Origin of the sequence: Streptomyces sp. NEAU-W12 (assembly GCF_026242095.1) — a bacterium.
GTDB lineage: Bacteria > Actinomycetota > Actinomycetes > Streptomycetales > Streptomycetaceae > Streptomyces.
Genome location: NZ_JAPJDM010000014.1, coordinates 57,672 through 115,342, shown reverse-complemented (window position 1 = coordinate 115,342; position 57,671 = coordinate 57,672). Strand labels below are relative to the sequence as shown.

General features: G+C 73.5%; 47 protein-coding genes and 2 pseudogenes (1 of these 49 only partly in view). 29 read left to right on the top strand and 20 right to left on the bottom strand.

The genetic code is table 11. From position 1 onward, the window contains the following. On the bottom strand, nt 1-384 hold the 5' portion of the coding sequence (locus tag ORI94_RS19295; protein WP_266077214.1) for a GDSL-type esterase/lipase family protein. It extends 294 nt beyond the left edge of the window; 384 of the gene's 678 nt are visible here — the first part of the coding sequence; its start codon is at nt 382-384; its stop codon lies beyond the left edge, outside the window. Between the two features lie 132 nt (nt 385-516). Between ORI94_RS19295 and ORI94_RS19290 the strand changes: the two genes are divergently transcribed. Next, nucleotides 517-1,524, top strand: a complete 1,008-nt coding sequence (locus tag ORI94_RS19290; RefSeq protein ID WP_266077207.1) for a WD40 repeat domain-containing protein — start codon at nt 517-519, stop codon at nt 1,522-1,524. On the opposite strand, the gene ORI94_RS19285 is transcribed toward ORI94_RS19290, so the two are convergent. After that, nucleotides 1,498-2,328: a TetR/AcrR family transcriptional regulator gene (locus ORI94_RS19285; protein WP_266077205.1), complete on the bottom strand. Its 831-nt coding sequence runs from the start codon at nt 2,326-2,328 to the stop codon at nt 1,498-1,500. The genes ORI94_RS19290 and ORI94_RS19285 overlap by 27 nt on opposite strands. 86 nt (nt 2,329-2,414) lie before the next feature. On the opposite strand from ORI94_RS19285, the gene ORI94_RS19280 reads away from it, so the two are divergent. The 3 genes from ORI94_RS19280 (at nt 2,415) to ORI94_RS19270 (ending at nt 5,968) form a co-directional block, all read left to right on the top strand. Then, complete coding sequence (locus tag ORI94_RS19280) at nt 2,415-3,389, top strand: ATP-binding cassette domain-containing protein (protein WP_266077203.1); 975 nt, start codon at nt 2,415-2,417, stop codon at nt 3,387-3,389. Beyond that, nucleotides 3,386-4,228, top strand: a complete 843-nt coding sequence (locus tag ORI94_RS19275) for an ABC transporter permease (RefSeq protein ID WP_266077201.1) — start codon at nt 3,386-3,388, stop codon at nt 4,226-4,228. Before ORI94_RS19280 ends, ORI94_RS19275 begins: the two co-directional genes overlap by 4 nt. Nucleotides 4,229-4,414: 186 nt before the next feature. Next, a complete protein-coding gene (locus ORI94_RS19270; RefSeq protein ID WP_266077199.1) occupies nt 4,415-5,968 on the top strand; it encodes a cellulase family glycosylhydrolase in 1,554 nt (517 codons plus the stop codon). Nucleotides 5,969-6,275: 307 nt separating this feature from the next. On the opposite strand, the gene ORI94_RS19265 is transcribed toward ORI94_RS19270, so the two are convergent. Further along, nucleotides 6,276-6,572, bottom strand: coding sequence for a helix-turn-helix domain-containing protein (locus ORI94_RS19265; RefSeq protein ID WP_266077197.1), 297 nt, complete (start codon nt 6,570-6,572; stop codon nt 6,276-6,278). Nucleotides 6,573-6,712: 140 nt separating this feature from the next. Between ORI94_RS19265 and ORI94_RS19260 the strand changes: the two genes are divergently transcribed. Further along, nucleotides 6,713-6,895, top strand: a complete 183-nt coding sequence (locus ORI94_RS19260) for a DUF397 domain-containing protein (RefSeq protein WP_266077195.1) — start codon at nt 6,713-6,715, stop codon at nt 6,893-6,895. A gap of 69 nt (nt 6,896-6,964) precedes the next feature. Here the strand turns inward: ORI94_RS19260 and serC are convergent, their stop codons facing one another. From serC to ORI94_RS19225, 7 genes are all read right to left on the bottom strand, one after another. After that, nucleotides 6,965-8,083, bottom strand: a complete 1,119-nt coding sequence (serC, locus tag ORI94_RS19255) for a phosphoserine transaminase (protein ID WP_266077193.1) — start codon at nt 8,081-8,083, stop codon at nt 6,965-6,967. A 129-nt stretch (nt 8,084-8,212) separates the two neighbouring features. Then, nucleotides 8,213-9,466: a cytochrome P450 family protein gene (locus tag ORI94_RS19250; protein ID WP_266077191.1), complete on the bottom strand. Its 1,254-nt coding sequence runs from the start codon at nt 9,464-9,466 to the stop codon at nt 8,213-8,215. Next, nucleotides 9,463-10,695, bottom strand: coding sequence for a cytochrome P450 (locus ORI94_RS19245; RefSeq protein WP_266077189.1), 1,233 nt, complete (start codon nt 10,693-10,695; stop codon nt 9,463-9,465). The genes ORI94_RS19250 and ORI94_RS19245 overlap by 4 nt, the downstream gene beginning before the upstream one ends. Then, the gene (locus ORI94_RS19240; RefSeq protein WP_266077187.1) at nt 10,692-11,345 is read right to left on the bottom strand and encodes a GTP-binding protein; all 654 of its coding nucleotides are present in this window, start codon (nt 11,343-11,345) and stop codon (nt 10,692-10,694) included. Before ORI94_RS19240 ends, ORI94_RS19245 begins: the two co-directional genes overlap by 4 nt. Next, nucleotides 11,326-11,673 carry a DUF742 domain-containing protein gene (locus ORI94_RS19235; protein ID WP_266077185.1) on the bottom strand — a complete coding sequence of 116 codons (348 nt, stop codon included), beginning with the start codon at nt 11,671-11,673 and terminating at the stop codon, nt 11,326-11,328. Before ORI94_RS19235 ends, ORI94_RS19240 begins: the two co-directional genes overlap by 20 nt. Continuing rightward, nucleotides 11,670-12,077: a roadblock/LC7 domain-containing protein gene (locus ORI94_RS19230; protein ID WP_266077183.1), complete on the bottom strand. Its 408-nt coding sequence runs from the start codon at nt 12,075-12,077 to the stop codon at nt 11,670-11,672. The genes ORI94_RS19235 and ORI94_RS19230 overlap by 4 nt, the downstream gene beginning before the upstream one ends. Further along, on the bottom strand, nt 12,074-14,521 hold the full coding sequence (locus ORI94_RS19225; RefSeq protein ID WP_266077181.1) for an ATP-binding protein: 2,448 nt from the start codon (nt 14,519-14,521) through the stop codon (nt 12,074-12,076). Before ORI94_RS19225 ends, ORI94_RS19230 begins: the two co-directional genes overlap by 4 nt. 408 nt (nt 14,522-14,929) lie before the next feature. Between ORI94_RS19225 and ORI94_RS19220 the strand changes: the two genes are divergently transcribed. Further along, the gene (locus ORI94_RS19220; protein ID WP_266077179.1) at nt 14,930-17,836 is read left to right on the top strand and encodes an FAD-binding and (Fe-S)-binding domain-containing protein; all 2,907 of its coding nucleotides are present in this window, start codon (nt 14,930-14,932) and stop codon (nt 17,834-17,836) included. 72 nt (nt 17,837-17,908) lie between these two features. Here ORI94_RS19220 and ORI94_RS19215 read toward each other — a convergent pair whose 3' ends face one another. After that, a complete protein-coding gene (locus tag ORI94_RS19215) occupies nt 17,909-18,361 on the bottom strand; it encodes an NUDIX hydrolase (protein ID WP_266077177.1) in 453 nt (150 codons plus the stop codon). A gap of 632 nt (nt 18,362-18,993) precedes the next feature. On the opposite strand from ORI94_RS19215, the gene ORI94_RS19210 reads away from it, so the two are divergent. Next, nucleotides 18,994-19,956 carry an EamA family transporter gene (locus tag ORI94_RS19210; protein ID WP_266077175.1) on the top strand — a complete coding sequence of 321 codons (963 nt, stop codon included), beginning with the start codon at nt 18,994-18,996 and terminating at the stop codon, nt 19,954-19,956. A gap of 128 nt (nt 19,957-20,084) precedes the next feature. On the opposite strand, the pseudogene ORI94_RS19205 reads toward ORI94_RS19210, so the two are convergent. Further along, nucleotides 20,085-20,411, bottom strand: a pseudogene (locus ORI94_RS19205) (alpha/beta hydrolase); the annotation flags it as partial. A gap of 1,020 nt (nt 20,412-21,431) precedes the next feature. Here ORI94_RS19205 and ORI94_RS19200 point away from each other — a divergent pair. From ORI94_RS19200 to ORI94_RS19150, 11 genes and pseudogenes are all read left to right on the top strand, one after another. Further along, nucleotides 21,432-22,499: an arabinan endo-1,5-alpha-L-arabinosidase gene (locus tag ORI94_RS19200; protein ID WP_266077173.1), complete on the top strand. Its 1,068-nt coding sequence runs from the start codon at nt 21,432-21,434 to the stop codon at nt 22,497-22,499. 159 nt (nt 22,500-22,658) lie between these two features. Beyond that, nucleotides 22,659-22,793, top strand: a pseudogene (locus ORI94_RS19195) (IS630 family transposase); the annotation flags it as partial. A 180-nt stretch (nt 22,794-22,973) separates the two neighbouring features. Then, nucleotides 22,974-23,693, top strand: a complete 720-nt coding sequence (locus tag ORI94_RS19190; protein ID WP_266077172.1) for a hypothetical protein — start codon at nt 22,974-22,976, stop codon at nt 23,691-23,693. 157 nt (nt 23,694-23,850) lie between these two features. Further along, on the top strand, nt 23,851-24,666 hold the full coding sequence (locus tag ORI94_RS19185; protein WP_266077171.1) for a TIGR03084 family metal-binding protein: 816 nt from the start codon (nt 23,851-23,853) through the stop codon (nt 24,664-24,666). Continuing rightward, the gene (locus tag ORI94_RS19180; RefSeq protein ID WP_266077169.1) at nt 24,663-26,351 is read left to right on the top strand and encodes an acyclic terpene utilization AtuA family protein; all 1,689 of its coding nucleotides are present in this window, start codon (nt 24,663-24,665) and stop codon (nt 26,349-26,351) included. The genes ORI94_RS19185 and ORI94_RS19180 overlap by 4 nt, the downstream gene beginning before the upstream one ends. Beyond that, complete coding sequence (locus ORI94_RS19175; RefSeq protein ID WP_266077167.1) at nt 26,348-27,946, top strand: acyl-CoA carboxylase subunit beta; 1,599 nt, start codon at nt 26,348-26,350, stop codon at nt 27,944-27,946. The genes ORI94_RS19180 and ORI94_RS19175 overlap by 4 nt, the downstream gene beginning before the upstream one ends. 10 nt (nt 27,947-27,956) lie before the next feature. Next, nucleotides 27,957-29,798: an acetyl/propionyl/methylcrotonyl-CoA carboxylase subunit alpha gene (locus tag ORI94_RS19170; protein WP_323056072.1), complete on the top strand. Its 1,842-nt coding sequence runs from the start codon at nt 27,957-27,959 to the stop codon at nt 29,796-29,798. A gap of 295 nt (nt 29,799-30,093) precedes the next feature. Further along, on the top strand, nt 30,094-31,272 hold the full coding sequence (locus tag ORI94_RS19165; RefSeq protein WP_266077163.1) for an acyl-CoA dehydrogenase family protein: 1,179 nt from the start codon (nt 30,094-30,096) through the stop codon (nt 31,270-31,272). A 17-nt stretch (nt 31,273-31,289) separates the two neighbouring features. Then, a complete protein-coding gene (locus ORI94_RS19160; protein ID WP_266077161.1) occupies nt 31,290-32,870 on the top strand; it encodes a 4-coumarate--CoA ligase family protein in 1,581 nt (526 codons plus the stop codon). Then, nucleotides 32,867-33,601, top strand: coding sequence for an enoyl-CoA hydratase family protein (locus ORI94_RS19155; protein WP_266077159.1), 735 nt, complete (start codon nt 32,867-32,869; stop codon nt 33,599-33,601). The genes ORI94_RS19160 and ORI94_RS19155 overlap by 4 nt, the downstream gene beginning before the upstream one ends. Then, the gene (locus ORI94_RS19150) at nt 33,589-34,212 is read left to right on the top strand and encodes a TetR/AcrR family transcriptional regulator (protein WP_266077157.1); all 624 of its coding nucleotides are present in this window, start codon (nt 33,589-33,591) and stop codon (nt 34,210-34,212) included. Before ORI94_RS19155 ends, ORI94_RS19150 begins: the two co-directional genes overlap by 13 nt. Nucleotides 34,213-34,288: 76 nt before the next feature. On the opposite strand, the gene pdxH is transcribed toward ORI94_RS19150, so the two are convergent. Next, the gene (gene pdxH / locus ORI94_RS19145) at nt 34,289-34,957 is read right to left on the bottom strand and encodes a pyridoxamine 5'-phosphate oxidase (RefSeq protein ID WP_416237848.1); all 669 of its coding nucleotides are present in this window, start codon (nt 34,955-34,957) and stop codon (nt 34,289-34,291) included. Between the two features lie 375 nt (nt 34,958-35,332). Here pdxH and ORI94_RS19140 point away from each other — a divergent pair, with 375 nt between their 5' ends. Together ORI94_RS19140 and ORI94_RS19135 are read left to right on the top strand one after the other, a co-directional pair. Continuing rightward, nucleotides 35,333-36,439: a citrate synthase 2 gene (locus ORI94_RS19140; protein ID WP_266077153.1), complete on the top strand. Its 1,107-nt coding sequence runs from the start codon at nt 35,333-35,335 to the stop codon at nt 36,437-36,439. A gap of 575 nt (nt 36,440-37,014) precedes the next feature. Beyond that, the gene (locus tag ORI94_RS19135) at nt 37,015-38,439 is read left to right on the top strand and encodes a PAS domain-containing protein (protein WP_266077151.1); all 1,425 of its coding nucleotides are present in this window, start codon (nt 37,015-37,017) and stop codon (nt 38,437-38,439) included. Nucleotides 38,440-38,500: 61 nt separating this feature from the next. Here the strand turns inward: ORI94_RS19135 and ORI94_RS19130 are convergent, their stop codons facing one another. Beyond that, nucleotides 38,501-39,256 carry an SIS domain-containing protein gene (locus tag ORI94_RS19130; protein WP_266077149.1) on the bottom strand — a complete coding sequence of 252 codons (756 nt, stop codon included), beginning with the start codon at nt 39,254-39,256 and terminating at the stop codon, nt 38,501-38,503. A gap of 261 nt (nt 39,257-39,517) precedes the next feature. On the opposite strand from ORI94_RS19130, the gene ORI94_RS19125 reads away from it, so the two are divergent. Beyond that, nucleotides 39,518-40,210 (top strand): metal-dependent transcriptional regulator, encoded by a 693-nt coding sequence (locus tag ORI94_RS19125; RefSeq protein ID WP_042169139.1) that lies wholly within the window; start codon nt 39,518-39,520, stop codon nt 40,208-40,210. A gap of 504 nt (nt 40,211-40,714) precedes the next feature. Beyond that, nucleotides 40,715-41,578 carry an alpha/beta fold hydrolase gene (locus tag ORI94_RS19120; RefSeq protein WP_266077146.1) on the top strand — a complete coding sequence of 288 codons (864 nt, stop codon included), beginning with the start codon at nt 40,715-40,717 and terminating at the stop codon, nt 41,576-41,578. A gap of 499 nt (nt 41,579-42,077) precedes the next feature. Here ORI94_RS19120 and ORI94_RS19115 read toward each other — a convergent pair whose 3' ends face one another. The 3 genes from ORI94_RS19115 to ORI94_RS19105 all read right to left on the bottom strand — a co-directional run bounded on the left by ORI94_RS19115 (nt 42,078) and on the right by ORI94_RS19105 (nt 45,400). Continuing rightward, nucleotides 42,078-43,676, bottom strand: coding sequence for a transporter (locus tag ORI94_RS19115; RefSeq protein ID WP_266077144.1), 1,599 nt, complete (start codon nt 43,674-43,676; stop codon nt 42,078-42,080). Nucleotides 43,677-43,744: 68 nt separating this feature from the next. Next, nucleotides 43,745-44,545, bottom strand: a complete 801-nt coding sequence (locus tag ORI94_RS19110; protein WP_266077142.1) for an ABC transporter ATP-binding protein — start codon at nt 44,543-44,545, stop codon at nt 43,745-43,747. Between the two features lie 138 nt (nt 44,546-44,683). Further along, complete coding sequence (locus ORI94_RS19105) at nt 44,684-45,400, bottom strand: bifunctional DNA primase/polymerase (protein WP_266077381.1); 717 nt, start codon at nt 45,398-45,400, stop codon at nt 44,684-44,686. A gap of 339 nt (nt 45,401-45,739) precedes the next feature. Here ORI94_RS19105 and ORI94_RS19100 point away from each other — a divergent pair, with 339 nt between their 5' ends. Together ORI94_RS19100 and ORI94_RS19095 are read left to right on the top strand one after the other, a co-directional pair. Next, nucleotides 45,740-47,125, top strand: coding sequence for a transcriptional regulator (locus ORI94_RS19100; protein ID WP_266077140.1), 1,386 nt, complete (start codon nt 45,740-45,742; stop codon nt 47,123-47,125). Nucleotides 47,126-47,432: 307 nt separating this feature from the next. Continuing rightward, nucleotides 47,433-49,208, top strand: coding sequence for a hypothetical protein (locus tag ORI94_RS19095; protein ID WP_266077138.1), 1,776 nt, complete (start codon nt 47,433-47,435; stop codon nt 49,206-49,208). 82 nt (nt 49,209-49,290) lie between these two features. Here the strand turns inward: ORI94_RS19095 and ORI94_RS19090 are convergent, their stop codons facing one another. After that, on the bottom strand, nt 49,291-50,607 hold the full coding sequence (locus ORI94_RS19090; protein ID WP_266077136.1) for an ABC transporter substrate-binding protein: 1,317 nt from the start codon (nt 50,605-50,607) through the stop codon (nt 49,291-49,293). Nucleotides 50,608-50,779: 172 nt separating this feature from the next. On the opposite strand from ORI94_RS19090, the gene ORI94_RS19085 reads away from it, so the two are divergent. Together ORI94_RS19085 and purU are read left to right on the top strand one after the other, a co-directional pair. Continuing rightward, complete coding sequence (locus ORI94_RS19085) at nt 50,780-51,226, top strand: SCO4402 family protein (RefSeq protein WP_266077134.1); 447 nt, start codon at nt 50,780-50,782, stop codon at nt 51,224-51,226. Between the two features lie 46 nt (nt 51,227-51,272). Then, on the top strand, nt 51,273-52,154 hold the full coding sequence (gene purU, locus ORI94_RS19080) for a formyltetrahydrofolate deformylase (RefSeq protein ID WP_266077132.1): 882 nt from the start codon (nt 51,273-51,275) through the stop codon (nt 52,152-52,154). A gap of 166 nt (nt 52,155-52,320) precedes the next feature. On the opposite strand, the gene ORI94_RS19075 is transcribed toward purU, so the two are convergent. Together ORI94_RS19075 and ORI94_RS19070 are read right to left on the bottom strand one after the other, a co-directional pair. Further along, complete coding sequence (locus ORI94_RS19075; RefSeq protein WP_266077130.1) at nt 52,321-53,733, bottom strand: maleylpyruvate isomerase N-terminal domain-containing protein; 1,413 nt, start codon at nt 53,731-53,733, stop codon at nt 52,321-52,323. Further along, the gene (locus tag ORI94_RS19070; protein WP_266077128.1) at nt 53,730-54,311 is read right to left on the bottom strand and encodes a sigma factor; all 582 of its coding nucleotides are present in this window, start codon (nt 54,309-54,311) and stop codon (nt 53,730-53,732) included. Before ORI94_RS19070 ends, ORI94_RS19075 begins: the two co-directional genes overlap by 4 nt. A gap of 361 nt (nt 54,312-54,672) precedes the next feature. Here ORI94_RS19070 and ORI94_RS19065 point away from each other — a divergent pair, with 361 nt between their 5' ends. The 3 genes from ORI94_RS19065 to ORI94_RS19055 all read left to right on the top strand — a co-directional run bounded on the left by ORI94_RS19065 (nt 54,673) and on the right by ORI94_RS19055 (nt 56,873). Then, nucleotides 54,673-55,053 carry an STAS domain-containing protein gene (locus ORI94_RS19065; protein WP_266077379.1) on the top strand — a complete coding sequence of 127 codons (381 nt, stop codon included), beginning with the start codon at nt 54,673-54,675 and terminating at the stop codon, nt 55,051-55,053. Between the two features lie 124 nt (nt 55,054-55,177). Continuing rightward, entirely contained in the window at nt 55,178-55,693 is a 516-nt protein-coding gene (locus ORI94_RS19060) for an EF-hand domain-containing protein (RefSeq protein WP_266077126.1), read from the top strand. Nucleotides 55,694-56,429: 736 nt separating this feature from the next. Then, the gene (locus ORI94_RS19055) at nt 56,430-56,873 is read left to right on the top strand and encodes an ATP-binding protein (RefSeq protein WP_266077377.1); all 444 of its coding nucleotides are present in this window, start codon (nt 56,430-56,432) and stop codon (nt 56,871-56,873) included. The last annotated feature ends 798 nt before the right edge of the window (nt 56,874-57,671 follow it).

The following is a 57,671-nucleotide window of genomic DNA, read 5'->3' as shown; positions in this document are numbered from 1 at the left end:
GTTGGCCGCCCGTGCCCCGGCGACGAAGGAGACGACGTTGTCCGCGGTCTGTTCGGCGTTCGTGTAGAAGCCGAGGTCGATCAGGCCCAGGGAGACCAGGAGGACGTCGGCGCGCAGGGTCCGGACGGCCTCGCCGATCAGCGGTGTCATGTGGTGCCAGCCCTCGCCCCAGCCGGCCAGGTGCCCGCGCGGGAAGCCCGGGTCGGCGTAGGCGTACGACGTGGGGGCGTCCGTCTGCTGGTCGTGCAACGTCTCGCGCGGGCCGACGAGGGTGAACGGGCCGCCGTACTCCGCGCACAGGTGCTGCCACAGGCGGTAGCGCCAGGTGTGTTCACCCGCGCTCCCGATGGTCATCGAGTCGCCGACGGGCATGAACCTGAGCATCGGATCATCATGGACGATCCGCCCCGCCACCGCGATGTGAGTCCGGCCACCCGCCGTGAACCGCTCGGCCCCCCGCCGTGAACCGCTCGGTCCCCTGCCGTGAACTGCGCGGCGTGGTGGCAGTCTTGGGTCATGCGCCGACCCTTCGCACTGCTCGCCGCGACCCTCCTCCTCGGGGCGGGTGCCGCACCCGCCTCTGCCGCCGACGGCGACGACGCGGGTGCCGGGAACGAGTCCTTCACGATCCGGGACCCGCGGATCACCGAGTCCAGCGGGCTCGCCGCCTCCCGGCTCCACCCGGGCGTCTACTGGACCCACAACGACAGCGACGACGGCGCCCACCTCTACGCCGTCGACAGCGCGACCGGCGAGACCGTCGCCCGGATCACCTTCACCGGCGTCGGCAGTCCCCGGGACGTCGAGGGCGTCTCCATCGGGCCGGACAACCGGATCTTCGTCGGGGACATCGGCGACAACCTCGGCGGCACCTGGCCCCACGTGTGGATCTACGAGCTGCCCGAGCCGAAGGAGCTGCGGGACCAGACCGTGCGGGCCACGCAGTACGTCGTCACGTACTCCGACGGGGCCCGCGACGCCGAGTCCCTCGTCGTGCACCCGAAGACCGGGCGCGTCTACATCGTCGACAAGAAGGAGGAGGGCGGGCACCTGTACGAAGGGCCCGCCGAACTCTCCGCCTCGGGCGGCAACGTCTTCCGGCCGGTCGCCCCCGTCGACCTGTGGGCCACCGACGCCGCCTTCTCGCCCGACGGCCGGGAACTCGCCGTCCGGTCGTACTTCGGCGGCATCCAGTACGCCTGGGACGACGCCACGGACGGGAAGATCGAGCGCAAGGGGCGGCTCAGCGTGCCGCTCGCGGGGCAGGGCGAGTCCGTCAGCTACTCCGCCGACGGCTCCCGGCTGATGTACGGGAGCGAGGGCGAGCAGAGCCCGGTCGAGTCCCGGGAGGTGCCCGGGGGCGGCGGCGCCGGTGGTGGGGGCGGGGAGTCGTCCGGGGGCGGGGGCTCGGCGGCGGACGGGGAGGACGGGGCCGGTGGGGACGGGCTCGGGGCCGGGGTGGTCGGGGTGATCGTCGTGGGGGCCGTCCTGCTCGGGCTACGCCGGCTGTTCCGGCGGAGCTGACCGGTCCGGCCCGGCCGCGGGGGCGGACGGTGGGGCGCCCTTCGCGGTGCGGGCGGTCACGAAGACTTCCAGGCCGTCCAGGAGGCGTTGCAGTCCGAACTCGAAGTGGTCGAAGTCGGAGCCGAAGGTGTCCTCGGAGAGCGAGGCCAGGACGGGGTAGCGTCCGCTGAGCATGGCCTTCTCCAGGGCCGGCCGCTGTGCCTCCCAGAACTGCGCGTCCGTCAGTCCCGAGCGGCGCTCGGCCTCCGCCTCGTACAGCTGGGTGCGGGCGGCACCGACGACGTATCCGTCGATCATGACGATCGCCGACACCAGTTCGGGGTCGGACAGGTTCATCGGCTTGATCCGGGTGAGTACCCTCTCCATGCCGTCGAGCGCGCTCGGGCCGAGGATCGGGCGGGACTGGTTGACCTCCAGCAGCCACGGATGGCGGCGGTACAGCGCGAGGGTGGCGCGGCCCAGGGCTTCCAGGGCGGAGCGCCAGTCGCCGTCACCGAGGTCGGCGGGATCCTCCGACGGGCGCTGCACACGGTCCAGCATCAGGTCGAGCAGCTCGGCCTTGCCGGGGACGTAGCGGTACAGGGACATCGTGCCGGTGCCGAGCTCGGTGGCGATCCGGCGCATGGAGAGCGCGCCGAGCCCTTCCCGGTCCGCGACCTCGACGGCGGCCTCCACGACACGGTCCAGGGTCAGGCCCGGCTTCGGCCCCCGGCTGGGCCGTCGGCCCGTGTCCCACAGCAGGTGGAGGGTGCGGGTGATGTCACCGCTGCCACTGGATTCCGTACCGCCCGTACCGCTCTTCATGGGGGCAGTCTAGATCCGCGCGAAAAAACTGAGTACGGCGTACGCGCAATCGGGTACGGTGTACCCGGTTATCGGAAGGGGGACCCATGAACGACGGTTACGCGGTGCGGGCCGAAGGGCTGGACAAGCGGTACGGCGAGAAGCGCGCCCTCGACGGCTTCGATCTCGCCGTCCGCACGGGCACCGTGCACGGCCTGCTGGGGCCGAACGGCGCCGGCAAGACCACCGCGGTACGCATCCTGTCGACGCTGGTCCGGCTGGACGGGGGGCGGGCCACGGTGGCCGGTCTCGACGTCGGACGGCGGGCGCGCGAGGTGCGGGCGCGGATCGGGCTCACGGGGCAGTACGCCGCCGTGGACGAGGTGCTCACCGGACGGCAGAACCTCGAGATGTTCGGGCGGCTGTTCCACCTGGGCGGGAAGCGGGCCCGGTCGCGGGCCACCGAACTGCTGGAGCGGTTCGACCTGAGCGACGCCGCGGACAAGGGCGTCGGCGGCTACAGCGGAGGCATGCGGCGGCGCCTGGACCTCGCCGCCTCCATGATCCTCGCGCCGGCCGTGCTCTTCCTGGACGAGCCGACGACGGGGCTCGACCCCCGCAGCCGGAACGAGGTCTGGGACTCCGTACGGGCGTTGGTCGCGGACGGCACGACCGTGCTGCTCACCACGCAGTACCTGGAGGAGGCCGACAAGCTGGCCTCCCGCATCACCGTCATCGACCAGGGGCGGGCCATCGCGGACGACACCCCGGACGGGTTGAAGAACCTCGTCGGCGGCGACCGCATCGAGGTCGTCGTCGCCGAACCGGCCGACATCCCGCGGGCGGTGAAGGCGGTCGCCCGGGCCACCGACGGCGAACCCGAGTCGGACGAGAGCCAGTCGCGCGTGCACGCCCCGGTGACGGACCGGGTGGCCGCGCTGACCGAGGTGGCGCGCACCCTCCAGGACGAGGGAGTGCGGGTCGAGGACATCGGGCTGCGCAGGCCCAGCCTCGACGACGTCTTCCTGCGCCTCACCGGCCACCGCACAGAGGTTTCGCGGACGAAGGGGGCCGCCGCGTGAGCGCCGTCGACCTGACCGGCCCGACCGGCCCGACCACCGCACCCGCCGCGCGCAGCCGCGCGTACTGGGCGCTCTCCGACTGCTGGAACATCGTCCGCCGCGGCCTGACCCACTACCGGCGCCAGCCCGTCAACATCGCCTGGCAGCTGGGCTTCCCGATCCTGTCGGTGCTGCTCTACGGCTACGTCTTCGGCAGCGCGATGACGGTGCCCGGCGGCGGGGACTACAAGGACTTCCTGATGCCCGGGATGTTCGTGATGACGATGGCGTTCGGCTTCATCAACACCGCGACCATCGTGGTGTACGACGCCACCAAGGGCGTGATCGACCGGTTCCGCTCGATGCCGATGGCGCCGTCCGCGGTGGTGGCCGGGCGCGGGGTGACCGATCTGGTGGTCGCCTGCGCCGAGTTGGGGATCCTCGTGCTCACCGCGCTGGCCATGGGCTGGCGGCCGGACGGCGGCTGGGGCTTCCTCGCGGCGTTCGGGCTGCTGCTGTGGCTGCGGTTCGCGCTCATCTGGCTCGGGGTGTGGCTCGGGCTGCTCGTGCCCAACCCGGAGGCGGCGGGCGGTCTGTTCGCGGTCGCCTTCCCGCTGACGATGATCTCCAGCATCTTCGTGGCCCCGCAGCTCATGCCCGACTGGCTGGGCTGGATCGCCGCCTGGAACCCGATCTCGTCCACGGCCGCGGCCACGCGTGAGCTGTTCGGTACGCCGGTCGGCGGCGGCGACTCCTGGGTCGAACAGCACGCGCTGCTGATGGCGGGGGTGTGGCCGCTCGTCCTGACGGCGATCTTCCTGCCGCTCGCGGTACGGAGGTTCCAGCGGCTCAGCCGGTGAGCGGCTGACGGGGCATGAGGCGGCCATGAGGGGGGCACGGGGCGGGCATGGGGCGGGCGGTGTTCGGGAGGTGAATGCCGTCCGCCTCCTTGACGTGCTCATGGGACATGGCTTGCATGGAGGGCGCGGGGTAGTGGGAGCGCTCCCATTCGTTCCGGGCCCGCCCCTCCGAGAGGAAGCAGCGACATGTTCCGCAGCTTGCGAAGAGCGCTGTGCGTGGCCGTGGCGGCGTTCCTGTTACCGCTGGCGGGTGTGCAGTCGGCCGGCGCGGCGGAGCCGGGCGACGGCACGGCCCGTACGGCGGCGGCCGGTGAAGGGTACTGGCACACCGACGGCCGACGGATCCTGGACGCGTCCGGGCAGCCCGTACGCCTCGCCGGCATCAACTGGTTCGGCTTCGAGACCGACGTCCACGTGGCCCACGGCCTGTGGGCCCGCGACTACAAGGGCATGCTCGACCAGATCAAGTCCCTCGGCTACAACACCGTCCGCGTCCCCTACAGCGACGACATCCTCAAGCCGGGCACCCTGCCCGACAGCATCAGCCACGACGGCATCAACACCGACCTGCGCGGCCTGACCTCGCTCCAGGTGCTGGACCGGATCGTGGCGCACGCGGGGCAGGCGGGCCTGAAGATCGTGCTCGACCGGCACCGCCCCGACGCGGCCGCCCAGTCCGCGCTCTGGTACACCGACGCGGTCCCCGAGTCGACGTGGATCACCAACCTCAAGGCACTCGCAGCCCGTTACGCAGGCGATCCGACCGTCATCGGCATCGACCTGCACAACGAGCCCCGCGACCCGGCCTGCTGGGGCTGCGGCGACACGGCGCGCGACTGGCGGCTGGCCGCCGAGCGGGCCGGCAACGCGGTGCTGTCCGTCAACCCCGAGCTGCTGGTCTTCGTCGAGGGCGTGCAGTCGTACAACGGGGCCAACGGCTGGTGGGGCGGCAACCTGATGGGCGTCGCCGAGCACCCGGTCCGCCTGGACGTGCCGGACCGGCTCGTCTACTCCGCCCACGACTACGCCACCAGCGTGGGCCGGCAGCCCTGGTTCGAAGACGCCTCCTTCCCCGCCAACATGCCGGAGATCTGGGACAGGTACTGGGGTTACGTCTTCAAGCAGGACATCGCCCCGGTCTGGCTCGGCGAGTTCGGCACGACACTCCAGTCGGGCGTGGACCAGCGGTGGCTGTCCGCACTGGTGTCGTACCTGCGGTCCACCTCGGAGCACGGGGCCGACAGCTTCCACTGGACCTTCTGGTCCTGGAACCCCAACTCCGGTGACACCGGCGGGATCCTCAAGGACGACTGGACGACCGTGGACACGGTGAAGGACGGGTACCTCGCGGACATCAAGGCGCCGGGATTCGCGGCGGGCGATCCCGGTGATCCGGGTGACCCCGGTGATCCGGGCGACCCCGGTGACCCCGGTGACGGGGCCGAGTGCGCCGCCGCCTACACCGTCAGCAGCGACTGGGGCGGCGGCTTCAACGCCGAGGTGAAGGTCACCAACACCGGGACCGTGCCGCTGGGTTCCTGGAAGGTGACGTGGACCTGGAGCGGGGCCCAGAAGGTCACCAGCATGTGGAACGCGTCCCACACCCAGTCCGGGGCGACGGTCACCGCCGTCAACGCCGGCCACAACGGCACGCTCGCGACGGGCGCGTCGGCGAGCTTCGGCTTCGGGGGCACACCCGGCGGCGGGAGCGTACCGAGCGTGAGCTGCACGGCGACGTGAGCGACGTCTGAGGAGGGGGTCGGCGTGTCGCCGCGGCGCCGACCCCCTCCGGCGTCGGCGCCGCACGGCCCATGCCGACGGGGCGAACCCAGGCCGCCTCTGCGTTGCTGCCGTGTGCGACTTCCACGCGGGCCGTGCCCGGGCAGGGCATGCGGCGGAGGCGTTCGGTGAGGTTCAGGGGACGTCAGCGGCGTATGAGCCACCACACCCCAGCGGCCACCAGAACAATCACCATGGCAAGCAGGATTATCGCTGCGGGGTCAATGACACTGAACATGGGTCTCCTGAGCTGGTTTCGAGGTGGGGGTCAAGCCTTCTTGGCTGGCGTTTCTTGAGGTGCCGTCTGGCTCGACAAGGGTGCCTTGCCCCCGGCTCCCCCCGTCCGATGGCTAAGCAGGTCGCCGGGCTGGCACTGGAGCACTTCGCAGAGGCGAGTGAGGGTGGTGAATCGGATCGCTTTGGCGCGGCCGTTCTTGAGGATGGACAGGTTGACGTTGGTTACGCCGACTCGGGCGGCGAGCTCCGTGAGGGTCATGCCTTGTTCGTCGAGAAGGCGGTTGAGGTGCACTTCGATGGCGTGGTCTTCGTGATCGCTGGCGGGCATCGGACAACGCCTTGGAGGTCTTCGCGCATGGCGGTGCCGGCACGTGGGATGCGCGCGAAAGTGAAGAGTCCGAGCGCGGTGAGTAGCGCGAGGTACGGGGGCGCCCACGTGCCTAGCCAGGATCCGGCCGAGAAGTCCTTGTGACCGAGGCCATGGGCCCCTTTCGGAAGCCGTCGTACTCGGGACAGGAGAACGCCAGTGCAGAGGTCGCCGAAACGGCCCCCGGCGGCCGAGCCGTCCGTGACAGCAAGCAGTGTGAAGGCGGCCCCCTGCTCACGGTCTCCCGCGAGGGCTGGCAGGCCTTCCTGCGCCGGTTCGCGTAGGCATCGGGTACACGCAGGGCGCCCGGCGGATCACCGCCGGGCGCCCTGCGTTGTTGTACCGGGGGACGGCTACAGCTGGCCGATGACGTAGTCCACGCACTTCGTCAGGGCCTCGACGTCCGCCGGGTCGACCGCCGGGAACATCGCCACGCGGAGCTGGTTGCGGCCGAGCTTGCGGTACGGCTCGGTGTCGACGACGCCGTTGGCGCGCAGCACCTTGGCGACCGCGGCGGCGTCCACCTCGTCCGTGAAGTCGATGGTGCCGATGACCTGGGAGCGCTTCGCCGGGTCGGTGACGAACGGGGTCGCGAACTTCGACTCCTCGGCCCAGCCGTACAGGCGGGACGACGAGTCCTTGGTGCGGCCGGTGGCGAAGTCCAGGCCGCCCTGGCCGTTGAGCCACTTCAGCTGCTCGTTCAGCAGGAACAGGGTGGCCAGCGCCGGGGTGTTGTACGTCTGGTTCTTGCGGGAGTTGTCGATCGCTGTGGGCAGCGAGAAGAACTCCGGGACGTGGCGGCCGGACGCGTGGATCCGCTCGGCGCGCTCGATCGCGGCCGGGGAGAACACGCCGATCCACAGGCCGCCGTCGGAGGCGAAGGACTTCTGCGGGGCGAAGTAGTAGACGTCCGTCTCGGCGACGTCCACGGGCAGGCCGCCGGCGCCGCTGGTCGCGTCCACGAGGACCAGGGAGCCCTCGTCGGCGCCGGGCACCCGCTTGATCGGCATGGCGACGCCGGTGGAGGTCTCGTTGTGCGTGAACGCGTAGACGTCCACGCCCGCCTCGGCGGCAGGCTCGGGGTGGGTGCCCGGGTCGGCGGCGACGACGGTCGGCTCGGCGAGCCACGGGGCGAGCCTGGCCGCCTTGGCGAACTTGGAGCTGAACTCACCGAAGGTGAGGTGCTGCGACCTGTTCTCGATCAGGCCGTGGGTCGCGACGTCCCAGAACGCGGTGGAGCCGCCGTTGCCGAGGACGACCTCGTAGCCGTCGGGGAGCCCGAACAGCTCGCGGACGCCCTCGCGCACCTCGCCGACCAGGTTCTTCACCGGGGCCTGGCGGTGGGAGGTGCCCATCAGGGACGTGCCGGTCGCGGCCAGCGCGTCCAGCGCCTGTGTCCGCACCTTGGAGGGACCCGCACCGAAACGACCGTCGGCGGGCTTGATGTCAGCAGGAATCCGGATCTCAGCCACGACGGGAGCCTAGCGGCTCCGGGAAACCCCGGTGAAGCCTCGTCCGTCGGCTGAGACGCGGATCCGAGGGGCGGTCGAACCGCTGGACGGGCGGGAAACGCCCGTCCAGCGGTGTGACCCCGGGGCGGGTCAGCCCAGCGTGACCGGAAGCTCGTACAGGTCGTTCTGCGTGACCACCGGCTTGTTGCGGAGTGCGGACGCCCCGACCGCCAGGTCCAGCTTCGGGAAGCGCGCGTACAGGGCCGGCAGGGCCACGCCCGCCTCCAGGCGGGACAGGGCCGCGCCGGGGCACACGTGCGGGCCGTGCCCGAAGGAGATGTGCCGGTTGGCACTCTCACGGGTGATGTCGAAGACGCCGGCGCTCGGGCCGTGCGCCCGCTCGTCCCGGCCGATCGCGGCGTACGACACGATCAGCGCCTCCCCGGCCGGGAGGACGGCGTCGCCGACCGGTACGTCCTCGGTGGCGAAGCGGATCAGTACGTGGGAGGTGGGCGTGGAGTACCGCAGGGTCTCCTCGACCACCGCCGACCAGTCCACCTCGCCGGACAGCACCCGGGCCCGCTGCTCGGGGTGGAGGGAGAGGTTGACCACCGCGTTGACGATGAGCGAGATCGTCGTCTCGTGACCGGCCGCGATCATCAGCTGGAGCGTGGAGACGATCTCCTGGTCGGTGAGCCGGTCGCCGTTCTCGGACGCCTCGATGAGTGCGGACGTCAGGTCGTCGCCGGGGTTCTCCCGCTTGTGCGCGACCGTCTCCGTCATGATCTGCGCCAGTTCGGTCAGCGTCGCGACGACCTCCTCGGGCGGGGTCTGCGTCGAGAAGAACTTCTCGAACAGTTCCTTCAGCCGCGGCAGCCGCTCCTCGGCGAGTCCCATCAGGTCGGCGACCACGTACATCGGCAGCGGGTAGGCGAACAGGGCCTTCAGGTCGACCGTCGGGCCCGGCTCGCCCGCCACCCGGTCCAGCAGGCCCTCGGTCAGCTCCGTGATCCGCCCGCGCATCCGTTCCACCCGGCGCACGGTGAGCGCCTGGGCGACCAGGCTGCGCAGGCGGCGGTGGTCGGCGCCGTCCACGGTCAGCATGGAGCGGCCCGGGTTCGCCAGTCCGATCAGCGGCCAGTCGTTCGCGATCTCGCCGCGCTGCCAGGCGCCCCAGACGCCGATGTCCTTCACCACCCGGGGGTCGGTGAGCAGTTTCTTCGCCTCGGCGTGGTGCGTGACCGCCCACACCGGTACGTCGCCCGGCAGCACCACCCGGGCGAGGGGGCCCGCGGCCCGCAGCGCCGCGCTCTCCGCGTCGAGGTCGGTGACGAACGGGTCCAGGGGGATCGGGTTCCCCTCGGTGCCGGAGGCGGGTGTCTGTGTGTCCGTACCAGCCGTCATGGGTGCGAGCCTCCGTGGGCGGGAGTGGGTGTGAACGTGACCGGGAGTTCGGACAGCCCGCGCAGCCACGGCGACGGGCGGCGGGCCAGGGACGCGGCCGGCACCGTGAGGTCGATGTCCGGCAGCCGGTCCAGGACCACCTCGATGCCGGTCCGCGCGATCACCTCGGCGATCTCCTGCGCCGGGAACGGGCACCGGTGCTCCCCGTGGCCGAAGGAGAAGTGCGCGCTGTTCCCGCCGGTCAGGGCCGAACCGTCGGGCCGCACCTGGGGATCGGAGTTGGCGCCCTGGAGGCCGAGGAGCACCAGGTCGCCGGCGCGGATGCGGCGGCCGCCCAGCAGGGTGTCGCGGGAGGCCCAGCGGCCGGCCACGTTCTGCGAGGGAGTGTCCTCCCACAGCACCTCGTTCATCGCCTCGGCGACGCTGTTGCGGCCGCCGAACAGGGACGCGGCGAACCGCTTGTCCGTCAGCATCAGGTGCAGGGAGTTGCCGATCCAGTCGGCGGTCGGCTGGTGCCCGGCCGCCATCATCACCATCAGGTCCTGGACGATCTCCTCGTCGGTGAACCCGGCGGTGTCGGCGAGCATCCGCGACGCCACGTCCTCGGCGGGTTCCTTCCTCCGCGCGGCGACCAGTCCGGTCATCGACGTGAACAGGTGGGTCTGCCCCGCCAGCGCCCGCTCCCGCCCGTCGATCATGTCGTTGAGGGCGGTGACGAGCGCCGGCCCCTCCTCGTCGGAGAAGCCGTAGAGCCGGGCCAGGACGCGTACCGGCAGCAGCATCGCGAACTCGCCGATGATGTCGGCGAAGCCCTGGGGGCAGATGCCGTCGATCAGTTCGTCGGCGAACCTCTCCGTGGAGTGGCGCAGTGCGAACGGGTCCACCGCCTCCAGCGCGTGGGCCAGCATCCCGGCCCGCTCGCGGTGCCGCTCGCCGACGGTGTAGAGGATGGAGGGCTGCTTACGGCCGATCATCGGCAGCAGCGGCCAGTCGTCGGGGATGACGTCCCACTGGTTCCACAGCTCGGAGTCGCGGCTGAACAGCACCGGGTCGCCGGTGATCTGGTGCAGTTCCCGGTAGCCGAGCACCAGCCAGGCCGGTACGCCGCCGTCGAGCAGCACCGGGACCACGCTGCCGTGCTCGCGACGCATCTCCCGGTACACCCCGGCCGGGTCGTTCTGGAGCAGGGGGCCGCTGAAGTGGACGGGGTTGGCGGAAGCGGGGCTCACACCAGCTCCTGACGGGGGGCTCGGGCCTGGTCGGCGTAGAGGGCCTGGACGTGTTCCACCAGCGTGATCAGCACCAGCTTGCTGGACTCCCGGGACCGCGCGTCGCAGGTGACCAGCGGTACGTGCGGGTCGAGGTCGAGGGCCTCGCGGATCTGCTGCGGGGCGAAGGCGGGACCGCCGAAGTCGTTGCAGGCCACGATGAACGGCGTGCCGTGCTTCTCCAGCCGGTCGATGGCGTACCAGGAGTCGTCGATGCGCCGGGTGTCGACCAGGACGACCGCGCCCAGCGTGCCCGAGAACAGCCGGTCCCACAGGAACCAGAAGCGCTCCTGCCCCGGCGCCCCGAACAGGTACAGCACGTTGCGCCGGTCCAGGGTGATGCGGCCGAAGTCGAACGCCACGGTGGTCGCGGTCTTGCCGCTCACCGCGCTGATGTCGTCGACGGCCTCTCCGGCCCTGGTCATCGTCTCCTCGGTGCTGAGCGGACGTATCTCGCTCACCGAGCGGACCATCGTCGTCTTGCCGGCGCCGAAGCCGCCCACGACCACGATCTTGAGGCCGTTGTCGGCCGACGCGTCCAGCGGCGTACGCGTCTCGGACGGCGTACGTCTCTCGGACGGCGTACGCGTCTCAGAGGTTGCGGAGTCCAACGAGCACCTGCTCCAGGATGTCGGGGTCGGGTATGGCCGCCTTGCGGGGGTGACGGGCGCTGACGCGGCCCGACGCCTGGAGGTCGGCGAGCAGGATGCGGGTGATGCCCACCGGCAGCTTCAGCTCGGCCGCGATCTCCACGACCGCCGTGGGGCGTTCGGTCAGCCGCAGGATCGCGGCGTGCTCGGACTGCATGCCGGGCACCGGATCGCACTCGGCGACGACCAGGGTGACCAGGTCGAAGGGGTTGTCGGCCCCGGACCTGCTGCGCCCGCCGGTGACGGTGTACAGACGATCGGGTGCGTCGTCCCTGCCCGGCCTGCTCATGAGCTGCGCGGGGGAGCGGTCAGATGGTCCCCGAGCTGCTCCACGAGCTCGCTCATGTTGTGCCCGATGAGCCCGGCGTCGGCGTCCTCGCTGGTGACCAGGGCCAGATGCGCGCCCTGGCCGGCCTCCACGATGAACAGCACACCGCCGTAGAACTCGGTCATCGCCGAGCGGACGCCTCCGCTGCCGTCGCCGAACTCCACGGACGCGCCGTGCGACAGCGACTGGATGCCCGCGGCGATCGCGGCGAGCTGGTCGGCCTGGTCGGCGGAGAGTTCGGGGGTGCGGCACAGTTTCAGGCCGTCCCTGGACAGGACGAGCGCGTGCCGCGCGCCCGGCGTGCGCTCCAGCAGGCCCTCTATCAGCCAGGTGAGCTTCTCGTCGGCGGTCGTCGTGCCGGTCATGAGGTGGTGTCGCCTTCCGGGGTCGCGGGGGTGGGGGTGGTGGGGGTGGCTTGCGGGGCGGCCCCGGTCGGGGCGCCCTCGGTGGCTTCGACGGCTACGACGGTTTCGACGGCCTCGGTTCCCGGGTCCGTGGCCGTGGCATCCGTGGCCGTGTCGTGCGTGGTCGTGTCGTGGGCGGGGGTGGCGCGTACGGCCTGGCGGAAGCTGGTGAAGCGGGCCGTGCGGGCCTTCGTCTCCTCGGCGGTGGGCGGCGCCTGGCGCGGGGAGGCGGTACGGCTTTGGGAGCGGGCGCGCTCGGCCTCGGCGAGGGTCCGGCCGCGGCGGCGGCGGGGGAGGACGAGCGGGGACTCGGCCGTGTCCGCGCCGGCGCCGGTGGCCTTGCCGGCGCCCGGGGACTCGTGGACGGGCACCGGGTCGGGGTCGAGGTCGGCTCCGGCGCGGGAGGCCGCGTACGAGTGGCCGGGCGTGGAGGAGGGCCCGGGGGTGTCCCGCTCCGTCTCCGTCGGGGGCACGGCGTGCGCGGCCCGGGTGCCCCGGGTGTCCTTCCGGGCGTCGGGTTCGCGGTGCGGGGCGGCGTGGTCCGTTCTCGGGGGCGTGTCGTCGGCGGGGTGGACCGCCGGTGTGTCGTCCGGGCGGGCGCGACGGCGCTGCGGGAGGCCGTCCGCGGTGGAGGGTTCGGGACCGGTGGCCGCCGGAGCCGGCGACCGCCCCGCCGCGGAGGTCTTCGGCCCGGAGGCCGGCGGCTGCGCGGACCGGTTGTGCGCAGGGGTGCCGGCCGGGGCGGTCCGGGACGGCACGGCGGCGGACGGGATGCCGCCGACCGCGGCGGAGGGGCCGCCGGCCGTGCTCGTCGGAGTCCGCGGCTGCCCGGCTGCGGGGGCCTTTGGCGCGGTGCCGGGCGGGGTGCCGTGGCCGGCGGTGGCCGCCGGGGCGGTACGGGCCGCCGGGGCGGTCGTGCGGGGGAGCGAGGGCTTGGGCGCGTCCTGCTGCACGAGGAGGTCCTGCGGTATGAGCATCAGGACGCCCGTGCCGCCGCGGGCCGAGGGGCGGTACGAGACCCGGAGTCCGTACCGCCGGGCCAGCCGGCCCACCACGGCCAGGCCGAGCCGTGTGCCGGTGAGGCCGCCGATCCCGGCCGTCTCGCCGGCGACCGCGCGTTCGGCGCGCCGCAGCTGGGCCTCGCCCATGACGAGCCCGCTGTCCTCGACCGAGACGATGACCCCGGCCGGCACCTCCTCCACGTAGACGTGGACCTCGGCGGTCGGCGGCGAGAAGTTGGCCGCGTTGTCGAGGAGTTCGGCGAGCGCGTGCATCACGCCTTCGGCGGCGTGCCCGGCGACGGAGATGTCGGCGGCGGAGTGGACGCGGACCCGCCGGTAGCCGCTGATCCGGCCCATGGCGCCGCGCAGGATCGACTCCATGCTGATCGGCCGGGCCCAGCGGCGCCCGGAACGGGCACCGGTGAGGACGGCGACGGAGTCGGCCAGCCGGCCCGCCTGTGCGGTGCGGTGGTCGAGGTGGAGGAGGTCGGCGAGGACCTCCTCGTCGTGGTGCTTGTCCTCCATCGCGCGCAGGTCCGCGAGCATGCCGGTGGACAGGGCCTGCATCCGGCCGGCCGCGTTGGCGGTCGCGGACAGTGCGGCGGCGCGGGCGCTGTTGGCCTCGCGCAGCCGGACGGCGAGCCGGGCGTTCTCGTCGATGTGGCGGTCCCGGTCCCGGGACAGCCGTTCCCGCTCCTCGCCCAGCCGGTCGCGTTCCCCGCGGAGCCGGTCGCGCTCGGCGGAGTGCTCCTGGAGCAACGCGGCGGTGCGGGCGTCGTGTTCCTCCTCGCGCCGGCGCAGCTCCCCGGCGTGCTCGTCGGCGAGCCGGGCGAGCGAGGCCGCGTGGTCGCCGGTGAGCCGGGCGATCTCGGCGGTGTGCTGCTCGGTGAGCCGGGCCCGTTCGGCGGTGTGGTCGTCGGTGAGCCGGGCCCGCTCGGCCGCGTGCTCCTGCGCCAACCGGGCGACGGTGATGTCGTGGTGTTCGTTCAGGCGATCGCGTTCCGCGGCCAGGGACTGGGCGAGGTGGGCCCGCTCCTGGTCCAGTTCGGCCGACAGGCGGGCCCGTTCCCGGGTGAGTTCGCCGGTCAGCCGCTCGTGCTGGCGGCGGTACTCCTCGGCCTGCCGGGTGCGTTCCTGGATCAGCCGGTCGACGTCCGCGTCGGCCGTCTCCAGCCGCGTGCGGAGCGCTCGCGCGGACAGGACGGCGTGGGTGGCCCGGGTGACCGCCGCACACAGCAGCAGGGCCGCCACCGTCCCGGTCGTCCCGACGGCGCCGCGTGCGGGTTCCGGCCCCAGCATCACCGCGACGGCGACCGCGCCCGCGGCGAGCACCAGGGTGAGCAGGGGGGCGGGCAGCAGGCTGCGGGGGGTGGGCCGGTCGCCGGGGAGCAGGGGGGAGGTCATCAGTCAGGTCCTCGGTCAGGTCCTCGGTCGGTCCGCGGTCCGGTCGTGGTCGTGCGCCGTTCGGTCCGCGCGGTCCTCGGGCGGTCCGGCGGTTTTGGCAGCCCACGGGTGTCCGGCACCCGGATGCCCGGGTCGCCGGGTACCCGCTCGCCCGCGTGTCCGTCCAGGTGTCCGTCCGTCCACGTGCTCGACTGCCCGGCCCCGCTCGAACACCACTGTACGAACAGGAGTCGTCACGGGTGCGCAACCCGCGGTCACTATAGGGGAATTCGTGATCTATTTGGGAAGATTCCTCTTCCGCTTCCGGGATTTGACCCAACTCCGGGACAAGCGCGCCGTCGGCCGGCGGGCCGCGCGGTACGGTGCGCGGTCACCGCGGGGCCGCCCGTACGGGGGCATCCTGAGGGCATGACGGATCTCCGGGAACTGCGGGCCGGGCTGCGCGCACACGTGCGCGGCGAGGTGGATTTCGGTACCACCGCGAGGGCGCTCACCAGCATGGACGCCTCCAACTACCGCCGGGTGCCGGCGGGCGTCGTCTCCCCGCGGGACGCCGACGACGTGGCGGCGGCCCTGGCGGTGTGCAGGGCACACGGCATCCCCGTGGTGCCGCGTGGCGGCGGCACGTCGATCGCGGGGCAGGCGACCGGTTTCGGCGTGGTGCTCGACTTCACACGGCACATGAACCGTCTGCTGTCCCTCGACCCCCGGGCCCGCACGGCCGTCGTCCAGCCCGGTCTCGTCCTCGACCGGCTCCAGGAGGCCGCCGCCCCGCACGGCCTGCGCTTCGGACCCGACCCCTCCACCCACAGCCGCTGCACCCTCGGCGGCATGATCGGCAACAACTCCTGCGGCTCGCACTCCGTCGCCTGGGGCACGACGGCGGACAGCGTCCGCGAACTGTCGGTCGTCACCCCGCGGGGCGGGCGGCTGCGCCCCGGCCGGGGGTGGGCCGGGGCGCCGGAGGGACTGCGGGAGCTGGTCGACGGCGAATTGGCCCGCCTGCGCACCGGCTTCCCCGAGCTGCCCCGCCGTATCTCCGGATACGCCCTGGACGCCCTGCTGCCCGAGAACGGCGCCGACGTCGCCCGCTCCCTCTGCGGCTCGGAGGGCACGCTGGGCGTGCTGACGGAGGCGGTCGTGGACCTCGTACGGGCGCCGCGCGCGCGTGTGCTCGCCGTGCTGGGGTACGCCGACGAGAGCGGGGCCGCCGAGGCCGCGGCCGCACTGCTGGAGCACCGCCCGCTGACCGTGGAGGGCATGGCGGCCGACCTGGTGCCGTCCGCGGCGGGCCTTCCGCGCGGGGGAGCCTGGCTGTTCGTGGAGACCGGCGGCGAGACGGAAGGGGAGGCACGCGCGCGTGCGGAGGGGATCGTCCGTGCGGCGGACGTCCTGGACTTCCTCGTGGTCACCGACCCGGCCCGGCAGCGCACGCTGTGGCGGATCCGGGAGGACGCGAGCGGCACGGCGACCCGGATGCCGGACGGGACCGAGGCCTGGCCGGGCTGGGAGGACTGCGCGGTGCCCCCCGCCCGGCTCGGCGCCTACCTGCGGGACTTCCGCGGCCTGCTGGCGGCCCACGGGCTGCGCGGCGCCCCGTACGGGCACTTCGGGGACGGCTGCATCCACGTCCGCATCGACTTCGACCTGCTGACCGGTCCGGGCACAGCCCGCTTCCGGAGCTTCTCCGGGGAACTCGCCGACCTGGTCGTCGCCCACGGCGGATCGCTCTCCGGCGAACACGGCGACGGGCAGGCGCGCGCCGAACTGCTGCCGCGCATGTACGGCCCGGACATGGTGGCCCTCTTCGAGCGCGTGAAGGACCTCTGGGACCCGGACGGCCTGCTCAACCCGGGGATGCTGGTGCGCCCCGCGCCCCTGGACGCGAACCTGCGCTTCTCCGTCCTGCCGAGGGAGCCGGTCGACGTCGCCTTCGGGTACCCGGCCGACGGCGGCGACTTCCCGGCGGCCGTCCGCCGCTGCGTGGGCGTCGCCAAGTGCCGCACGGCCTCGGTGTCGGGGCCGGCGGTGATGTGCCCCTCCTTCCGGGCGACGGGCGAGGAGGAGCACTCCACGCGCGGCCGCGCCCGCCTGCTGCACGAGATGCTCGCCGGCGAGCTGGTGACCGACGGCTGGCGCTCCACGGAGGTGCGGGACGCGCTGGACCTGTGCCTGTCCTGCAAGGGCTGCCGCTCGGACTGCCCGGTCGGGGTCGACATGGCCACCTACAAGGCCGAGTTCCTCCACCACCACTACGCCGGCCGCCGCCGCCCGGCCGCCCACTACGCGATGGGCCGGCTGCCGGTGTGGCTGGGCTGGGTGGGGCGGACCAGGTCGGCGGGGGTGGTCAACGGCCTGGCCGCGGCCGGCCCGCTGGCCCGGGTGGCGAAGCGGCTGGGCGGGATCGCGCGGGAGCGGGAGATCCCCCGGGTGGCGGGGGAGACGTTCACCCGGTGGTGGCGGGGGCGGAGGCCCGCCGCACCCTCCGGGACCGGGGGCGGGGACGGTGCCGCCCCCGACCCCGGTCGCCTGGTGGTCCTGTGGCCGGACACCTTCACCGAGCACCTCTCGCCGTCGGTGGGCCGGGCCGCCGTACGGGTCCTGGAGGCGGCGGGGCTGCGGGTGGCCCTGCCTCCGACGCTGCGACCGGACGGGCGCCCGGTGGGGGACGGCCGCTCACGGTCGGCGCTCCGGCTGCTGGCGGCCCGCAGGGGCCGGGTCTGCTGCGGCCTCACCTACCTCTCCACCGGCCAGCTCGACCGGGCCCGCACGGTGCTGCGCCGCACCCTCGACCTCATGGAACCGGTCCTCGCCACCGACGCCCCGGTCGTCGTCCTCGAACCGAGCTGCGCGGCGGCCCTGCGCACGGACGCCCCCGAGCTGCTGCACGACGACCCGCGGGCGGCGCGGCTCGCCGCGCGGGTGCGCACCTTCGCGGAGACCCTGGAGCAGTACGCCCCCGACTGGACCCCGCCGAACCTGAACCGTCCCGTCACCGGCCAGACCCACTGCCACCAGCACGCGGTCCTGGGCGAGGACCCCGACCGCCGCCTGCGCGAGGCCGCCGGCCTCACCGGCGAACTGTCCGGCGGCTGCTGCGGCCTGGCGGGCAACTTCGGCTTCGAGAAGGGCCACTACGAAGTGTCCGTGGCCTGCGCGGAGGACCAGCTCCTGCCGTCGGTACGGGAGGCACCGGACGGGGCGGTGATCCTGGCCGACGGCTACTCGTGCCGGACCCAACTGGAGCAACTGGCGGGAGCGCGGGGCAGGCATGTGGCGGAGGTGCTGGCGGAGGCGTTGGGGGAGGAACCGTGAGCACGCGCGGCTGACCCGTTCCGGGGGTGCCCGGACGAGCCGGTGCGGTGCGTCGGGGTGGGGCGGTGGCCGTCAGGGCGTGGTCTCGCCCCGTACCAGCGGCAGGCACACCGGCTGGATCTCCTCGGGCAGGTCGTCCGGGCGGCACCAGCGGGCCTCCAGGATCTCGAAGGGGTCGAGGCGCAGCTCGCCGCCCAGCAGGCGGGCCTCGTAGGCCACTTCCAGACGGGTGCGGAAACCGCTGTTCAGCATGACGAGGCGGCCCACCTCCACGTCGAGGCCGGTCTCCTCCTCGACCTCGCGCACCACGGTCTGCCGGAAGTCCTCGTCCTTGTGCGCGAAGCCGCTCGGCAGGCCCCACTGACGGCCCGGCGGCCACATCCGGTGCCGGAGCAGCAGGACCCGCCCCTCGTCGTCGCGCACGACGCCGGTCACCCCGACCACGAACTTGGCGTTCAGGAACCACATGACGCGGCTCTGAACGGGGCGCAGGAAGCGCCAGAGACGGGCAAGAAGTCGTCGCACGGGGCCTCGGGAGGTAGGAGCGGGGCGGACAGGGCTTCACCGGTGGGGACGGTACCCGCCCTGGTGCCCGCCCCTCGCCCACCGACACCTCCGGCACCTTCGAGGCCTCCGGCACCTTCGGCACCTCTGACACCTCCGGCACCTCCGGCACCTCCGGCACCTCCGGCACCTCCGGCACCTCCGGCACTTCGGGCACCTCCGAGGCCTCCGACGCCTCGGCCGGCACCCCTCGGGCAGGACGTCTCCGTCCGGTGCCACCGGCCGCTGCCGGAACTGTGCGCACCTCGGCCTGCCGGCACCCGGGGGACCGCGGTGCGGGCGGGCGTACGGGGGATCTGTCCGACGGGGGATCTGTCCGAACGGGAGAAGGACGCGAGGGGACGGGGGCGCCCGCTGCGGGGCCGTCGCAGAGTGGCTTCCCCTTCCCGCCCCGCCCGGCCTCCCCGGTGTCCCGGAGGTGCTCGGTCCGCATGACGGACGGAGTTGACCCGGGCGGGGCGGGGGACTCATTGTCAGGTACGTGGAAGCGTCACGGTGCTGACCGAGTTCATGTCCTGGACCGGAAAACACCCCGCGACGCACAGTTGCCGAGGGGGCTCTCCACCCCCTCCGCCCAGCCCGAGGAAGGCGCCGTGACGACGTCGAGTGCTGCCAGCCCGTCCACCCCGGCCGCCGTCCCCGGGGCGGCTCCCGGGCATGCGCCGGAAGCGGCGGGCGCCCCACGCGGGCGCGGCTCCCTGGGCCCGGTCGGGCTGGTGCTCGCCGGGGGGATATCCGTGCAGTTCGGCGGGGCGCTCGCGGTGACGCTGATGCCGAGGGCCGGTGCGCTCGGCGTCGTGACGCTGCGGCTCCTGGTGGCCGCGGTCGTGCTGCTGGTGGTGTGCCGGCCCCGGTTGCGCGGCCACTCGCGCGCCGACTGGACCACGGTGATCGCCTTCGGCATCGCCCTGGCCGGGATGAACGGCCTCTTCTACCAGGCCGCCGCCCGCATCCCCCTCGGCACGGCGGTCACCCTGGAGGTGCTCGGCCCGCTCGCCCTCTCCGTCCTCGCCTCCCGCCGCGCGATCAACCTCCTGTGGGCCGGACTCGCCCTCGCCGGCGTCGTCCTGCTCGGCGGCGGAGGCTTCGAGGGCCTCGACCCCCTGGGCGCCGCGTTCGCCCTGGGCGCCGGTGTCATGTGGGCGGCCTACATCATCTTCAGCGCGCGGACCGGCCGCCGTTTCCCGCAGGCCGACGGGCTCGCCCTCGCCATGGCGGTGGCGGCGGTCCTGTTCCTGCCGCTGGGCATCGCCGAGTCCGGTACGAAGCTCCTCGACCCGACGGTCTTCGCCCTGGGCGCGGCGGTCGCGATGCTCTCCTCCGTCCTCCCGTACACCCTGGAACTGCTCGCCCTGCGCCGCCTGCCCGCCTCCACGTTCGCCGTCCTGATGAGCCTGGAGCCGGCCCTCGCCGCGGCCGCCGGCTTCCTCGTCCTCAGCCAGGCCCTCACCCTCACCGAGGCCGCCGCCATCGCCCTGGTCATCGCGGCGAGCATGGGCGCGGTACGGACCCAGGTGGGACGGGGGCGGGAGAAGGCGCCGGGGGACGGTTCCTGACGATCGCGTCGCCGGGGCGGAGCGCTCCGGTACTGGTGCCGCGTCAGGCAACGTTCGCCCCGGCGATGTCCTTGCACCGGCACCGGAACGGTTACGCGTCCGAACCCGAACTTTGTCGGCCACTCTGGTCAGTGCGCGCTGAACGCTCCCATCGGGCCAAGGTGCCGGGCGAAGAACCGCAGCGTGCTGTCTGTCTCGAATGCCGGGACCTCACCGTGCTCGCCGGGGTCGGCGTGCAGCGTCTTCTCGGTCGAGGCGAAGGCGTCGAACAGTGCCAGGCTCCGGGTCCGTGGCACTCGCTCACCGTCCCACTGCACGAGGGACTCCACCGGGACGGTCATCCGTGCGGCGGTCTCGGCTGACACCTCGGCACCGCCCGGGCCCAGCACCGCCGCCCGGACCCGGGGCTCGGCGGCGACAAGCGGGACACCGATCACGCAGCCCAGCGACACACCCGCCCCGGTAGCGAGTGCTCGGCCGGGTCGAGGCCAGAGCTTCAACCGCTGCCACGCGGTCACCCCCGCCTTCGGACGCAGGTGATCGGCGGGGATCATGCCGAAGAAGTTCACGTTCTCCGCGTCGCGGGCCGGGCAGGTGGGGGCCAACAGTCCGTCATCGACCGCACGGCCCTCCGCGCGTGTCCGGGCGACGGCCAGTCCGTAGTGATCCGTCGTTCGGGTCACCTCCGAGTTGATCAGCAGAGTCAGGCACCCTGCCCGCTCGGTCTGCGCGGCCGGGTGGCGAGGACGGATGCCACCCGCCCGGTCGGTCCAGCCTGCCGTCGGCCGGGCCGGGCCGGGCCGGCCCGGGTCGGCACAGGCGCGCCGCGTGGCCGGTCTGATCCACCGTCCCCGCCGTGAGCTGAGCGCCCCGGTCGAACCGGTCGGCGGCCGCACACCCGTCATCGGCACCGCGGCAACGATTCCTGCCGTGAACCCCGCAGGGATGGTGTCGGGCGGCGTGCAAGGGGCCGCGGCGAGCATGTCGGCCAGCCAGTCCTCGTAGTGTCGGCGCTCCAGCCCCGACCGGCGGTGAGCTGGGTGCACAGGTGGGACCGGTCAGAACCCAGCAGGCGTCCGCCGGGCGGGCGGCGTCGGCGCCGGCAGGCAGGACAGGCCGACTTCGGGGGAGGGCCGCGCACCTCGACCAGCCCCTGCTGCCGGAAGACTTCCAGTCCCTGGACGACTGCCTTCCCGGCGTCGACCCCTCCTGTCTCGTCCACCGATCGGACACCGTCGCAGAGTTTCAGCAGCTCGACCGACCACCGACTGCCCGCTCCGGGTGCCTCTGATCACCCGAACCGGCGGGAGGTGCGCGCCGGGCAGCCGGGGACTGACCGTCTTCTGGTGCCCAGGGGCAGCGGCTGGAGGCAAATACTTCGGCAGGACGGCAACCATGGCCGACCCTGCGGCAACTGTTGAGCAGCCCGTGCCCCACGGGCACCCCCCACCGCACGTACAGATTGGGAAACACGCATGACTGAGCGGCACAGCCACGGCAAGGCGCGGCACCGCAGAAGGAGGACGGCCCTGCTGTCCGGGATCCCGCTGGCGCTGGCCGCCGCGGGAGCCATGGTCTACGGCACGGCTTTCGGGGTGTTCGGAGAGGACGCGCAGCCGAAGGCCGAGGCGGCGCCGTCGAGCGCGTCCGCCTACCCCGGCCCCGGGAGGGTCACCGGCGACGTCGTCGTCCACGACCCGACCCTGCTGCGGGCACCCGACGGGCGCTACCTGCTCCATTCCACCCACGGCTACCTGGAGGTCCGCACCTCCACCGACCGTGTCGCTTTCAGCCGCAACGGCAACGCCTTCTCCACGCCGCCCCGTTGGTGGTCGCGCTACTCGACCGAGAACGATCCGTGGGCACCCGACCTCTCCTATCACGGCGGCCGGTACCTGATGTACTACTCGGTCTCCAAGTTCCATTCCAACACCTCGGCCATCGGCCTGGCCACCTCCACGACCGGCAAACCGGGCAGCTGGAAGGACCAGGGCATCGTCCACTCCTCCACGTCCACCAGCGACTACAACGCCATCGACCCCGACCTGTTCGTCGACGGCGACGGCAAGTGGTGGCTGGCCTTCGGCTCCCACTGGAGCGGGATCAAGATGATCCGCCTCGACCCGAAGACCGGGAAGCAGTACGCGGGGGACACCACCCGCCACTCGCTCGCCTCGCGCTCCACGGCGCCGAGGGCGGTGGAGGGCCCGACCGTGGTCAAGCGGAACGGGTACTACTACCTCTTCGCCTCGTACGACGCCTGCTGCAGCGGTACCACCTCCACGTACAAGATCAAGGTCGGCCGGGCCACCAAGCCCACCGGGCCGTACTACGACCGCAACGGCGTCGCGATGAACAAGGACGGCGGCACCGTGGTCATGGCGTCGCACGGATCCGTGATCGGCCCCGGCGGGCAGGACATCATGTCCGACGGTGGCAAGGACCTGCTCGTCTACCACTACTACGACGGCAGGGACGGCGGTGCTCCCAAGCTCGGCCTCAACCTGCTGAAGTGGAGCGGCGGCTGGCCCACCGCGTACTGACCGGCACTTGGCGGCGGGGGAGCGGCGGTTCGCGCAAGGGCCACATGGGCAGCTCCCCACGCCTGCGGGGAGGATCCCCAGCCACAGAGGTGGATCTGCGGCTGGTGCCCTCCTCGTGCCGTGCCGGCGCCGGGCCCGTCATCCCGTCGTACGCGCCGCGCCTCCAGGCATCCCCGCCTGCTCGGCACTCACGACGAGGACTTCGTCATCCAGACGGCCACCACCCGCCCCGCCAGGCTCGGCCGGCCCTTCACCCGCTGGTCGAACCGCAAACCCGCCGCCTACCTGCGCGAGCAACTCGCGGAGAGCCACACCTGGCAGGCCGCGGCGGCCTCCCTGTTCGGCCCGCTGTGCGACCGCGGCGACCGCGGCGGCCGACGACGGTCCCGGTGAGAGAAGAAGGGCGCCGGCAGGGGTGGGGGGCGGCACACCCGGGTAGGCACGGGGCAGTTGCCGGGGGGACGGGAGAGCATCATGCTGGCCGGGGCGATCGGCGATGTCGTGCTGGGGCTGCTGGCCAGCTGTCTGAGCGGCCTGGCGGTGTGGCTGTGGCAGCGCGGCAGACACAGCCGGGACCTCCGGGCGCGGATGCGCGTCGTCGGCGCCCGCCCCGGCGACACCTGCCTGATCGTGATGAACAACAAGTACGGCGCTCCGGGCACCACCCATCACCACGACGTGCAGGCGATGATCGAGGCAGCCGTCCTCAGCCACAGTCTGGAGTGCGAGGTCGAGATCGTCCGCAGCGACGACTTCCGGGGCAGCAACGGGAACAAGCCGGAGTTCTGCATAGGGGGCCCGCTCGGCTCGAACGTGCGGAGCGCGGGCCATCTCGCCCACAGCCTCCCCGGCGTCACGTTCCATCCCTACACCCATCCGGACCATCCGCTGGCCATCGAGGCGGGCGGTGAGTCCTACCACTGGGACCGCGAGAACCAGGGGTACGCGCTGCTCGCGAAGTTCACCGCTCCGGGAGGGTCCCGTCCCGTCATCCTCATCTGCGGGCAGAGCGCCGTCACCAACCACGCCGCCGCATACTTCCTCCACCACTCGTACCGCCGGATAGCGGACGCCGTCTCCTCCACCGAACGCTTCTGCCTGATCCTGAAGATCCCCTCGATCCGCACCTACGGCTTCCAGGGGGCCACCCTGGAACGCGACCTCACCGACGCGGTCTTCGCACCCGGGCCGTAGCGGTCCCCGCGCACCCGGGCCGTAGCGATCCCCGCGCACACGGCGCGGGGAGAGCGGCCGCACCCATTCATGCAAGCACGCTTGCTTGTTTCCCGGTCCGCTGCCATGCTCCACGCGACCGCGCCGCACACCGTCGTGCCCCGAGGGGAGCGCCATCGTGTCCGATCCGTCGTCCGTGATCGACGATCTGCATGAGGAGAGCGAGGAGGCCGACCGGCTCGTGGCCCGGCTCGGCCCCGAGGGGTGGGGGCTGGCGACGCCCGCCGCCGGGTGGAGCGTCGCTCATCAGGTCGCGCACCTCGCCTGGACCGACCACTCGGCGCTGCTCGCCGTCACGGACGGGGACGGGTTCCGGGCGCTGGTCGAGCAGGCGCTCGCCGCCCCGCACACCTTCGTCGACGAGGGTGCCGAGGAATACGCCCGGCTCGCGCCCGCCGAGTTGCTCGCGCGGTGGCGCAAGGGGCGCGCGGCGCTGGAGAACGGGCTGCGGTCGGCCCCGCCCGGGGCACGCTTCCCCTGGTACGGACCCCCCATGTCGGCGGCCTCCATGGCGACGGCCCGGCTCATGGAGACCTGGGCCCACGGGCTCGACATCGCGGACGCGACCGGTGTGCCGCGGCCCCCCACCGACCGGCTGAGGCATGTGGCCCGGCTCGGGGTGCGGACCCGGGACTTCGCCTACGGAGTGCACGGCCTCACCCCGCCCACCGATCCCTTCCGCGTCGAACTCCTCGCGCCGGGAGGCGAGCTGTGGGCCTACGGGCCCGAGGACGCCCCGCAGCGGGTCACCGGGCCCGCGCTCGACTTCTGCCTCCTGGTCACCCGGCGCGCCCACCGCGCCGACCTCGCCCTCACCGCCGACGGGCCCGACGCCGACCGCTGGCTCGGCATCGCCCAGGCCTTCGCCGGGCCGCCGGGGGGCGGACGCCCGCCGAAGGAGGAGGGCAGGGGCGGCCAGGGGCACACCCCGTGACGGCGGACCTGCGCATCGGCAACGCCTCCGGCTTCTACGGGGACCGCTTCGACGCCCTGCGCGAGATGCTCACCGGCGGTGAGCTCGACGTCCTCACCGGCGACTACCTCGCCGAGCTGACCATGCTCATCCTCGCCCGCGACCGGCTCAAGGACCCCTCCGCCGGGTACGCCCGCACCTTCCTGCGGCAGCTGGAGGAGTGCCTCGGCCTCGCCCACGAGCGGGGGGTGAGGATCGTCGCCAACGCCGGCGGACTCAACCCGGCGGGGCTCGCCGGTGCCGTACGGGAGCTGGCCGGGCGGCTCGGCGTCCCGGTGCGGGTCGCGCACGTCGAGGGCGACGACCTCACCGCCGCCCATCCGGGGAGCCTCGCCGCCCACGCCTACCTCGGCGGCTTCGGCATCGCGGCCTGCCTGCGCGAGGGCGCCGACGTCGTCGTGACCGGGCGGGTCACCGACGCCGCCCTGGTCACCGGCCCGGCCGCCGCGCACTTCGGCTGGGCGCCGACCGATCACGACCGGCTCGCGGGGGCCGTCGTCGCCGGACACGTGCTGGAGTGCGGGCCCCAGGCCACCGGCGGCAACTACGCCTTCTTCCACGAGCGGCCCCCCGGTGACCTCCGGCGGCCCGGCTTCCCGCTCGCCGAGGTGCACGAGGACGGCAGCAGCGTCATCACCAAGCACCCCGGCACCGGCGGCTTCGTCGACGTCGGCACCGTCACCGCGCAGCTGCTCTACGAGACCGGCGGCGCCCGGTACGCCGGGCCGGACGTCACCGCCCGGCTCGACAGCGTGCGGATCGGCCGGGACGGGCCCGACCGGGTACGGATCGACGGCGTGCGCGGAGAGGCGCCGCCGCCCACGCTCAAGGTCGGGCGGAGCCGGCTCGGCGGATTCCGCAACGAGGTCGTGTTCGTCCTCACCGGGCTCGACGTCGAGGCCAAGGCGGACCTCGTGAAGGAGCAGATGGCCGGCGCGCTCGCCACGTCGTCGCCGGCCGAGGTGCGCTGGGAGCTCGTACGGACCGACCGGCCCGACGCGGACACCGAGGAGACCGCGAGCGCCCTGCTGCGGCTCGTCGTGCGGGACCCGGCGCAGGAGGCGGTCGGGCGGGCGTTCAGCGGGGCCGCCGTCGAGCTGGCGCTGGCCGGCTACCCCGGATTCCACGTGCTGGCGCCACCGGGAAAGGGCGCCCCCTACGGGGTCTTCGAGGACGTGTACGTCCCCCAGGGTTCCGTCGGCCACGTGGCCGTCCTCCACGACGGCCGCCGCGTCCCGGTGGGCCCGCCCCACGACACCGCCGTCCTCGCGGACGTACCGGAACCGGAACCGCCCCGGCCGCTGGCACCCGGGCCGGCCCGGCGCGCCCCCCTCGGCCTGGTCGCCGGTGCCCGCAGCGGGGACAAGGGCGGCAACGCCAACGTCGGGGTCTGGGTCAGGAGCGACGACGCCTGGCGGTGGCTCGCGCACGAGCTGACCGTCGAGCGGCTGCGCGAGCTGATCCCCGAGGCCGCCGACCTGCCCGTCACCCGGCACGTCCTGCCCCGCCTGCGCGCCCTGAACTTCGTCGTCGAGTCCCTCCTCGGCGAGGGCGTCGCCGCGCAGGCCCGTTTCGACCCGCAGGCCAAGGCGCTCGGCGAATGGCTGCGCTCCCGCCACCTGGACATCCCGGAGGCCCTCCTGTGACCGTCCTCGCATCCGCCCTGGACACGGCGGGCCCCGACTACCGGGCCCACCGCGAGGCCATGCTCGGCAAGCTCGCCGCACTCGACGCCGAACACGCCAAGGCCCTCGCGGGCGGCGGCGGGAAGTACGTCGACCGGCACCGCGCGCGCGGCAAGCTCCTCGCCCGCGAACGCGTCGAACTGCTCCTCGACCCCGACACCCCGTTCCTGGAACTGTCCCCGCTGGCCGCCTGGGGCAGCGAGTACGCGGTCGGCGCGTCCCTGGTCGCCGGGATCGGGGTCGTCGAGGGCGTGGAGTGCCTGATCACGGCCAACGACCCGACGGTGCGCGGCGGCGCCAGCAACCCGTGGAGCCTGAAGAAGGCCCTGCGGGCCAACGACATCGCGCTCGCCAACCGGCTGCCGTGCATCAGCCTGGTGGAGTCCGGCGGTGCCGACCTGCCCTCGCAGAAGGAGATCTTCATCCCGGGCGGCGCGATCTTCCGCGACCTCACCAGACTGTCGGCGGCCGGCATCCCGACCGTCGCCGTCGTCTTCGGCAACTCCACCGCCGGAGGCGCGTACGTCCCCGGCATGTCCGACCACGTGATCATGGTCAAGGAGCGGGCGAAGGTGTTCCTCGGAGGCCCGCCGCTGGTGAAGATGGCCACCGGGGAGGAGAGCGACGACGAGTCCCTGGGCGGCGCCGGGATGCACGCGCGGGTGTCGGGCCTCGCCGACTACTTCGCCGTCGACGAACCGGACGCCCTGCGCCGGGCCCGGCGGGTCGTGGCCCGCCTGAACCACCGCAAGGCGTACCCCGACCCGGGGCCGGCCGAGCCCCCCAGGTACGACCAGGACGAGCTCCTGGGCGTCGTGCCCGGCGACCTGAGGAGCCCCTTCGACCCGTGCGAGGTGATCGCGCGGATCGTCGACGGCTCCGACTTCGACGCGTTCAAACCGCTCTACGGGACCAGCCTCACCACCGGCTGGGCCGCCCTGCACGGCTACCCGGTCGGCATCCTCGCGAACGCCCGGGGGGTGTTGTTCAGCGAGGAGTCGCAGAAGGCCGCCCAGTTCATCCAGCTCGCCAACCAGCGCGACATCCCGCTGGTCTTCCTGCACAACACCACCGGCTACATGGTCGGCAGGGAGTACGAGCAGGGCGGGATCATCAAACACGGCGCCATGATGATCAACGCGGTCGCCAACTCGAGGGTCCCCCACCTGTCGGTGCTCATGGGCGCCTCGTACGGTGCCGGGCACTACGGCATGTGCGGGCGGGCGTACGACCCGCGGTTCCTGTTCGCCTGGCCCGGCGCCAAGTCCGCCGTCATGGGCCCGCAGCAGCTCGCCGGGGTGCTGTCCATCGTCGCCCGGCAGTCCGCGGCGGCGAAGGGCCGGCCGTACGACGACGAGGCGGACGCGGCACTGCGCGCCATGGTCGAGCAGCAGATCGAGTCCGAGTCGCTGCCCGTGTTCCTGTCGGGGCGGCTGTACGACGACGGCGTCATCGACCCGCGCGACACCCGCACCGTCCTCGGCCTGTGCCTGTCGGCCGTCCACACGGCGCCCTACGAGGGCGTGCGCGGTGGCTTCGGCGTCTTCCGGATGTGAGGAGCTCATGGTGATCAGTACTGTCCTCGTCGCCAACCGGGGCGAGATCGCCTGCCGGATCGCCCGCACCTGCGGCGAACTCGGCATCCGGACGGTGGCCGTGCACTCGGACGCCGACGCGAACGCGCTGCACGCGCGTGTGGCGGACGAGGCCGTACGCCTCGTGGGGGCGGCGCCCGCCGACACGTATCTGCGCGGCGACCTGATCGTGAAGGCCGCGCTCGCGGCCGGCGCGGACGCCGTGCACCCCGGCTACGGCTTCCTCTCCGAGAACGCCGGCTTCGCGCGCGCCGTACGCGACGCCGGCCTGGTGTGGATCGGGCCGCCCCCCGAGGCGATCGAGGCGATGGCCTCCAAGACGCGCGCCAGGGAACTCATGGGCATCGCGCCCCTGCGCGAGGTCACCGAGGCCGACCTGCCGGTCCTGGTGAAGGCGGCCGCGGGCGGCGGCGGGCGCGGGATGCGCGTCGTACGGAGCCTCGCCGGCCTGGACGCCGAACTGGCCGCCGCGCGCGCGGAGGCCGCGAGCGCCTTCGGCGACGGCGAGGTGTTCGTCGAGCCCTATGTGGAGGGCGGGCGCCATGTGGAGGTGCAGGTCCTCGCCGACACGCACGGCACGGTGTGGGCGCTGGGCACCCGGGACTGCTCCCTGCAGCGCCGCCACCAGAAGGTGATCGAGGAAGCCCCGGCACCCGGCCTGACCGAGGAACTCACCGCGGAACTCCACACCCTCGCCGTACGCGCCGCCCGCACGGTGGGCTACACCGGCGCCGGGACCGTCGAGTTCCTCGTCGCCGGCGACCGGGCGCACTTCCTGGAGATGAACACCCGGCTCCAGGTGGAACACCCGGTCACGGAGGCCGTGTTCGGCCTCGACCTGGTCGCCGAACAGATCCGCGTCGCCGAGGGCCACGCCCTCGAGAACGACCCGCCCCCCGCGCGCGGACACGCCGTGGAGGCCCGCCTGTACGCCGAGGACCCCGCCCACGACTGGGCGCCGCAGACCGGCCGCCTGCACCGCCTCGCCGTCCCCGGCGGGATCCGCCTGGACACCGGGTTCACCGACGGCGACGACATCGGCGTCCACTACGACCCGATGATCGCCAAGGCCGTCGCCCACGCGCCCACCCGCGCGGAGGCGGTCCGCAAACTGGCGTCCGCCCTGGAACGGGCGGCGATCCACGGCCCCGTCACCAACCGGGACCTGCTCGTCCGCTCCCTGCGGCACCCGGAGTTCACCGACGGCCGCATGGACACCGGCTTCTACGACCGCCACCTGACAGCACTGACCGAACCCGCCCCCGACCCCCGCGCCCCGCTCGCCGCCGCCCTCGCCGACGCCCACGGCCGCTCCCGGTTCGGCGGCTGGCGCAACCTGCCCTCGCAACCGCAGGTCAAGCGGTACGCCGTGGCGGGCGAGGAGCGCGAGGCGCGTTACCGGCACACGCGGGACGGGCTCGCGGTGGACGGGGCGCGGGTGGTGCACGCCGACGCCGGCCTCGTCGTCCTCGAGGCCGACGGCGTCCGACGCCGCTTCGAGGTCAGTCGCTACGGCGACCGGGTGTACGTCAACGGCACCGCCCTGACCGCCCTGCCCCGCTTCCCCGACCCCGCCGCCCAGCACACCCCGGGCTCCCTGCTGGCCCCCATGCCGGGCACCGTCGTCCGGGTCGCGGAGGGGCTGGCCGTCGGCGCCTTCGTCCAGGCCGGTGAACCTCTGCTCTGGCTGGAGGCGATGAAGATGCAGCACAGGATCACGGCCCCGGCCACGGGGACGGTGAGCGCCCTGCACGCCGTCACGGGACAGCAGGTGGAGCCCGGCACGTTGTTGGCGGTGGTGCAGCCCGGCTAGGGACTGCGGCGAAAGGGGCACCTGCCGTGCGACGCCCGGCACGCACCCCCGGCGCACCCGCACCGCCCGGAAGCCCGGGTGCGCCCGGTACGGGAACTTCCGGGCGGCACGCCGGGAGCACCCTGCCCCGAGCTCTCGGGCTCGCTCGAGCAGGGGGGACCCCATGACGTCGCGCGGCCGTCCTCCGGGCGGCGACGCCCCTTCCGCCACAGGCCCCAGGGGCGCGAACCACGCGAGGAACCACAGATCACCCGCACCCTCCACACGACGCGAAGCCCCTCCCCCAGGAGCGCTCATGCCCGTCATCGAATCCGAAGAGCACAAGGCCCTCCGCGCGGCCGTCGCCGCCCTCGGCAACCGCTACGGCCGCGCCTACCTCACCCGCACCGTCGCCGAAGGCAACCACCCCGCCGAACTCTGGTCGGAGGCGGCCGAGCTCGGCTACCTCGGCGTCAGCCTCCCCGAGGAGTACGGAGGCGGAGGCGGCGGCATCGCGGAACTCTCCCTCGTCCTCGAAGAGCTCGGCGCCGCCGGCTGCCCGCTCCTGCTGCTGGTCGTCTCGCCCGCCATCTGCGGCACGGTCATCGCCCGCTTCGGCACCGAGGCACAGAAGCGGGAGTGGCTGCCGGGCCTCGCCGACGGCACCCGCACCATGGCGTTCGGCATCACCGAGCCCGACGCCGGTTCCAACGCGCACCGCATCACGACCACCGCGCGCCGCGACCCCGGCACCGGCGACTGGCTGCTCACCGGCCGCAAGGTGTTCGTCTCCTGCGTCGACGTCGCCGACGCCACCCTCGTCGTCGGCCGCACCGAAACCGTGTCCGCCGAGAAGGGCCGCACCGGCCGGATCAAGCCCTGCCTGTTCATCGTCCCGCGCGACGCCGAGGGCTTCGAGCGCCGGCAGATCGACATGGAACTCAGTGCCGCCGAGAAGCAGTTCGAGCTGGTCCTCGACGACGTACGGCTGCCCGCCGACGCGCTCGTGGGCGATGAGGACGCGGGCCTGCTGCAGCTGTTCGCCGGGCTCAACCCCGAGCGGATCATGACGGCCGCCTTCGCGATCGGCATGGGACGCCACGCCCTCGCCAGGGCCGTCGAGTACGCGCGTGAGCGCACCGTGTGGGACGCCCCCATCGGCGCCCACCAGGCCGTCGCCCACCCCCTCGCCCAGGCGCACATCGACCTCGAACTCGCCCGCCTGATGATGCAGAAGGCTGCTCTGCTCCACGACACCGGCGACGACACGGGCGCGGGCGAGGCCGCCAACATGGCCAAGTACGCCGCCGCCGAGGCCTGTGTGAAGGCCGTCGACCAGGCCGTGCACACCCTCGGCGGGAACGGCCTGACGCGCGAGTTCGGCCTCGCCTCGCTGGTGACCGCCGCGCGGGTGTCCCGGATCGCCCCGGTGAGCCGGGAGATGATCCTGAACTACGTCTCCCACCAGACCCTGGGCCTGCCCAAGTCGTACTAGTCCGTCTTGGAGGAACCATGTTCCGCAGCGAGTACGCAGACGTTCCACCCGTCGCACTCCCCATCCATGACGCGGTGTTGGCGCGCGCCGCCGAGTTCGGGAGCACCCCGGCACTGATCGACGGCACCGACGGCACCACCCTCACGTACGAGCAGGTCGACCGGTTCCACCGGCGTGTGGCCGCCGCCCTCGCCGAGGCGGGCGTGCGCAAGGGCGACGTGCTCGCCCTGCACAGCCCCAACACGGTCGCCTTCCCGCTCGCCTTCTACGCGGCCACCCGCGCGGGCGCCTCGGTCACCACCATCCACCCGCTCGCCACCGCCGAGGAGTTCGGCAGGCAACTGGCGGACTCCTCGGCCCGCTGGATCGTCACCGTGTCCCCGCTGCTCCCGACCGCGCGCAGGGCGGCCGAACTCGCGGGCGGCGTCGAGGAGATCCTCGTCTGCGACAGCGCGCCCGGCCACCGCTCCCTGATCGACATGCTGGCCTCCGCCGCCCCCGAGCCGCAGGTCGCCATCGACCCCGCCGAGGACGTCGCCGTCCTGCCGTACTCCTCCGGCACCACCGGCACCCCCAAGGGCGTGATGCTCACGCACCGCCAGATCGCCACCAACCTCGCCCAGCTCGAACCGCTGATCACCGCCGGCCCCGGCGACCGCGTCCTCGCCGTGCTGCCGTTCTTCCACATCTACGGTCTGACGGCCCTGATGAACGCCCCCCTGCGCCAGGGTGCCACCGTCGTCGTCCTGCCGCGCTTCGACCTGGAGACGTTCCTGGCGGCCGTCCAGAACCACCGCATCACCGCCCTGTACGTGGCCCCGCCCATCGTCCTGGCCCTCGCCAAGCACCCCCTGGTCGCCGCGTACGACCTCAGCTCCCTGAAGCACGTCGTCAGCGCCGCCGCACCCCTGGACGCGAGCCTCGCCGCCGCCTGCTCGCAGCGGCTCGGCCTGCCGCCCGTCGGCCAGGCGTACGGCATGACGGAACTGTCGCCGGGCACCCACGTCGTCCCCCTGGACGCCATGGACGACGCGCCGCCCGGCACCGTCGGCAAGCTCGTCGCCGGCACCGAGATGCGCATCGTCGCCCTCGACGACCCGGCCAAGGACCTCGGCCCCGGAGAGTCCGGCGAGATCCTCATCCGCGGCCCCCAGGTCATGAAGGGCTACCTCGGCCGTCCCGACGCCACCGCCGCGATCATCGACGAGGACGGCTGGCTGCACACCGGCGACGTCGGCCACACCGACGAGGACGGCTGGCTGTTCGTCGTCGACCGGGTCAAGGAGCTCATCAAGTACAAGGGCTTCCAGGTCGCCCCCGCCGAACTCGAGGCGCTGCTCCTGACCCACCCCGGCATCGCCGACGCCGCCGTCGTCGGCCTCCACGACGACGACGGCAACGAGGTCCCGCACGCCCACGTCGTCCGCCGGCCGTCCGCCCCCGGGCTCTCCCGGAGCGAGGTCATGGCGTACGTCGCCGAACACGTCGCCCCGTACAAGCGGGTCCGCCACGTCACCTTCATCGACGCCGTCCCCCGGGCGGCCTCCGGGAAGATCCTGCGCCGCGCACTGAGGGCGCGGTCCGAGGAGCCCTCGTGACCCTGGTCGCCCGCACGCGCGCGCGGGGCGTCGAGACCCTCAGCCTCGACGCCCCCGAGCGCCGCAACGCCCTGTCCGCCGCCCTCGTCGGGGAACTGGCCGACGCGCTCACCGACGCCGGCCGGGACGGCGACGTCCGCGCGGTCGTGCTCACGCACACCGGGAACACCTTCAGCGCGGGCGCCGACCTGCGCGACCCACCGACCCCCCAGGCGCTGACCGGCCTCCTGCGGCACATCGTCGAACTCCCGAAACCGGTCGTCGCGCGGGTCACCGGGCACGTCCGCGCGGGCGGCCTCGGCCTGCTCGGCGCCTGCGACGTCGCCACCGCCTCGGACACGGCCACGTTCGCCTTCACCGAGGTCCGCATCGGGGTCGCCCCGGCCGTGGTCTCCCTGCCGCTGCTGCCCCGCGCCGACCCGCGCGCGCTGGCCCGCTACTACCTCACCGGGGAGCGCTTCGACGCCGCCGAAGCCGTCCGCGCCGGCCTGCTCACCGTGTGCGGCGAGGACGTCGACCAGGTCCTCGCCCCGGTCCTCGACGGCCTGCGCCGGGCCGCACCCGAGGCCCTGGCCGAGACGAAGCGGCTGCTCACGGCTAGGGTGCTGGAGACCTTCGACCGGGACGCCGCCGACCTGACGGCGCTCTCGGCCCGCCTCTTCGCCTCCGCCACCGCACGGGAGGGGATGACGGCCTTCCTCGAACGACGGGACCCGCAATGGGCGGTGTGAGCACGACCGGCCGCAGCGACCGTGCCGAGCGCGTTCCCAAGCAGGACCGCAGCCGGGTCACCCGGCAGCGGCTCCTGGAAGCCGCCGTGGCCTGCCTCGCCGAACACGGCTGGGCGGGCTCCACGGTCCTCGTCGTCGCCGAACGCGCGGGTGTCTCCCGGGGCGCGGCCCAGCACCACTTCCCGACCCGCGAGGACCTTTTCACGGCCGCCGTCGAGTACGTCGCCGAGGAACGCTCCACCGCCCTGCGGGCCCTCTTCCCCGACGGCACGACCGCGGGTGACCGCCGCGCGGTGGTCACCGCGCTGGTCGACCTCTACACCGGGCCCCTGTTCCGCGCCGCCCTCCACCTGTGGGTCGCCGCCTCCAACGAGGAGCAGCTGCGGCCCCGCGTGACCGAGCTGGAGTCCCGCATCGGGCGTGAGAGCCACCGCGTCGCCGTGGACCTCCTCGCCGCCGACGAGACCCGCCCCGGTGTCCGCGAGACCGTCCAGGGCCTCCTCGACATGGCCCGCGGCCTGGGCCTGGCCACCCTCCTCACCGACGACGCGGCCCGGCGCGAGCGGGTGGTGCGGCAGTGGGCGGCACTGCTGGACGAGGTGCTGGGCTGAGTCACCGGGGCGAGGCACCGCGGCCGGGGCCGGCCGGTCCGGGGCCGCACGGCGGTCCGCGGCTCTGCCTGCGCGCTCACGGGCTCAGCCGCTCCACCTTCCAGCCGCCGTCCGGCCGGGCCGTGTAGCGCAGGCGGTCGTGGAGGCGGTTCTCGCGGCCCTGCCAGAACTCGACCGCCTGCGGGACCACCCGGAAACCGCCCCAGTGCGGCGGGACCGGCACCTGCTCGCCCTCCGGGTGGCGGGCCGCCAGCTCCGCGTACGTCGCGTCCAGGTCCGTACGGTCGGCCAGCACCGACGACTGGCCGCTCGCCCACGCGCCGAGCTGCGAGCCGTGCGGGCGGGTGCGGAAGTAGGCGGCCGTCTCGTCCCGGCCGGTGCGCCGCGCGGCGCCGGTGACGATGACCTGCCGGGCCATCGGATGCCACGGGAACAGCAGCGAGACGTACGGGTTGACGGTCAGCTCGCGCCCCTTGCGGGAGTCGTAGTTCGTGTAGAACACGAACCCCTGCTCGTCGAAGTGCTTCAGCAGCACCGTGCGGGAGCTGGGCCGGCCCCGCGCGTCCGCCGTGGACACGACCATCGCGTTCGGCTCGAACAGGCCGCCGTCCGTCGCCGCCTGCTTGAACCAGCGCGCGAACTGCTCGACGGGGGTGGCGGCCAGGTCGGCCTCGGAAAGCCCCTCGGCCCGGTACTGCTTGCGCATCGAGGCGGGATCGAAGGGAGCGGAGTCTCGGGCGGTCACGTGGTCATCCTGCCGCATGAGCGGATCCCGTGGGCACGGAGTCCGCAGGTCCGTGCAGCAGGGGCCGGGGGACGGGCGCGCCTGGAGGGCCGCCCGGAATTCAGTGGCACTGAGTGCCGCAAACACTCCCCAAAACTGGCACTCAGGGTTATCGTTGCTGGGCAACTGCTCCGGTTGGGTGGCCGCCGGCCGGGCATCACAGGGGTGACGTCCCGGACCGCGAGTCCTCGCGACGACGACCGCGGATCCCCCGGACGCGCACTCGCCCCAACCGGCCGACCGGTCACCGGCCGGCCGGCTCACCGACCGGCCGGCGCGTGGCCGTCCCACCCACACGGCCGTCCGCCGTCCCCCCCCATCATGAGGAGCCGCCTGATGTCCGACTTCGTACCCGGGCTCGAAGGAGTCGTCGCGTTCGAAACGGAGATCGCCGAACCGGACAAGGAGGGCGGCGCACTCCGGTACCGGGGCGTCGACATCGAGAACCTGGTCGGGCACGTCTCCTTCGGGAACGTCTGGGGCCTTCTCGTCGACGGCGCCTTCAACCCCGGTCTGCCGCCCGCCGAGCCCTTCCCGATCCCCGTCCACTCCGGTGACGTCCGCGTCGACGTCCAGTCCGCGCTCGCCATGCTGGCACCGGTCTGGGGCCTGAAACCGCTGCTCGACATCGATGCCGGGCAGGCCCGCGACGATCTCGCGCGCGCCGCCGTCATGGCCCTGTCCTACGTCGCCCAGTCCGCGCGCGGCCAGGGCCTGCCCATGGTCCCGCAGAGCGAGATAGACAAGGCGCGGTCCGTCGTCGAACGCTTCATGATCCGCTGGCGCGGCGAACCCGACCCCAAGCACGTCGCCGCCGTCGACGCGTACTGGACCTCCGCCGCCGAGCACGGCATGAACGCCTCCACCTTCACGGCCCGCGTCATCGCCTCCACCGGCGCGGACGTGGCCGCGGCCCTCTCGGGCGCCGTCGGCGCCATGTCGGGCCCCCTGCACGGCGGCGCGCCCTCGCGCGTCCTCGGCATGATCGAGGAGATCGAACGCACCGGAGACGCCGAGGCGTACGTGAAGGGGGCGCTCGACCGGGGCGAACGCCTCATGGGCTTCGGCCACCGCGTCTACCGCGCCGAGGACCCCCGCGCCCGCGTGCTGCGCCGCACCGCCCGCGAGCTCGGTGCCCCGCGCTTCGAGGTCGCCGAGGCGCTGGAGAAGGCCGCCCTGGCCGAGCTCCACGCCCGCCGTCCCGACCGCGTCCTGGCCACCAACGTCGAGTTCTGGGCCGCCATCGTCCTGGACTTCGCCGAGGTGCCGGCCCCCATGTTCACCTCGATGTTCACCTGTGCCCGTACCGCGGGCTGGTCGGCCCACATCCTCGAGCAGAAGCGCACCGGCCGCCTGGTCCGCCCCTCCGCCCGCTACACGGGCCCCGGCAGCCGCGACCCGCACGAGATCGAGGGCTACGCGGACATGGCCGACCGGGCCTGAGCCCGGGTCCCCGGAAGCACACGGAAACGCAGACGACCCGCGAGCCTGGTCCTCCAGAGGAGGGGCCGGCCGGACGTACCGGCGACTCGCGGGTCGGGCGACTGCGTTGGATTGGGCCGGTCGCGTGCATCACACACACGCTGGTCCGGCGCCGAACCGAGTACGGCGACGGGCTACTGGCCCGCAGCCACCTCTTCCGTCCGGTATGCGTACATCTGCCGAACCACCTCCTTTCCGGAATGCCACCACCTTAGGAAACGGCCCGCCGTCCGATCAACCGCTTTTTCGAGATATCGGCCGTCGGACGTGTCGCCGCTGGTCATCTGCCGTGCGGCGGACCGGGGGACGCGGGGTGGGGCGCACCTTCGCCGGCCCGCGGACGAGGACCGGGACCGAGGGGGACGCCCGGCGGGGGGAGCGGCCGCCGAGCGGGAACGGGTGCGAAATGCTGGCGGCGCACAACGATTTTCTCCATGTTGCGGGAACCCGGTGTGCGCTGAGTCACGTTCAAGTTGAATGAGGGCAAGTGGGCGGACCGACGTGCCGTACGCAGGACGCAGCTGCAGGGGGTCCAGGTGAGTACTTCCCGGAGTAGTGGGACCACCGACGAAGAACTGGGGCCCGACGAGCCCGGGCGGGAGAGTTCGGATGGTTCCGATCTGCTGGCCGCGTTGCTGGACGGCATGGACGCCGCCCTGTGCGCCTTCGACGCGGACGCGGTGGTGACGCACTGGAACCGCGAGGCCGAGCGCATCCTCGGGTGGACCGCGGCCGAGGCCGTGGGCCGGCAGGGCTTCGCCGGATGGGCGGTGCGCGGCGCGGACGCCGCGGAGGTCGAGGCCCGGCTGATGTCGGCCATGGAGGCCGCGGGCCGGCAGGTGCACGAGTTCGCGCTGCTGACCAAGGACGGCGGCCGGGTGCTGGTGCGGACCCAGTCCGCGGCCGTACGCGGGCCCGACGGGAAGCCGGCGGGTGTGTACTGCGCGTTCAGCGAGGTGCACACGCAGATCGACCTGGAACGGTCGATCGCGCTGAGCGAGGCGCTGCTGGCGGACGCGAGCTGGGGCGTCGTCCTCGTGGACGCCGATCTGCGGCCCGCCGTGCTGAACACGCACGCGGCGAAGGCGTTCGGCACCGGGCGCACCTCCGTGCTGGGGCGGCCGCTCGGGGAGCTGCTGTCGCAGGGCGTGGAGGAACTGGAGAGCGCGCTCACCCACGTGCTGGCCCAGGGCGCTCCGCCCGCGCCCGCCGAGATCTGGGTGAGTGTGCGGGAGCCGAAGGGCGAACGGCGGCGGTGCTGGCGGTGCGGCTTCGTGCGGCTGGCGTCGCCGCTGGCGGAGGAGCCGGTGCCGCTCGGTGTGGGCTGGCTGTTCCAGGACGTGACCGAGGCCCGGCAGGGCGAGCAGGAGGCGTCGCTGGCGCGGTTCCGGGCGCAGCAGCTGCACCGGGCGGCGCGGGCGGCGGCCGAGTGCGAGGACCCGGCGGAGGCCGTCACCGTCCATCTGGACTTCGCGCTCGCCGGATTCGCCGACCACGCGCTGATCGACCGCGTGGCGGACCGGGCGGCCGACGCGGCGGCAGGGACGGCGGGCGAGGCGGAGGACGCGGGAGGGGTCCGGCTGGTGCGGATCGCGGCCACACCGTCCGGGGCGCCGGGGCCGAGCCGGCTCGCCGGGCAGGCGGGGCTGCCGGTGCGGTACGGCCCGGGCCACCCCGCCCTGCGGTGCGTCGAGCGGGCCGGTTCCGTACGGGCCGACGCGGGGGCGGTGGCGGCATCGGAGGCGCGCGCGTGGGCGGTGTCCCGGCAGTGGCCGGAGGATGTGGCGCACGCCCTGTGCACGGTGCTGCGCAGCCGCGGCCGGACGCTCGGCGCCGTGACGTTTCTGCGCGGCCCGGGACGCAACGCCTTCGAACGACCCGACGCGATGTACGCGGAGGACGTGGCCCTCCGCATCGCCACCGCCCTGGACCTGGCGGGGGTGACCGGGCAGCGGGAGTGACGGCGGGACCCGGTGCCGGGACTCGGCGCCGGAATTCGGCGCGGGGCTTCGGCGCGGGGATTCAGCGCCGGTAGAAGATCCGGTCGGCGTACCGCTCCATGACGCGGCCGTTCCATTCGTGGCCGCCGTCGACGTTGCCGGAGCGCAGGAGGGGCGGCTCGATGCCGCGGTCGGCCAGGGTGGCGGCCGCGGTGGCCATGACCGCCTGGAGGAGGGCCGCGGTGACGACGGTGGAGGCGGGGGCGAAGGGGGCGGGCACGTTGTCCAGGGTCAGCTCCGCGTCGCCCACCGCGATCTTGGAGTCCAGGACGAGATCGCAGTGGTCCTTGAGGTAGGTCCCCGACGCGTGCCGGGAGGTCGTCTCCGTCGCGTACGCCACCGAGGTCACGCCGATGACCTTCAGGCCCAGGGCGCGGGCGTTCACGGCCATCTCCACGGGCAGCGCGTTGCGCCCGGACAGGGAGACGATCACCAGCGCGTCGCCCGCGCGGGCCGGGGACGATTCGAGCACGGCGCCCGCGAGCCCGTCGACGCGTTCGAGGGCCGAGCCGAGGGTGGCCGGCATCACGTCGACGCCGACGGCGCCCGGGACGGCGAGCAGGTTCATCAGGGCGAGTCCGCCCGCGCGGTAGACGACGTCCTGCGCGGCGAGCGAGGAGTGGCCGGCACCGAAGGCGAAGAGGCGTCCGCCGCCCGAAACCGTGTCGGCGAGCAGGGCGCCCGCGGCCGCGACGGAGTCGGCCTCCTCGTCGCGGACCCGGTGCAGCAGGTCGATCGCGGCGTCGAGGAACCGGCCGGCCGGCCTACGGTCGCTCATGCGGCATCCCTTCGGGGTGGACTGCTGCCGATCACCGTGCGGTCCGGACCAGTACCGTGTCAACATGGCGGCCCGAGGGGCCGGGAAGCCCTTCGCGGCGGCCCTGTACCACCCGGTACCACCCCGTACGTGCCTTTCGTTTCCACGGTGCGCCTCGGTTGTCGGCGCCATGCGTCAGAATTGAGTCCAGGGCCAGCGCATGCGCCGGTGAGCCGTCCAGCCTCCGGCAGAGCCAATCGCAGATCTCATCGAGGGGCACGTATGTCCGGACTGATCGACACCACGGAGATGTATCTCCGCACCATCCTCGAGCTGGAGGAGGAAGGCGTGGTCCCCATGCGCGCCCGGATCGCGGAGCGGCTCGACCAGAGCGGGCCGACGGTCAGCCAGACGGTGGCGCGGATGGAGCGTGACGGCCTGGTGTCCGTCGCGGCCGACCGTCACCTGGAGTTCACCGACGAGGGCCGCCGGCTCGCCACCCGCGTGATGCGCAAGCACCGCCTCGCCGAGTGTCTGCTCGTCGACGTGATCGGCCTGGAGTGGGAGCAGGTGCACGCCGAGGCCTGCCGCTGGGAGCACGTGATGAGCGAGGCCGTCGAGCGCCGTGTGCTGGAGCTGCTGCGGCACCCCACCGAGTCGCCCTACGGCAACCCGATCCCGGGCCTGGAGGAGCTGGGCGAGAAGGACGGCGCCGACCCGTTCCTGGACGAGGGCATGGTGTCCCTGGCCGAACTCGACCCCGGTGCCGAGGGCAAGACGGTCGTGGTGCGCCGTATCGGCGAGCCGATCCAGACGGACGCGCAGCTGATGTACACGCTGCGCCGGGCGGGTGTCCAGCCCGGTTCGGTGGTCAGCGTGACGGAGTCGGCGGGCGGTGTCCTGGTGGGCAGCAGCGGTGAGGCGGCCGAGCTGGAGAAGGACGTCGCCTCGCACGTGTTCGTCGCCAAGCCGTAGCCGTAGCTCTGTCCGGGGCCGGTCAACTCGACCGGTGTGGAGGGACGTTGCGGCGACGGTGCGATCGCGCCGAATCCGGGACCGAGTGCGCCGAAGCGCAGCGCCCGGCCGGTTCGCGTGCGAGGCTGTCGCGTGAGGCATATGACCTGAGGGGCTCTTGGCCGGGCCGGCGACGCTGTCCCCCGGCCGGGGAGGGCGGGAGGATGTGCCGTGACCACGTGAGGAGCCCCGGCGCCGCACGGCGCCGGGGCCTGTCCTCCCCTGTGCTGACCCGGAGCCCCGAGCTCCCAGGGTCATTCCCTGCGGACCGGTTTCCCCGAGTGGTCCGCCTCCCGTTGGAAATCTCCCCCCGGCCGCGGCGGTCAATCCTCGAGCGGGGTCACTCGAACGAGGGATCTTGGCGGCCGGAACCGCATTCTCGAAAGCGCATTCGATAATTTGTGGGGCGGCAACAGCAGGCAGGGCAAGGAGCACGGCAGGCAGCGAGCTGGGGGTGCCAAGACGATGGCGCGACGCATCGACGTGACGGGGGCGGACGGCGTACGTCTCGCCGCCTGGGAGTTCGGCGACCCGCCCAAGACCGGCAGCGACCCGGCGGAGCGCACGAGCGTGCTGTTACTCCACGGGCTCATGGGCCGCGCCTCGCACTGGGCGTCCACCGCCCGCTGGCTCTCCGCCCGGTACCGGGCGGTCGCCCTCGACCAGCGCGGCCACGGCCGCAGCGACAAACCCGCACAGGCCTCGTTCACCCGGGACGCCTACGTCGACGACACCGAGGCCGCCCTCGAACAGCTGGGCCTCGGCCCGGCCGTCCTCATCGGCCACGCGATGGGCGCGCTCACCGCCTGGCAGCTGGCCGCCAAACGCCCCGACCTGGTGCGCGGGGTGATCATCTGTGACATGCGGGCCTCCGCGCTCGGGGCGGCCTCGCAGCGCGAGTGGGCGCAGTGGTTCAAGGCCTGGCCCGTCCCGTTCGCCACGCTCGCCGACGTCCGCAGGTGGTTCGGCGAGGACGACCCGTGGGTGGAGCGTCCGAACCCGGCCCGCGGCGAGTTCTACGCCGAGGTGATGGCCGAGTCCCCGGACGGCTGGCGGCCGGTCTTCGACCTCGGCCAGATGCTCCGCTCCCGCGAGACCTGGGTGTACGACGCGCACTGGGAGGAGCTGGCCCAGGTGCGGTGCCCGACCCTGGTGGTCCGCGGCCTCGACGGCGAACTGGGCCGTGCGGAGGCCCAGGAGATGGTCCGCGTCCTGCCCCGCGGCCGGTACGCGGAGGTGGCCGACGCCGGCCACCTCGTCCACTACGACCAGCCCGAGGCCTGGCGCACGGCCATCGAACCGTTCCTCGAGTCCTTCCAGGACACCTGAGCCCCACCCCCTCCGGCCCTTGCCGGTCCGCCGGCCGTGCCGTGCACGCCGCCCCGCGTCACCGGCCCCGCGCCCGCCCCGTCCTCCGGGCGTCCGGGCCCGCTCGGCGGGTCCGCGCTCCCGCTCGGCTCCGGTGCCGCGTCGGTCCGAGGCGATGTGCCGCCTGTCTGCCGGTCGCGGGCGCCGTTCCTGCCGTCCCGTGTCCGGCCGTGGTCGCCGGCGCGTCCGCGGGAAGTCCGCCTCGCGACTCGTCGGCCACGCCCGCCCGTCGCCGCCCCGGTCCCGTGCCCCGCCCGGCGGACCCGCACCCCGCCCGGCCCCTGGGCACCGTCGGCCTCGTGGCGGACCGCAGCCGACCGCAGCCGACCGCCGGCCACCACGTGTCGCGCACGCCCGTCCCGCGCACACGTCCCGGTGCCCGCTTCTCCACCGGCCGCCCGGAGCCACACCCCGGCCGCGCCCTCGTTTCCTTCCGTCCCCGTCCCGCCCGGAGGGCCCCTCAGCCCTTGCTGACCGCCGTGAGGATCTCCGGCAGGCGGCGAGCCGTGCTCGGGGCCGCGAGGCGCAGGCCGAGGAACGTGAGGGCGGCGCCGTACGCCGTACCCGCCGGGAGCAGCAGCCATGTCCAACCCTCGCCGCCCCCGCTCACGTTCAGCCAGATCGTGAGGGCGATGACCGGTGCGCAGAGCACGGCCGCCGCCACCATGCCGCCGAAGAGCGAGATCCAGGCGAGCCCGGTCTGCCCGGGGGCCACGTTCTTGTAGCCCTCCTGCGGGATGGAGTACGGGAAGCGCGCCGACGTCCACGCGCCGGTCGCGAGCATCGCGCCGAGGAGGGCGAAGGACAGCCCCAGGGCCTCCGGCAGCCGCGGCCAGTCGCCGAGCATCGCGGTGGTCACGAGGGTCACGAGCGTCGAGTACGGCAGGGTGACCAGCAGCAGGGCCATGGCGCGGGCGCGGAGCTCGAGGTAGGCGTCCCGGGGGCCGGCGATCGTCATCGCGACCATCCAGAACGCGGAGGTGTCCTGCCCGAACTGGTTGTACATCATGATGCCGAGCATCCCGGCGGCGAAGCAGGCGAAGTAGACCGAGCCGGTGCCCTGCCAGGCGTTGAACACCGGCACGATCAGCCCGATGGCCAGCGAGGTCGTCCACGCCGCCTTGGTCTTGGGGTCGCGCCAGACGTAGCGGAGGCTGCGTTCCATGGCCGTGCCGGTGCGTCCCGCGGGCAGCAGCCGGACGAGCCCGGTCGAGGAACGGTCGCGCACGACCGCCTCCCCGCCCTGCAGGGTGGACCCGTCGGGCGAGGTCATCAACCGCGACAGCGACCGAGACCAGAGCGCGAGGAACACCACCAGGGCCCCGGCGGTCAGCGCGAGTTGGACGGCGGCGGCCCCGTACGCGCCCTCGCCCGCCGAGTGCACCGCGCCGATCGCGGACGCCGGCGGGACCCACCGGACCACGTCCGCGACCGGTGCGAGCTGTTCCAGCCCGGAGGAACCGAGCCGCTGTACGGCGAAGTTGACGAACTGCGCGCCGACCGCGATCACGAGTCCGCTGAGCACCGCGAGGTCGCGCCCCCTGCGGCTGGTCAGCAGCCGTACGTTGGCGGTGGCGACCGCGCGGGCCAGCGCCACGCACACCAGCAGCGCCGACGGGACGGCGAGGAGCCCGACGGCGGTCGCCGCCCCGCCGCGCGCGACGGCGACCGCGGAACCGGCCAGCACACACAGTGTGAACAGCGGCCCGATGCCGACCAGCGAGGCGACGAGCAGGGCCCGCACCAGCGGGCGGGGGCGCAGCGGCAGCATCACCAGCCGGGTCGGGTCCAGGGTCTCGTCGCCACTGGGGAAGAACAGCGGCATCACCGCCCAGCCCAGCGCCAGCACCGCCACGAGCAGCACGACCAGCGACTCGGCGTGGTCGACGCGGCGCAGCGCGATCAGACCGACGAGCTGGAGCGCGGCGAACAACAGGGCGAAGACGGCCGAGGCGATGTAGGCGGCCCTGCGGCCACCGGACTGCCGCAGCCCGCCCCGCAGCAGCGACAGCTTCAGCCGGACGAAGACGTGCGTGACCGAGGGAGGGGGCCCGGGCACGGGAACGGGAGCGGTGCCGGGAGGGGGAGCAGGAAGGGGGCCGGGGCCGGGCGCGGGCGCGGGGGCGGTCACCGGGGCCCGCCGCCCAGCCAGTCGAGGGCGGAGCCGGTGTCGCGGCCGCGCGCGCCGACGAGTTCCAGGAACGCCGTCTGCAGCGAGGGCGCGTCGCCGCGCACCTCGGCGAGCGGCCCGTGGGCGCGGATCCGGCCCGCGGCCAGCACCGCGACCCAGTCGCACAGCGACTCGACGAGCTCCATGACGTGCGAGGAGAAGACGACCGTGGCACCGGAGGCGGTGTACCGCTCCAGAACGCCCCGGATGGTCTGCGCGGAGACCGGGTCGACGCCCTCGAACGGCTCGTCCAGGAAGAGCACCTCGGGATTGTGCAGCAGCGCGGAGGCGAGGCCGATCTTCTTGCGCATGCCGGTCGAGTAGTCGACGACGAGCTTGTGCTGGGCCCCGGCCAGGTCGAGGACGTCGAGGAGCTGGGTGGCCCGTTTGTCGACCTCGGCGCCGGGCAGGCCGCGCAGCCGGCCGGTGTAGGCGAGCAGTTCGCGCCCCGACAGCCGCTCGAACAGCCGCAGCCCCTCCGGCAGCACCCCGATCCGCGCCTTGACCTCGACCGGGTCGCGCCACACGTCGTGTCCCACGACCTCGACGGTGCCCTGGTCGGGCCGCAGCAGCCCGGTCACCATCGACAGCGTGGTGGTCTTGCCGGCTCCGTTCGGCCCGACGAGCCCGATGAACCTGCCCGCGGGCAGCTCCAGATCGATCCCGGCCACCGCGACCTGCTGACCGAACCTCTTCCAGAGTCCCCGCACACGTACGGCGGCCGGACCCACCCCTGTTCGCGCTGTTCCCTCCGTCATACGAGGCACCCTACGGGGGCCCGCCCGACGGGGGGACGGGTCGTGCGCGCCGGGATCATCCCCCGGCGTGAACCCCCACCGCTCCCACCGCTCTCGCCGCTCCCACCGCTCTCGCCGCTCTCGCCGGTCCCGGTGGTTCTACCGGTCCTGCCGTTCCCGGCGGGCACGCCGTTCCCGCCGTTCCCGGCGGTCCTGCCGGTCGCGGCCGCATGCGTACGCCAGTGCCGGGATCAGCTCCGCGGCGTCCGGCAACCACTGGTTCGCCGGGGTCGGCCTGCTGGCCCACTGCACGGCCCCCTTGGACCCGAACCGCGTGGGCGGGGCCGCCACGTACGTCCCCTCGCCCCGTACGGTCAGATCGAGCGGGGACAGCGACCAGCCCAGGGAACGGATCAGGGCCGGCACCTTCACGGCGGCGCCGGGGAGCACGAAGAACTCCATGCGCCGGGCGGGCGTCAGGATCACCGGACCGCGCGCCAGCCCTCTCCGCTCCATCCGGGCCAGCGCCAGGAACCCGGCCGTCTCGGGGACGGAGATCGTGTCGAAGGAATGGCCGGTGGGCAGCAGGATCGAGGCCGTGGGCCGCATCTGCCACATGCGGCGGACGGCGCTCGCGCTGCCGGTCACCTGGCCCGCCCAGTCGGAGCGCGCCGGGTGTGCGCCGGGTGCCGGGCACTCGACGACACCGCACGAGCAACGGTGCACCCCGTCGACGGCCTCCAGCCAGGTACCCGGAAACACGTCCCAGTGCCGCTCCTCGGTATAGCGAACCGCGGTGTCCAGCAGGGTTTCCCCGCGCTGCTTCGGGATCTGTCCGGCATCGGTGCCGGGGATCGTCTCTTCCACGACGAGCACAACTACGTCCGCCACCAGGGGTTACGCCCACGCCCGTGCGCGGGGGAGGGGCACCTGCCCGTGGTCGGGGCGCATGGGTGCATGTGCGGGGGCGCGCGTGAGGATCGGTGTCCGCGGGCGGGTAGCCAGGGGTGGGTGGTCGGGAGGGGGCCGGCATTCGCCGTTACCCCGTCAATTCGTACATGCCTCGCATCTTCGGCACCTCGGTGGGGCATTGATCTTTCCGGTCGGAACTTTCGTCCCTTCACGAGGGGAGTGGTCAGGGGACGGGCGGGACCGGCCGCCGAAGACACGTCAACTCGGTGCGCGGGCAGGCACCGCAGCCTCAGGGGGTATGCCATGGCCGCAAGGCCTCTCGTCGCGCGGCAGCCGAACGAACGACTGCAGGCGCTCATCCAGGAAGCCGGTTGCTCCAACGCCGGGCTGGCCCGCAGGGTCAACATGTGCGGTGCCGAACACGGCCTCGACCTGCGGTACGACAAGACGTCGGTGGCCCGCTGGCTGCGCGGACAGCAGCCGCGGGGCCGGGCACCGATGATCATCGCGGAGGCGCTCGGACGCAAGCTGGGCCGTACGGTCACGATCGACGAGATCGGCATGGCCAACGGCAAGAACCTCGCGTCGGGTGTCGGTCTCCAGTTCTCGCCGACGGTACTGGGGGCCATAGAGCAGGTCTGCGAGCTGTGGCGCAGCGACGTGGGCCGGCGGGACTTCCTGTCCGGCTCCTCCGTCGCCGCGTCCGCGCTGGTGGAGCCGAGCCGGGACTGGCTGATCTCCGCCCCCGACCCGCAGGTCGCCCGCTCGGCAGGGCCGCGGGTCGGGCGCTCCGACGTGGCGGCCGTGCGGGACATGACGCAGTCCCTGGTGGACCTGGACCACCAGTACGGCAGCGGGCATGTGCGCCCGGTCGTCGTGCACTACCTCAACAGCGTCGTCTCCGGGCTGCTCGCCGGCTCCTACCGGGAGGCCGTGGGACGCGAGTTGTTCGCGGCGGTCGCCCGGCTGACCGAATTGGCCGGGTACATGGCCGTCGACACCGGGCAACCGGGCCTCGCCCAGCGCTACTACATCCAGGCGCTGCGGCTGGCCCAGGCGGCCGGCGACCGGGGGTACGGCGGGTACGTGCTCGCCGCCTCCATGAGCCATCTGGCCGCGGAGCTCGGAAACCCGCGCGAGATCGCGCAGTTGGCGCGGGCGGCCCAGGAGGGCGCGCGCGGGCGGGCGACCCCCCGCGCGGAGGCCATGTTCCGAGCCGCGGAGGCACGCGGACACGCGCTGACGGGTGACGCGCGGGCCGCGCAGGAAGCGGCCGGGCGCGCGATCAGCGCCATGGAGGCGGCCGACCCGGCCTCGGGGGACGACCCCGTGTGGATCGCACACTTCGACACGGCCTACCTGGCCGACGAACTGGCGCACTGCCACCGGGACCTGGGCCGGGCCGAGGCCGCCGCGCGGTGCGCGCGCGAGTCCCTGGACGGGCATCCCGAGTCGCGGGCGCGGCGCCGGGCGATCGGCTATCTGCTGCTCGCCACGGCGCAGGTGCAGCAGCGGGAGGTCGAACAGGCCTGCAGCACGGGCCTGAAGGCGGTGGAACTGCTCGACGGGCTCAGGTCCGACCGGGGCGCCGAGTACCTGGAGGACTTCCAGCAGCGGCTGGAGCCGTACCAGGAGGAGCCGGCGGTGAGGGAGTTCGGGGCGCGGATGGCCCTGCCCGCGGCGGCGTGAGCGCGACGGGGGCGCTGCGCGGGCCAGGTGGGGCACCGCAAGGGCGTGATCGGGCGCCGGCCGCCGGGTTCACCCGGCGGCCGGCGCCGGGTGAACGCCGTGGGTGATCCCGGGTGAACGTGCGGACACAGGGAAGTTGACGCGGAAGCGGAGCGGAGGGGGGTGACATGAACAGCGTGCGGTGACCCGGTTCTGTTACCGCCCTCACAGGGTATGAGGTCAGGTCCTGTGCTGCGTGGCACCGGGCTCCGGGGACCCGGTAGCGTGAGCCGACGATCCACAAGGTTCCCCATGGGTAGGAGTCCCGGTGACGCAGAGTGGACAGGGCGAGGAGCCCTCGGCGCGCCCCGCGCGCGAAGGCATCGTGCTGCCCTCCGACGGCGGTGAGCCCCTGCTGCCCGGCATGACGGGCCCTCCGGCCGGTCCGGTCGCGCCGGACGGCACGGAGGCGGGCGCCCGCCCGCCCGGCGGCCAGACCTGGGGCACGCCGTGGGGGCCCGATCAGCAGACGCCGCCCGCGTCGCAGCCGCCGTCCGGCCAGGAGTGGCAGTCGCCGCCGCCCGCCCAGCAGTGGGGCACGCAGGAACCGGCACCCTGGGACACGCGGGGTCCGGCCGCGGGCCGGCAGGGCCCGGGCCCGCTGCCGCCCGAAGGCGCGCAGGCCCCGGCCCACGGCGCGACCCACGGCGCCCACTCCTCGTACGACCCGGCGTACGGCCCGTCGTACGACCCGAACGCCGGTGGCCCCTCCGCGCCGATGCCACCGCAGGCCACCGGCCGGGAACCCGGCTACGGCGGGTACCGGAGCGATGACGCCTACGGCTCCGCCCCCGAGGGGACGGACGGTTACGGGCAGCAGGGCGGCGGCGCTGCGCTGCCGCCGCAGCAGGGTTCCGGGTACGGCGCCCCCGCCGGCGCGTACGGTTCCGGCGGGACGGGCGCGCTGCCCGACGGGTCGGAGGGAGCCACCCAGTTCATGCCGCCGGTGCCCGCCGCCCCCGTGGACGAGGGCGCGACCCAGTTCATACCCCCGGTGGGCCCGGGAGCGCTGCCTCCCGAGACGCCCGCCGCACACGACTCCGAATCGACCCGGTACCTGGGTCTGCCCGCCCAGGGGCCGGCGGGCCGGGCCGGCGGGCCGCCACCGCCCGCGGGCGGCCCCGACGCCGAGGCCACCCAGTTCATGGCGCCGGTGACCGACGGGCCCCAGGGCACGCCGTACGGTGCCGCGCCCGGTGTCCCCGCCGAGGAAGGGAACCGGCAGCCGCCCGCCGAGTTCGACAACCTCTTCCGCGCCTCCGGCGGCGAGGACCCGGCCGGGTCCACCCAGCAGATGCCCCGCGTCGAGCACCAGCGGCCACCCGCCTCTCCGCAGGCCGGGCACGGCGGCGGCCGGCGTGCCGCCCGCGAGAACGACGGCGGAGGCCGGGGCGGCCGGGGCGGCCGTACGGGTTCGAAGGTGCCGCTGATCGCGGCGGTCGGCATCGGGCTCGTCGTGTTCGGTGTCGGGGCGGGCGCCCTGCTCGGCGGCGGGGGCGACGACGGCGACGCCAAAGAGACGGTCTCCGCCACCGCGCCCGCGAGCGGGGCGCCGTCGGCCGAGCCGTCCGCCGAGCCGTCCGTCGACCCGGTCCGGCAGCAGGCCGTCGAGCTGGACAAGCTGCTGGCCCACAGTGGCGACAGCCGGTCCGCCGTGATCAACGCGGTGGAGGACGTGAAGGCCTGCAAGGACCTCCAGCAGGCGGCCAAGGACCTGCGGGAGGCGGCCGGGCAGCGCAACCAGCTCGTCACCGACCTGTCCGCGCTCTCGGTGGACGAGCTGCCCGAGCACGCGGCGCTGACCGCCGCACTCACCAAGGCGTGGCAGGCGTCGGCGTCGGCCGACAACCACTACGCGGCCTGGGCCGACCAGACCGCGGGCAAGAAGGGGTGCAGGAAGGGCCAGGCCCGTTCGACCGGCGAGACCGCGGCCGCCACCAAGGCCAGTGGCACCGCGACCGCCGAGAAGACCAAGGCCGCCGAGCTGTGGAACGCGATCGCCAAGCAGCACGGCCTGACCGAACGGCAGCCGACCCAGCTGTGACCGGCCCGGGGCCGGCCGGCGGCGGGCGATGACCGGCGACCGGTGACGGCGCGCCGGGCGGGCGGGCGTCCTGTCCCGGGCGTCAGGCCAGATCGGCGTTCCGCAGCGTGTCCGTCACGTCGATGAAGCCGTCGCGGCCGGACACGAGCCGGCCGTCCTCGACCTCCTGGAAGGTCACGTGGGCGTTGACCAGCCGGGGGAAGCCGACGGCGGCCAGCTTGTCCTGGAACCGCCAGCGCAGGGTGGGGGTGAGCCCGCCCGTCTCGACCTTCAGCCCGTCGTCCAGCGTCCGGGTCACGGTGTCGGCGCTGACCTCGCCCTCGCCGATCGACTCGACGACCTGCCGGAACACCGTGTAGGCGATCCAGGTGGTCTGCACACCGGCGTCGGCGGGGTCGATCCGGTTGTCGCCGAAAGCCTCCTTCTTGATGACGTCCTTCATCGGGTCCCAGAGCTCGTCGCTCGACGCCGGGTACCAGCCGGTGACGTACGACCCCTCGTACGGGCCCGACGCTCCGCCGGTCGTGTTGATCGTCGTCTGGTCGACACTGCCCAGCACGGTCGCGGTGCGCACGTCCGGGTAGTCGGCGCGGGCACGGCGGAAGGAGTCCATGAAGGTGCTGGTGCGGTCCCCGAGCGCGGGCACCACGCAGCCCTCGCCCTCCGGGCCGGCGGTGCTGGTCTCCAGGGCCTGCTTCGCCTGCCCGCCGTACTCGGTGGCCTCCTCCGCCGCCCGCTGGTCCGCGGTCGGCTCGTGACCGCCCGCGGACAGGCCCGAGTCGAGCAGCGGGGGCAGCTGGTCGCCCGCGATGGTGTCCGGCCGGATCAGGGTGACCGGCCCGCAGACGTCGGCGAGGGCGCGGCCCAGGCCCGCCAGCAACGCCGGCTGACCGCCGTTGACGGGATAGGACAGCGGGCTGGTGAACTCGTCGGTGGTGATGCCGTAACCGCCGATGTACGGGATGCCGGCGCCCTCGAGGGTCGGCAGGAACGCGTCGGCGTGCTGGCTGTACGAGCCGACCACCGCGACGGCGTTCTCCTTGACGGCGGTCCGGGCGCACCGCGAGGCGGACACGCTGTCGTTGTGCTCGTTGCAGGTGATCACGACGAGCTCGCGGCCGTTGATGCCGCCGCCGGCGTTCACCCAGCTCGCGTACGCCCGGGCGAAGGCCGGCATACCGGGCTTGTTGGTGGCGCTGGTCTTCTCGGGCGCCCAGGTCATGACGGTGATCGGTTCGTCGTCGGCGTCTCCCTGGCCGGGGACGACTCCGCATCCGGCGGTCAGCATCGCCGCCGCCAGCGTGCCCGCGGTCAGGGTGCCGGCTCTGGACGGCCGGGGGCCGCGGCGGGGGAGCGGGATGCTGCGGATGCGGCTGCGGTTGCGCGGACTGCCGGTCATGTTTACGCACGATTCCCCCACATCGCCAACCAGTGGGTTACCTGCCGTCAACGGATGGTGACACAGAGGTGAATTACCGGGTCCGGTGTGACCGGTGGCGGGGCGAAACGTACGATCGACGACCGTGCAAGGTTCGGAGAACTCTTCCCGTCGCGGCCGTCGCTCCTTCACCATGGGCGGCATGCCACTCAACGACATGCCATGGTGGCGCTGGCGCAGCAATGTGCGCTCCGCGCTGCACATGCTTTCCGACCCCGGGTTCCAGCACGGCGTCTGGCTGGCCGGGGTGGACGGCTACGGCGACGTCACCGACGCGGTCTACCGGCTGGTCGAGGACACCTGGCTGGACAACTGGTCCGCCGAGAAGTACGTGGGCACGATCTTCCGCGACTCCCAGGAGGCGGCGCTCGTGGACACCGCGGTGCTGCGCGTGCTGCGGATCATGCACCAGGTCGGCCCGGACGCGCCGGTGACCGCCTACCTCGAGCACGAGGGGTGGCCGGAGGCGGTGCGCGCCGCGCGGGACGCGCACGTACGGCTGGCGACCAGTGACGGGGAGGACCCCGACACGCCACCGCAGACCCTCGGGGCGCTGAGCATCCTGACCCGGTCCGCGTAGCGGAACGGCCGCACGGCCCGGAGCCGCGTATGGGACCCTTTTCCGCATGAGTGAGCAGCCCGCCCGAGCAGAGGCCCCGGCCGACCAGTACGTCCTGACCCTGTCCTGCCCCGACAAGCAGGGCATCGTGCACGCCGTGTCCAGCTACCTGTTCATGACCGGTTGCAACATCGAGGACAGCCAGCAGTTCGGCGACCACGACACCGGGCTGTTCTTCATGCGGGTCCACTTCTCCGCGGACGCCCCGGTGACGGTGGAGAAGCTGCGGGCGAGCTTCACGGCGATCGGTGACGCGTTCCGGATGGACTGGCGGATAAACCGCGCCGACGAGAAGATGCGCATCGTCCTGATGGTCAGCAGGTTCGGCCACTGCCTGAACGACCTGCTGTTCCGCGCCCGGACCGGCGCGCTGCCGGTGGAGATCGCCTCAGTGGTGTCCAACCACACCGACTTCGCCGAACTGGTGGCTTCGTACAACATCCCCTTCCACCACATTCCGGTGACGAGGGACACCAAGGCCCAGGCCGAGGCGAGGCTGCTGGACATCGTGCGCGAGGAGAGCGTCGAACTCGTCGTGCTCGCCCGCTACATGCAGGTCCTCTCGGACGACCTGTGCAAGCAGCTCTCCGGGCAGATCATCAACATCCACCACTCCTTCCTGCCGAGCTTCAAGGGCGCGAAGCCGTACCACCAGGCGCACGCCCGGGGCGTGAAGCTGATCGGTGCCACCGCGCACTACGTCACCGCCGACCTCGACGAGGGCCCGATCATCGAGCAGGAGGTCGAGCGGGTGGGCCACGACGTCACCCCCGACCAGCTCGTCGCCGTCGGCCGCGACGTCGAGTGCCAGGCGCTCGCCCGTGCCGTGAAGTGGCACGCGGAACGCCGCATCCTGCTGAACGGACGTCGGACGGTCGTCTTCACCTGAGGCCCACCCGCCACGATCCACCGGTCGGGTCCTGGTTCCGGTCGGGTCTCGGGCTTCGGCGGGTCCTGGTTCCGGCGGGCCCCGGTCCCTGACGGGCCCCGGTTCCGGTCGGGCCCCGGGCTTCGGCGGGCTCTGGTTCCGGTCGGGCCCCCGTCCATGACGGGCTCTAGATCCGGCTCATCGACGCCGCCGCCAGCAGGACGTCCCGGATGGCGGCCTTGTCCCCGACCTGCCCGGCGGCCGCCTCCTGCGGAGACACATGGCCCGCGGCCAGGCGGCAGAACTCCGAGCCGTCGAGCGCGATGTGGGCCACCTCGTGTTCCGCGGACCCCTTGGCCGCCGGGGAGTCCAGCGGGATCAGCCACTCCCCGCCGCCGGACCCCTCGATCTCCAGCCGCAGGCTCCGCCCCGGCGCCCCGGCCGCGACCAGCCGCCGCCCGGTGGATACCTCCTGACCGGCCTGCCGGCGTGCTTCGAGGACGGCCGGCAGCATCCGCGCGGCCAGGTCGACCATGTCGTGCAGGTGCCGTCCGGTCGGCGGCTCGTACGGGTAGTCCACGGCCTCGGCGATGTCCTCCCCGTGTACCCAGCACTCGAAGGCGCGGTCCAGCATCGCGTCGTGCAGCGGCAGCTCGTAGCCGCCGTACGAGACCGGGGTCCGTCCCGCGCCGCTGCCCGTGAGGGACACCGTCCGTACCAGGTCGTGCGTCTGCGCGCGCCAGGGCACCCGCACGGAGCGGGTCGGCGGCTGGTGGGCTCCGCGCCAGAACGCCTCGGTGCGGGCCGACGGGGTGGCCCGCTCGGGCGCGAGGTCGCCGAGCGGGTCGGTCAGGCCGAGGGCGGCCGCGACCAGCCCGTCGACCGCCGTCAGATGCGCGATGACCCCGGCGACGGTGGTGCGGCGGGTGGTTGCCTCGTCGGCCTCGTACCAGCGCAGCCGCACGGGCGCGTGCCACTCGGTGTCGCCGAAGTCCTGGAGCAGCGCGTCCAGCCGGGCCGTCTCGGCGTCGTAGGCGGCGGCCCAGTCCGGCACCGGAACGCGCGGCGGGCGCCGCTTGAGGCAGGACTCCAGGACGCGGGTGCGCAGCCCCGGGTCCAGGTCGAGGCTCTCGGGCCGCTGCAGCAGTCCGACGGCGCCCCGCAGGCGCAGTGCCTCCTCGGCGCAGGCCCCGCAGTCGCCGAGGTGCTCCTCGACGGCCGCCGCCTCCTCCGGCGTACAGGCGGCCAGTGCCCACGCGCCCAGCAGTGATGTCAGCACCCGGTGCTCCAGCGCCAGCTGCTCGGGTTCCGGCTCCGGCTCCGGTGCCACTGCGGGCAGGGGCTGTCCGGTGTCCTCCACGGAGGTGCGGGGCGGGGGTATGCGGGCGGCGCGGCCGGATCCGGCGTCACCCTCCGGCCTGCCCGGGGCGCCCCGCTCGCGCGTACCGTCCGCCCCGTTTCCCGGGCCCGCGTGGGGGCCCGCGTCCAGGGCGTCGTGACGCTCGCCGCCTCCCTCGTGCTCCCCGTGCTCGTGCTCCCCGTGGTCACGCTCGCGCCCGTGTTCATGGTCGTCGTACGGCTCGAAACAGTCGTCGCTCACGCCGCACCCCCGATTCCGGGCGGGGTGCCCGGGGTCTCGGTCTCGTGGGCCGTGGCCAGCAGTTGGAGACCCAGCCGGAGGCGACGGCGGGCCTCGTCCTCGGTGACGCCGAGGACGGCCGCGGTCTGCCGGTAGTCCCGGCGCTGGAAGTGCGCCAGCTCCAGCGCGGCCCGCAGCGGCACCGGCATGGCGTGCACGATGTAGTCCGCGCGGGCGGCCACCGAGGCGTGGCGCACCTGGTGCTCCAGGTCCTCCGCGCTGCCGGCGCCGCCCCGGGCGAGCGCGGCGGTCCCGCCGGCGCGCAGCCGCTCGACGGCCAGCCCGTGCGTCAGCGCGGCGAGCCAGGTGCGCAGCGGACCCCGCCGGGGGTCGTAGGCGTCCGGATGTTCCCAGACGTGGGCGAAGACGTCACGCGTGACGGTGTCCGAGGCGTGCTCGTCCCCGAGGACGCGGTGGGCGAGGCCGTGCACGAGGGAGGCGAACCGGTCGTAGAGCTCACCGAGCGCGGTGGCCTCTCCGCGGGCGAGCCGCTGCTGCATCGCGCTGTCCCAGCGGGGCGGTACGTCCTGTTGTGCCATGCGACCCCTTCACCCCCTGCTCCCCTCCGGCGTCCCGGGACGGCCGTGCCCGGTCCGGCGGGTGCTCGCCGACTCCACGAATGTAGTCGGCATGTATGGGTACGCACGTCCCTTTGCGGCAATGCGCGCCTCCGCCGGGCCCCAGGTGGTAAAAGGACGTCGGCGCGCACCTCGGATGCCGTCCGATGGTCTGCCTACCCAGCCCCATTCGATCGGAATCGATCGAATGGGATCGAAACCGACTGAAACAAGCCTTTTCCCTTCGGCTACCGTTTCTTGGGCCGTGTTTCAGGGCACGGCCGGTGGGCAGCCGCGCTGCAAGGAAGCGTAGGTGCTTCTTCCGTTTCGGCGAGCGAAGGGCGTGGTGGTGACCTTCAACGTGACCGACGGAGAGCAGGGTGATTGGGCCGTGCTCCGGGTGTCGGGCGAACTGGACCTGGTGACCTCACCGGTGCTGCGCCAGCGCGTGCACGACGTCGTGGCCGACGGCAGGCACCGCCTTGTCCTCGACCTCTCCGAGGTGTGGTTCTGCGACTCCAGCGGTGTGGGAGTGCTCATCGCCACCCGTCGGCTGCTCCGGTCCTGCCAGGGCAGCCTGCGGCTGATCCTCCCCGCCCGGGGGGCCGCCGAGGGCAGTCACGTCAACCGGGTGCTCGGCGCGCTCGGGGTGCGCCGCCTCTTCGACGTCCACCCGGACGTCCCGTCCGCGGTGGACGGGGAGTCGCGCCCGCTGTCGGCCTGACCCGGATTCCGACCCGGCCCGGCACAAGTGCCGTTTCCGGGCTCGCGGAAGGCACCGCACGTCGTACGCTCCGAGCGAGACGATCCCATGGGACCCCACTGACCTAAGGCGGCCTGAAAGAGACATGGTCACCAGCGAGTACGAGCGCAGGATCGCGGCCCGCTTCGCCACCTTCGACCAGGACGGCAACGGCTACATCGACCGCGAGGACTTCAGCAAAGCGGCCAAGGCGCTGCTCGCCGAGTTCGGCACCCGGGCCCGGTCCGACCGGGGCCAGGCGCTGTACGGCGGCGCCGAGGCCTTCTGGCAGGGCATGGCGGGCATCGCCGACCGCGACGGCGACCAGCGCATCACCCGCGAGGAGTTCGTGAACGGCGCGCTCAAGCGCCTGCGGGACAACCCGGACCGGTTCGCCGAGATCGCCCGTCCCTTCCTGCACGCGGCCCTCGCCGTGGCCGGCGGCGGTGACGGCGAGGGCACGGTGGGCGTCGAGGAGGCCGCCCGTGTCCTGGAGGTGCTCGGCGTCCCCGGGGAGTCGGCCGGGGACGCCGCCGCCACGCTGGACGCGGACGGCGACGGCAGGATCGGCGAGGAAGAGGTCGTGAGCGCCTTCGCCCGCTACTTCACCCTGCCCGGGTAGCGCTCCCGCAGCTTGTACGGCCGCCGCGGACCGCCACGCGCGCGTGCGAGCCGGGGGATGTACGGCCACACCTCCGGGTTTGACGGGTTCACCGCCACGCGCCCGTGGAGCCGGGGGTGCAACACGCCCGGCCCCGGGAACAGTTCGGCCGGCGCCGGGGGCTCCCCGGCGCCGGCCCGGCCGCTCGCCGCCGAACCGCGCGCCGAGCGGCCCGCCGGAACCGCCCGCCCCGTGCCCTGCCCGCGGAGGTGTGGACCGCCCCGCGCGAATGTCACGGATCGTGGCATCCGGTCGTCACGGAGCGTTGAGACCGGGTCGTGTCCCACGCGTGACTTGTCACGTCCTGGAGTCGGCTGTCCGCTCCGGTACCTTGTGTGGGATGCGAGGGGTTGTGAGCACGCACCGCACCGGAGTCGCCCCCGAGGCGAGTCCGGAACGGCCGGTGCCTGCCGCCGTTCTCCGTGCCACCAGGCCGACGGCCACCGTCTGTTCGACTCGCCGGGGCGGGCGTCGCACAGTATGCCGCACGGGTACTCCTTCGCGCTGGAATATGCCCGAAGCGCTTGTTCGCGTGACTGTACGTCAACCATGCTGTTCCATAAGGGATTCACGTTCCGTGACCCCTGTCCAGGTCGTTGTCCAGGCCATGCAGGGAATGGCTACGATCGTGGCCCTCGTGAGGCGCGAGTCCAAGTGTCCGCCGGTTCGGATGGTGTGAGCGGTGCAGGTGCTTCAAGTGCAGCTGGAGATCCGGCCCGACCCCACTGAGGTGGGACGGGCCCGTCGGTGGACCCGCTCGCGGCTGGCCGGTTCGGGGATCGCGGCCGACGAGCCGCTCGCCGAGACGCTGGTCCTGCTCGTCTCGGAACTGGTCACCAACGCCGTGGTGCACACCGGCCGTCCGGCCGTACTGAGGCTCTCCCTGACGGGCGCGGCGGCCGGGGAGGCCACCGTCCGCCTCGAGGTCGCCGACCGGAGCGCCAGGACGCCGGTGCCGCGCTGCGTGGACGGCGACGCGACCGGCGGGCGCGGCCTCGCCCTCGTCGACGGCCTGGCCGACCGCTGGGGCTGGAGCACCGACGGCGCCGGCAAGCGCATCTGGTGCGAGCTCGACCGCTGTGCGGCGGCCCGGGAGGCCGCGGCCCCGACCTGGGGCGGCTTCGCGTACGAGGCGGTGTAGGAGGCCGGGGCCCAGGGGGTCCGGCGGGCGCGGTCGTGCGTGTGCGCGGTGCACCGGTGCACGGCGGGACGGCCGTACGGACAGGGGTGTGAGCCGGTGCGCCGGGTGTGCTTCCGTGCGCGGCACCGAATAGCCGGGCATATGCCACCAATTCCCCCATGGCCTGCCGAAACGGCGTTGACGCGAAGTGACCGTGTGATCACTCTGGTCGTCAGCGATTCGCTGCGAGGGGACGGCGAGGACTTCGGCGACGGGAGCCCTCGGCGAGTGTGGGTCGTGATTCCGGCGCTGCTTCCCTCATGGCCGGGGGAGGGGAGCGGGATGGGGGGCGCCGGAGTCGGAAGGCGGTGCGGTGCCGCGCGCTGGGGACGGGCGGTACCGCACCCGCCGCCGTCGCCGTCTTCGCGCGTTCCGCGGGAGCGGGCTCGGGAGCGTGCGCGGTGAACAACTCCTCCACAGGGTGTGGATAACTTTTCCGGATTCAGGTCCCGGCCCTGCGGCGTGCCGGCTTCCACCGCCACGGCTCCTGCCGCCCCCGGCGGAACGTCGCCCCGTACGCCGTACCGGAAGGGGAGCCTCCTTTCGGACGAACTCGTCACCACCGCCTCCCCGGTGGACGACTTCGGCAGGCCCGCGCGGACGCGGTGGCGGGAGGCGCGGTCCCGCCGGTGCGCGGCGGGGGCACTGATGGCGCTGGTGATCCGCAGGCGGCCGCGTACGCCGGGACCCGCCGTGGGCCGACGGATCCCGGGCGCGGGGTGGCTGACGCCCTGCCGGGGTTGCGAACCGACGGAGCGT

Bases quoted from the DNA above. Each gene is read 5' to 3' on its own strand.
- ORI94_RS19290 (WP_266077207.1), top strand. From the start codon at position 517: ATGCGCCGACCCTTCGCACTGCTCGCCGCGACCCTCCTCCTCGGGGCG.
- ORI94_RS19285 (WP_266077205.1), bottom strand. From the start codon at position 2,328: ATGAAGAGCGGTACGGGCGGTACGGAATCCAGTGGCAGCGGTGACATC.
- ORI94_RS19280 (WP_266077203.1), top strand. From the start codon at position 2,415: ATGAACGACGGTTACGCGGTGCGGGCCGAAGGGCTGGACAAGCGGTAC.
- ORI94_RS19270 (WP_266077199.1), top strand. From the start codon at position 4,415: ATGTTCCGCAGCTTGCGAAGAGCGCTGTGCGTGGCCGTGGCGGCGTTC.
- ORI94_RS19265 (WP_266077197.1), bottom strand. From the start codon at position 6,572: ATGCCCGCCAGCGATCACGAAGACCACGCCATCGAAGTGCACCTCAAC.
- ORI94_RS19250 (WP_266077191.1), bottom strand. From the start codon at position 9,466: ATGACGGCTGGTACGGACACACAGACACCCGCCTCCGGCACCGAGGGG.
- ORI94_RS19235 (WP_266077185.1), bottom strand. From the start codon at position 11,673: ATGAGCAGGCCGGGCAGGGACGACGCACCCGATCGTCTGTACACCGTC.
- ORI94_RS19230 (WP_266077183.1), bottom strand. From the start codon at position 12,077: ATGACCGGCACGACGACCGCCGACGAGAAGCTCACCTGGCTGATAGAG.
- ORI94_RS19225 (WP_266077181.1), bottom strand. From the start codon at position 14,521: ATGACCTCCCCCCTGCTCCCCGGCGACCGGCCCACCCCCCGCAGCCTG.
- ORI94_RS19220 (WP_266077179.1), top strand. From the start codon at position 14,930: ATGACGGATCTCCGGGAACTGCGGGCCGGGCTGCGCGCACACGTGCGC.
- ORI94_RS19200 (WP_266077173.1), top strand. From the start codon at position 21,432: ATGACTGAGCGGCACAGCCACGGCAAGGCGCGGCACCGCAGAAGGAGG.
- ORI94_RS19190 (WP_266077172.1), top strand. From the start codon at position 22,974: ATGCTGGCCGGGGCGATCGGCGATGTCGTGCTGGGGCTGCTGGCCAGC.
- ORI94_RS19165 (WP_266077163.1), top strand. From the start codon at position 30,094: ATGCCCGTCATCGAATCCGAAGAGCACAAGGCCCTCCGCGCGGCCGTC.
- ORI94_RS19160 (WP_266077161.1), top strand. From the start codon at position 31,290: ATGTTCCGCAGCGAGTACGCAGACGTTCCACCCGTCGCACTCCCCATC.
- ORI94_RS19150 (WP_266077157.1), top strand. From the start codon at position 33,589: ATGGGCGGTGTGAGCACGACCGGCCGCAGCGACCGTGCCGAGCGCGTT.
- ORI94_RS19140 (WP_266077153.1), top strand. From the start codon at position 35,333: ATGTCCGACTTCGTACCCGGGCTCGAAGGAGTCGTCGCGTTCGAAACG.
- ORI94_RS19130 (WP_266077149.1), bottom strand. From the start codon at position 39,256: ATGAGCGACCGTAGGCCGGCCGGCCGGTTCCTCGACGCCGCGATCGAC.
- ORI94_RS19125 (WP_042169139.1), top strand. From the start codon at position 39,518: ATGTCCGGACTGATCGACACCACGGAGATGTATCTCCGCACCATCCTC.
- ORI94_RS19120 (WP_266077146.1), top strand. From the start codon at position 40,715: ATGGCGCGACGCATCGACGTGACGGGGGCGGACGGCGTACGTCTCGCC.
- ORI94_RS19110 (WP_266077142.1), bottom strand. From the start codon at position 44,545: ATGACGGAGGGAACAGCGCGAACAGGGGTGGGTCCGGCCGCCGTACGT.
- ORI94_RS19100 (WP_266077140.1), top strand. From the start codon at position 45,740: ATGGCCGCAAGGCCTCTCGTCGCGCGGCAGCCGAACGAACGACTGCAG.
- ORI94_RS19090 (WP_266077136.1), bottom strand. From the start codon at position 50,607: ATGACCGGCAGTCCGCGCAACCGCAGCCGCATCCGCAGCATCCCGCTC.
- ORI94_RS19085 (WP_266077134.1), top strand. From the start codon at position 50,780: ATGGGCGGCATGCCACTCAACGACATGCCATGGTGGCGCTGGCGCAGC.
- purU (WP_266077132.1), top strand. From the start codon at position 51,273: ATGAGTGAGCAGCCCGCCCGAGCAGAGGCCCCGGCCGACCAGTACGTC.
- ORI94_RS19070 (WP_266077128.1), bottom strand. From the start codon at position 54,311: ATGGCACAACAGGACGTACCGCCCCGCTGGGACAGCGCGATGCAGCAG.
- ORI94_RS19060 (WP_266077126.1), top strand. From the start codon at position 55,178: ATGGTCACCAGCGAGTACGAGCGCAGGATCGCGGCCCGCTTCGCCACC.